This window comes from Amycolatopsis sp. NPDC059657, assembly GCF_042734395.1.
GTDB lineage: Bacteria > Actinomycetota > Actinomycetes > Mycobacteriales > Pseudonocardiaceae > Amycolatopsis.
The window spans coordinates 1-44886 of sequence record NZ_JBHWEB010000081.1 but is presented as its reverse complement, the minus strand read 5'-3'; the positions used below and the strand labels follow the sequence as shown (position 1 = coordinate 44886).

Below are 44886 nucleotides of genomic sequence, written 5' to 3'. Positions count from 1 at the left end.
CGGTTAGAACCGCCCGCAACGCTCACGAGCTTTTCAGCCTTCGCACCGTCTCTTCGTACCCCGCCACCAGTTCGGCCATGACCTCGGCGACCGGCCGCACACGATCCATCCGCCCGACGATCTGCCCCACCGGCATCGACACCACCGTCGGGTCGTTGGCCGCGTGAATCCGGTTGTGCGCCGGGGAAACCAGCAGATTCTGCAACGGCATCGGCAACGGCGCCGGAGCGTCCGCAGCGGACCACGCCTCGGTCCACCGGGTCTTGAGCAGCCGCGCGGGCTTCCCGGTGTAGATCCGGGTCCGGACCGTATCGGAAGACCCGGCCTTGACGAGTGCCTCCTGCATCGCCTCGGAGCCCGCCATCGTCTGCGCGTATTCCTCGGTCGCGAGCCAGAACGAGCCCATCCAGACACCGACGGCGCCGAGCGCGAGCGCGGCCGCGACCTGACGGCCGGAGCCGATCCCACCCGCCGCGAGCACCGGAACCCGGTCGCCCACGGCGTCGGCGATCTCCGGCACCAGCACCATCGACGCGATCTCGCCGGTGTGCCCGCCCGCCTCATATCCTTGCGCCACAACGATGTCCACGCCGTTTTCGACGTGACGCACCGCGTGCTCGGCCTTACCGGCGAGCGCGGCGACCGGCACCCCGTGCGCGTGGCACTGCTCGATGACGTCCACCGGCGGCGAGCCCAAAGCGTTGGCAATCAAGCGGATCGGGTGTTTCAGCGCGACCTCGACATGCGCACGCGCGACCGAATGCAGCCAGCCGAGCACACCGGCGCGCCCGTCGACCTCCTCGGGCAGCGGCGGCACGCCGAGTGCGGTCAGCGTCCGGTCGACGAACTGCCGGTGCTCGTCGGGAATCATCTTCGCGAGGTCGACCGACGTGCCCTCGGCGGGAATCTTCGCGGGCATCACGATGTCGACGCCGTACGGCTTGCCGCCGGTGTTCTCGTCCATCCAGTCGAGCACCCGGTCGAGTTCGGCCGCGTCGTTGAAGCGGACGCAGCCGAGCACGCCGAGCCCGCCCGCTCTGCTGATCGCGGCCGCCACGTGCTCGGACGGGGTGAAGCCGACGATCGGCACATCGATACCGAGCCGGTCGCACAATGAGGTCCGCATGGGGTCAGCTCCTGGCGGGTTCATGCGTGCGCGCGAACTCCTGCGCCCACGGGTAATCCGGTTTACCGCTCGGCGTCCGGCCGACCTCGTCGGCGAGCCAGAGCGTGCGCGGCACCTTGTATCCGGCGACCTCGGTGCGCACATGCGACTCGATCGCGTCGAAGTCCACGGTGACGCCGGACCGCAGTTGCAGCACGGCCGCGACGCGCTGGCCGAGCCGGTCGTCGGGGATGCCGATGACGAGCGCGTCGAACACGTCGGGGTGCGACTTCAGCGCGCCTTCGACCTCCTCGGGGAAGACCTTCTCGCCGCCGGTGTTGACGCACTGGGAGCCACGGCCGAGCAAGGTGACCGTGCCGTCCTCCTCGTACCGCGCGTAGTCGCCGGGGATGACGTAGCGGACGCCGTCGACCTCCGCGAAGATCTTGGCGGTCTTCACCGGGTCCTTGTAGTAGCCGAGTGGCACGTGCCCGCTGCGCGCGATCCTGCCCACCGCACCGGGTTTCGGCTCGACGATGGCGCCGTCGTCGTCCAGCAGCGCGGCCTCGTCGCCGAAGTTCACCCTCGGCCCGGCGGAATGGTCGGCCTCCTTGTTGACCAAACCCATTCCGGTGAACCCGCTTTCGGACGAGCCGATCGCGTCGGTGATGACCACATTCGGGAGCATGGCGAGGAAATCCTGCTTGACGCTCTGCGAGAACAGCGCCGCGTGGCTTGAGAGCGCGATGAGCGAGGACGCGTCATAGTCGCCGGCGCGGTAGGCGTCGACCAGCGGTCGCGCCATGGCGTCGCCGACGATCGTGAGGACCTGGACCTTGTGCTTCTGCACGGCCTTCCAGACCTCGTCGGGGTCGAACTGCGGCACGAAGACCACCGGGCCGCCGCCGAAGAGCGCGCCGAAGGTCGCCCACTGCGCGGCGCCGTGGATGAGCGGCGCGGCGGGCAGCCGGACGAGCGCGCCCGCCTTCCCCTGCTCGGCCTGCGTCCACTCGTCGGCGAGGTGCTCGCCGGTGACGAAGTTGATCCCGCCGCCGAGCGTGCGCCAGATGTCCTCGTGGCGCCAGAGCACGCCTTTGGGGTAACCGGTGGTGCCGCCGGTGTACAGGATGTACAGATCGTCGGCGCTGCGCTCACCGAAGTCGCGTTCCGGCGAACCCTCGGCCAGCGCGGTCTCGTAGGAGATGCCGTCCGTGCCCTCCGTGCCGTCTTCGATGACGACAACGTGTTTCACTTTTGGCGTCTCGGGCAGCACGGCCGCGACCTTGTCGGAGTACCGCCGTTCGTGTACGAGCGCGACGAGATCCGCGTTGTCGAACAGGTACTTGAGTTCGGCGTGCACGTAGCGATAGTTGACGTTCACCGCGATCGCGCGCAGTTTGTAAGCGGCGAACATGGTTTCCAGCGCTTCGATGGAGTTACGGGAATAGACCCCGATGTGGTCACCTTGCCCGACTCCGTGCGCGGCGAGGTGGTGGGCGAGCCGGTTGGCACGCGCGTCCAGCTGGGCGAAGGTGACCTGGCGGTCACCGCAGCTGACAGCGATGCGATCCGGCACGGCGTCGACGGCGTGCTCGAGGAGATCCGCGATGTTGAGTGCCACCCAGCCAAAGTAGAACATGTTATCGTTTTGGGCAATACACAAGGAGGTGGCCGAGTGGCCGACGCACTCGTCGAACAGCAGGGGCACACCCTCGTCGTCACGATGAACCGGCCCGAGGCCAGGAACGCGCTGACCGGGGAGATGCTCGGCATCATGGTCGAGGCGTGGGACCGGGTCGACCAGGACGACGAGATCCGCGCGTGCGTGCTGACCGGCGCGGGCGGGGCGTTCTGCGCCGGCGCGGACTTGAAGTCGATGTCGCGCAACTCCCCCGCGGAATCCCACAAACGGGGGACGTTCGACCCGTCGCGCATCGAGGGCCTGTTGAAAGGCCGCCGTCTCACCAAGCCGTTGATCGCCGCCGTCGAGGGCGCGGCGATCGCGGGCGGCACGGAGATCCTGCAGGGCACCGACATCCGCGTCGCGGGCGAAAGCGCGAAGTTCGGCGTGTCCGAGCCGCGCTGGGGCCTGTTCCCGATGGGCGGCTCGGCGGTACGGCTGCCGAGGCAGATCCCGTACACCGTCGCGGCGGACCTGCTGCTCACCGGCCGCCACATCACCGCGGCCGAGGCCAAGGAGATCGGCCTCGTCGGCCACGTCGTCCCGGACGGCACGGCGCTGGACAAGGCGCTCGAACTCGCGGGCATGATCGCCGCGAACGGCCCGCTCGCCGTCCGGGCCATCCTGCGCACGATCCGTGACACCGAGGGCATGCACGAGGAGGAGGCGTTCAAGCTCGAGTCGCAGTACGGCATCGCCGTCTTCGCGAGCGAGGACGCGAAGGAAGGGCCGCGCGCGTTCGCCGAGAAACGCAAGCCGGAGTTCCGGGGTCGGTAACGAACTGTGGCGAAAAGGTGCGCGGTGAGCCGCTCACCGGCAATCATGGGCGCATGGCGATCCGGCGGGGGTGGGTGGCGGGGCTACTGGTGCTGACCACGCTTGCTTCGTGCGCGCAGCCCCAGGGCAACCCGGCCCAGGTCGCGGTCAGCCCGGTCCTGAACGAACTCGCCCCGTTACACCCGGTGATCGAATGCACCAGCGGCGAGGCGGCCGACGACACGCCATGGCATCAGGTCTACCTGACCATGGCGTCGCACCCGGACCCCGAGCCCGCGCTCCGGCGCGCCGCGGCCCGCTTCCGCTACCAGCTCGAGACCGACACCGAGACCATCGCGAACCTGAAGAACCTCCCGGACGCGACCCATTTCTGGCACTACCCCACCGGCGACGACGAGTTCCACGCGACGTGGAGCTACCTGCGCGGCGCCACGCACGGCCGCACGCTCGGCATGGTCATCGCCCGCGACGGCAACTTCAACGCCGCCTGCCAGGACGGCACCCGCTCCGAACCCGTCCCGCTGGGGAAGGCACTGGTCATGCTCTCCATGGCCTTCCCCAAACGCTCGTGAGATCAGATGGCCGTGGTCGGCCAGTAGGGGTCGCGGAGGCGGCGCTTGTAGAGCTTTCCGTTGGGGTCGCGGGGAAGTTCGGCGAGGTAGTCGATCGAGCGCGGGAGCTTGAACTTGGCCAGGCGGGTGCGGGCGTAGGCGAGTAGCTCCTCGGTGAGGGCGTCGCCGGGTTCGACGCCCTCGGCGGGCTGGATGACCGCCTTGATCTCCTCGCCCCAGTCGGGGTGGGGGACGCCGAAGACCGCCACGTCGCCGACCTTGGGGTGGACGGCGAGTTCACCTTCGATCTCGGCCGGGTAGATGTTGACGCCACCCGAGATGATCAAGTCGGCCTTGCGGTCGTGGAGGTAGAGATAGCCGTCCTCGTCGAGGTGGCCGACGTCGCCGAGGGTGAAGAGGTTGCCGACGCGGGCCTTTTCGGTCTTTTCGCGGTCCTTGTGGTACTCGAAGGTCGCGTCGCCCATGCGCATGTAGACGGTGCCGATCTCACCGGCGGGCAGCTCGTTGCCGTCGTCGTCGAGGACCTTGATGACCGACCCCGGCCACGGCAGGCCGACCGAGCCCGGTTTGCGCAGCCAGTCGGTGCCGTTGATGACCGTGCCGCCGCCCTCGGTCGCGGCGTAGTACTCGGTGACGACCGGTCCCCACCAGTCGAGCATCCGGCGCTTGACTTCTAGGGGGCACGGCGCGGCGCCGTGGATCATCACGCGCAGCGAGGACAGGTCGTATTTCTCGCGTACGTCGTCGGGCAACGCCAGCAGCCTGCGGAACTGCGTGGGCACCATGTGGCTGTGGGTGACCCGATGCTTTTCGATCAGGCTCAGCATGTCTTCCGGGTCCCAGCGGTCCATCAGCACCACCGCATGGCCCAGCTGCAGGGAAATCCCGACGAAGTTGAGCACCGCCGTGTGATAGAGCGGCGAGCCGCACAGGTGCACGTGGTCGTCGAACGGGCCGAGGCCGAAGATGCCGAAGAACCAGGTCGACGCGTACGGCACCGCGTCGGGGTCGGCGCCGCTCAGCGGCCGTCGGACGCCTTTCGGGCGGCCCGTGGTGCCCGAGGTGTACAGCATCGGCGACCCCGCCGTCCGGCGTGCCGGGCGACCGTCGCCCTCGCCCGCGCCGAGCTCTTCGATGCGCTGAAAGCCCTCGATGTGACCGACCGCGAACCGCCCGCCTGCCGGGATGCCGGCCTCGTCCGCGGCCGCGGTGGCGACGTCGGCGAAGCGTTCGTGCGCGAGGAAGGCCTTCGCGCCGCTGTCGGAGAGGATGTACGCGACCTCGGGGCCGATCAGGTGCCAGTTCACCACCACGACGTACAGCCCTGACTGGATGGCCGCGAAGTACGCGGCGAGCATCTCCGGGCAGTTGGGCTGCAGCACGACGACGACGTCACCCGTCTCCAGGCCGATCGCCTGCAGGCCGCGCGCGTAGGCGTTGGCCGTGGCGACGAGTTCCCCGTAGCTCACCTCCGCGCCGCCGGGGCCGACGACGGCGACCCGCTCCGGCTGCCCCGCCGCGATGTTCCACAGTCCGAACGTCTCCGTGGTGGTCGTCATACCCCGAATCTAGAACGCGTTCCAGTTCAGATCAAGGCTCCGGGCGTGGATCGCTTGCCGCCCGAACGAGAACGTGTTTCACTGCGAAGGTGACCGCACCGCTCTCCGCGCCGCTGGACATCGGCTTCGACTACACGCGCTCGGTCGGCCCCGTGCTCGGCCGCTTCGTCAACGGGTTACGCGAACGCCGCATCGAAGGCGTCCGCGGCAGCGACGGGCGGGTGCACGTGCCACCGGTCGAGTACGACCCGGTGACCGCCGCCCCGCTCGACGAGTTCGTCACCGTCGCGGCGGAGGGCACCGTCGTCTCCTGGACCTGGATGGCGAAACCCCTTGAGGGGCAACCACTTCAGCGCCCGTTCGCGTGGGCGTTGATCCGGCTCGACGGCGCCGACACCACGTTGCTGCACGCCGTCGACGTCAGCCAGGACGCCATCCACACCGGACTGCGCGTCCGCGTCCGCTGGGCCGACGAGCTCGTCGGCCACATCCGTGACATCGCGTACTTCGTCCCCGCCGGCTCCCCCGACACTGAACTCACCGAGCCGCCGCCCCCGGTGGCGAAACGCGAAGAGGGCGCGCCGGTCAGCATCGTGATCACCCCGGTGCACCTGCACTACCAGCACTCGGTCTCCCCCGAGGAAAGCCGCTACCTGCGCGCGCTCGGCGAAGGCAGGCTCATCGGCCAGCGCTGTCCCGCGTGCGAGAAGGTCTACATCCCGCCGCGCGGCGCGTGCCCGACCGACGGGGTGCCGACCACAGACGAGGTCGAACTGCCGGACACCGGCACCGTCACCACGTTCTGCATCGTCAACGTGCCGTTCCTCGGCCAGCGCCTGAAACCGCCGTACGTCGCCGCGTACATCCTGCTCGACGGCGCGGACATCGCGTTCCTGCACCTCGTGCTCGGCTGCGACGCGTCCGAGGTCCGGATGGGCATGCGGGTCCGCGCGGCGTGGAAGCCACGCGAGGAATGGTGGACGTCGCTGGAGAACATCAGACATTTCGAGCCGAGCGGCGAGCCCGACATGCCGTACGAGTCGTTCGCACACCACCTGTGAGGTCACGATGAACGTCGCTGTGGTGGGCTTCGCGCAGGCCCCGCACGTCCGCGCCACGCCGGGCACGACCAATGGCGTGGAGATGCTCGTGCCCATCTTCGCCGAGGTGTTCAAGAAGACCGGATTGTCCAAAGAGGACATCGGATTCTGGTGCTCCGGCTCATCGGACTACCTGGCAGGGCGGGCGTTCTCGTTCATCGCCGCGGTCGACGCGATCGGCGCGTTCCCGCCGATCCACGAGTCACACGTCGAGATGGACGCCGCGTGGGCACTGTACGAGGCCTGGCTGAAGATCCGGATGGGTGAGGCCGACACGGCGCTCGTCTACGGCTTCGGCAAGTCGTCGGCCGGGCAGCTGCGGCGCGTGCTGTCGTTGCAGCTCGACCCGTACACGGTCGCTCCATTGTGGCCTGACTCGGTGAGCATCGCGGCTTTGCAGGCCCGCCTCGGCTTGGACGCCGGGTTGTGGACCGAAAAGGACATGGCCGAGGTCGCCGCCCGCATCGGAAAGTCCGATCCGGACGGTCCTTTCGTCGCGGATCCCTTACGGGCACACGACATCGCGCCGATCACCGACGGCGCTTCGGTGGTCGTGCTGGCGTCGGAGGAACGTGCACGAGACCTGGTGGACCACCCGGCGATCATCTCCGGCATCGAGCATCGCGTCGACTCGGCCGTGCTCGGCGCCCGCGACCTGACGCGCTCGCCGTCGACCGAGATAGCCGCGAACGCGTTGGATCTGGACGGCGTCGAGCTCGCCGAGCTGCACTCACCGTTCACGCATCAGGAACTCATCCTGCGGTCCGCGCTCGGTCTGGGCGACGACGTGCGGATCACGCCATCCGGCGGCGCGCTGGCAGGCAACCCGATGTTCGCGGCGGGACTGTCACGCATCGGCGAGGCGGCGTCGGCGATTCTCGAGGGCACAGCGACGAAAACACTCGCGCACGCGACCAGCGGACCCGCCCTGCAGCAGAACCTGGTCGCCGTTTTGGAGGCTCGATGAGCAAGCAGCTCGCCGCGGTGCTCGGCACCGGGCAAACGCACCATCGCGCCAAGCGGACCGACGTGTCGATGCCCGGCCTGCTTCGCGAAGCGATCGACCGCGCCATGCTCGACGCGCAGGTCGGCTGGGACGACATCGACGCGGTAGTGATCGGCAAGGCCCCCGACCTCTTCGAGGGCGTCATGATGCCCGAGTTGTTCCTGGCGGATTCCCTTGGCGCGGTGGGGAAACCGCTCCTGCGGGTGCACACGGCCGGGTCCGTCGGCGGTTCGACCGCACTGGTCGCGACCTCGCTGATCCAGTCGGGGGTGCACCGCCGGGTACTGACGGTGGCCTTCGAAAAGCAGTCTGAGTCCAACGCGATGTGGGGCCTGTCCATCGCGGTCCCCTTCCACATGCCGGTCGGCGCGGGCGCGGGCGGCTACTTCGCCCCGCACGTGCGCTCGTACATCCGCCGCTCCGGCGCACCCGAGCACATTGGCGCGATCGTAGCGGCGAAGGACCGCCGCAACGGCGCGCTCAACCCGTACGCACACTTGCGACAGCCGGATGTCACCGTCGAATCCGTGCAGGCGTCCCAAATGCTGTGGGACCCGATCCGCTACGACGAGACCTGCCCATCCTCGGACGGCGCCTGCGCGATGGTGCTCGGCGACGAGGCGGCAGGCGACGCCGTCGAGGGCGGCGCGGCGTGGATCCACGCGACGGCCATGCGCACCGAGCCGACCACCTTCGCCGGCCGCGACCAGGTCAACCCCCAGGCGGGCCGCGACGCGGCCAAGGCATTATGGGCCGAAGCAGGCATCACCGACCCGATGTCCGAAGTGGACGCCGCCGAGATCTACGTACCCTTCTCGTGGTTCGAGCCGATGTGGCTGGAAAACCTGGGTTTCACGGCCGAAGGCGAAGGCTGGAAGGCGACCGAGGCCGGTGACACGGCTTTGGGTGGACGGCTTCCGGTGAACCCTTCCGGTGGCGTGCTGTCGTCGAATCCCATCGGGGCTTCGGGGATGTTGCGCTTCTCGGAAGCCGCGAAGCAGGTCATGGGCCGCGCGGGCGACTACCAGGTCGACGGCGCGCGGATCGCGCTCGGGCATGCTTATGGCGGTGGCTCGCAGTACTTCTCGATGTGGGTGGTCGGGGCGGCCAAGCCAGGGTCGTGAGTGGTACGGCCGGTTCTAACCGGCGAAAACACTCACGAGCCTAGAAAAGCAGCGGGCCCGCGGCTTTGAGGGTGCGCAGGACCGGGGCGGTCTCGAGGGTGCGGATGGCGTCGAGTGCGCCGAGACGATAGGTGAGGTAGTGGTGCAGCGCGCCGGGATCGGCGCACAGGGCGTGCGCCATGAGGTTGGTCGGGCCGGTGGTCGCGGCGACGAAAGCGAGTTCGTCGTGCTGGGCCAGCGTGGTGCCGACCGCGTCGAGCCGCGCCGGGGTGACGGCCATCCAGAGCAGCGCCTCCGTGGTCGCGCCGAGCAATGCCGGGTTGATCTCGACGTCGAAGAAGAGTTCGCCGGTCGATTGCAACGCGGCGAGTCTGCGAGCGACGGTGGCCGAGGACCAGCCTGTGGCCCCAGCAAGGTCCGCGAGGCTGGTGCGCCCGTCTCGGCCGAGTGCCGTGAGCAGGTCGCGGTCTGTTTCCGCGAGCGCTCGATCGCCGGGGTGCACCTCGAGCGCCAGTTGCTGTTGCTGCTCTTCGGTGAGGCCTTTGAGGTGACCCGGCCACGGGGTCGGGCCGCCGCGGTAGGCGTGCAGGATGTAGTGCGCCGACACCGACGTGATGCTGGTGGCGCGCGGAATGTCGTGGAGCAGCAAGGGGTTTCCGCTCGCGGCGCCGGTGTCGACGACGGTGACGATCTCGGTGCCACCCGAGGCGAGTTTCACCCAGGACGTGTCGTCACGCCTGGCCAGTGCGAGCGCGAGGTCTTGCGCGGTGTGCGGGCTGGCGGTGAGCCTGGCGAGCCAGCGCGTCTGGCCGGCGCGATGTGGCTCGCCCAGGCCGACGACTCGCATGCCGTGGTCGGCGCGCAGGCGCTGGTACCTGCGGGCGATGGTCTGGGTGGACACGCCGAGTACCTCGGCGATCCGGCTGAACGAGGCACGGCCGTCGAGCTGGAGCGCGTGGATCAGGCCACGGTCGAGGTCGTCGAGCATGCACATATTCTGCATTCAGACCGTCCCGTATGGAACAAATCGACAAATCTGCTTCTGCGAGTGGAACGAAGTGCAAGCTCTCGGCAGGCTCGCCGCATGATGAATTCCAGGCGCGGGGCGGCGCTGGCCGTCCTGCTGACCGCCGAGGCGATGAACCTGCTCGACGCGACGATCGTGCAGGTCGCCGCGCCGGCGATCGACGCGGATCTGCGCGGCGGGGGCTCCGCCATCCAGTGGTACAGCGCCGCGTACACGCTGCCGTTCGCGATCCTGCTGATCACCGGCGGACGGCTCGGCGACTTGATCGGGCGCAAGCGGATCTTCCAGATCGGCGTCGCCGGGTTCGTGGTCACGTCGCTGTGCTGTGCGCTCGCCGGGTCCGCGGGGCTGCTGATCACCGCGCGGGCGTTGCAGGGCGCGGCGGCCGCGTTGATCATTCCGCAGACGATCGGGTTGATCCGCTCGATGTTCGCCGATCATGAGCTGTCCAGGGCGTTCGGCTGGATCGGGCCGGTCATGGGGTTGTCCGCCGTCTGCGGACCGCTGCTCGGTGGGATGCTGACGCACGCCGACCTCTTCGGTTCGTCGTGGCGTGCGGTGTTCCTGGTCAACCTGCCGCTCGGGCTCCTGGTGCTGGCCGCGAGCCCGCTGCTGAGCGAGGACAAGGCCGTGCATCGGCCGCGATTCGACTTCGCGGGCACGGTACTGGCGAGTCTGGGCACCGGACTGATCGTGTATCCGCTGATCGAAGGTGATCCACTGTGGACCGTCGCGGGTGTCGGGGTGCTCGTCCTCTTCGGACTGCACCAGCGGCAGCGGTCACGGCAAGGCCGGAGCCCGCTCGTCGAGATGAGCCTGTTCCGCGATCACGGGTTCCCGGCCGGGCTGGCGACCGCGTTGCTGTTCTTCGCCATGGTGACCGGGTTTACGCTGGTCGTGGCCTTGCAGGTGCAGCTGGCCGAGCACCGCGACGTGCTCGCCGCCGGGCTGACGCTGGTGCCGTGGTCGGTGGGCGCCGGCGTGGCCTCGGTGGTCTCCGGCAGGCTGCTGGTTCCCCGGTTCGGGAGCAAGGTGCCGTTCGCGGGGCTCGCGATCGTGCTCGCCGGGCTGCTCGGCTACGCGCTGGGCGCGCCCGCGCTGCTGGTGTGCGGGCTCGGGCAAGGGTTGTTCACGTCGGGGTTCTTCACCGCGACGCTGCGCCGGGTCGGCCCGGCCGAAACCGGGTCGGCCGCCGGCCTGCTCAACGCCGTCCAGCAACTCGGTGGCGCGGTCGGGATCGCCTTGCTGGGCAACGTTTTCCTGACCTACGGTGTGACGGCGGCATGCTGGGTCGCCGGCGCGTTGCTGGTCGGGACAGTGGTCACGGCCGTGGTGCTGACCCGGCCAACGGGATCAGCGCCGAGCCGTCGTCTTCCGGAAGTTCAGGCTCGGCGGTGACGAACAGGCCGGTCCCGCGGAAGTCGATCTCGCTGCCCCCGAGTGTCGCGACGAACGCGGTGTCCGCGGCGTCGCGGCCGGTGGCGACGCGGACCAGGCTTTGCCTCGGCGCCAGGCGGGTCGCGTCGAAGACGTACCAATAGCCGTCGATCGCGGCTTCGAACACGGCGTGGAAGTCCATGGGGGACAGTCCAGGCGCGTAGACCGAGACGTAGCGCGCGGGGATGTCGATCACCCGGCACAACGCCACGCAGATGTGCGCGAAGTCCCGGCAGACGCCCTCCCCCGCGAGCAATCGGTCGACGGCGTCGTCGAGCGGGCTGCCCGCACCGACCACATAGGACATCCGGTCGTGCACGTACCGGACGATGGCGTCGACCTTGGAGCGGTCGTCGGCGAGCGTGCCGAACTCCGCCATCGCGAAGCCCATGCGGTCGGTCGGGCAGTACCGGCTGGGCCTGGTGTAGATGGCGAGGTCGGCGGTGGTGAGAGACTGGGGTTCAGCGGGCTTTATCTCGCACTCGGCCTGGTAGCGCAGCGAGAAATCCCTGGCAGGCAAGTCGAAAACGTGCGTGCGGGTGCCGTGGGCGAAGTCGACGACCTCGGGCGCGAAGCCGTCGGAGAGCGTCAGTTCCTCTCGGTCCGCGCCCGCCGCGGCCGCGAGGGTGAACGCGACGCGGCCGGGCACGGTGACCGTCAACGCGACTTCGGCATCGATCAGGCAGCGCATCCACCCATGCTAGGGCATACTTCTCGCGCCCTAGGCGTACCGGACCTGGTAGTGCTTGATGCCGTTGAGCCAGCTCGACCGGAGCCGGTCCGGCGGCGCGAGTTCGGTGATGTTCGGCATGGCGTCGGCGATGGCGTTGAAGATCAGGTCGATCTCCAGGCGGGCGAGGTTCGCGCCGATGCAGTAGTGCGAGCCGGTGCCACCGAAGCCGACATGCGGGTTGTCTTCGCGGAGGATGTCGAACTTCTCCGGCTGGTCGAAGAAGTCCGGGTCGAAGTTCGCGGAGCTGTAGAACATGCCGACGCGGTCGCCCTTGCGGATCTTCTGGCCGCCGAGCACGGTGTCGCGGGTGGCGGTGCGCTGGAACGCGACGACCGGGGTGGCCCAGCGGACGATCTCGTCCGGCGCGGTCTTCGGGCGCCGCTCCTTGTAGAGCTCCCATTGGTCGGGGTGATCGAGAAACGCTTTCATGCCATGGGTGATCGCGTTGCGCGTGGTCTCGTTGCCCGCGACCGCGAGCAGGATGACGAAGAAGCCGAACTCGTCGGAGCCGAGCGACTCACCGTCCACATCGGCGTGGATGAGCTTGGTGACGATGTCGTCCATCGGGCATTTCCGGCGCTCCTCGGCCATGTTCCACGCGTAGCCGACGAGCTGGGCCGACGCGGCGAGCGGCTCGAGTTCGTACTCGGGGTCGTCGTAGGCGACCATCTGATTGGACCAGTCGAACAGCTTCATGCGGTCTTCCTGCGGCACGCCGATGAGTTCGGCGATCGCCTGCAGCGGCAGTTCGCACGCGACGTCGGTGACGAAGTCGCCGGAACCCTTGGCCTTGGCCTCGGCGACGATCCGGTGGGCACGGTCGCGCAGCGCGTCTTCCAGCTTGGAGATCGAGCGCGGGGTGAAGCCCTTGGACACGATCCGGCGCAGCTTCGTGTGCTGCGGGGCGTCCATGTTGAGCAGCACCAGGCGGTTCGCGTTCATCCGGTCTTCGGTCATGGTCTCGGCGAAGCGGATGATCGCGGTCTTCTCGGCCGACGAGTACAGCTCGCTGTCGCGCGAGACCTCTTTGACGTCTTCCAGCCGCGTCACCACCCAGTAGCCGTCGTCACCGAAACCCGCGGTGTTGTGGGGCTGCGGGTTCCACCAGACCGGGGCCGTCTGCCGCAGTTCGGCGAACTCCTCGAGCGGGAGCCGATGCGCGTAGAGGTCGGGATCGGTGAAGTCGAAACCGGCGGGGATGAGCGGTGCGGCCACGGGACCTCCTGGTCGACGACGCTGTCCGGACTCAGTTGGAACACGTTCTAAAGCCGATTGAAGCATACGGCGTTAACCAAGGGAAGCCCATCAAGTGAACGGGGTTTACTTCCTCGATTCGGAGCGGAAACTCCAGGTAGACGCCGATCTGCCCGCTTGGCGGTTGACCAGGTGATTCCTTGCACTAAATTAGAACGTGTTCTACTCTCGACTAACTGAGAGTAAGCGGACGAGGAGGTACCCGTGGGCGATCCGGTCATCGTCGATGCCGTGCGCACCCCCATCGGCAAACGCGGCGGCTGGCTGTCCGGCCTGCACGCTGCGGAACTGCTGGGCGCCGCTCAGCGTGGCGTGCTCGACCGGTCCGGGCTCGACCCGGCACTCGTCGAGCAGATCATCGGCGGCACCGTCACCCAGGCAGGCGAGCAGGCGGGCAACATCACGCGCACCGCGTGGCTCCACGCCGGGCTGCCGGCGACCACCGGCGCGACCACGATCGACGCGCAGTGCGGCTCGGCCCAGCAGGCGACCCACCTGATCGCCGGACTGATCGCGGTGGGCGCCATCGACATCGGCATCGCGTGCGGCGTCGAGGCGATGAGCCGGGTGCCGTTGGGCGCGAACCGTGGCACCGAAGCTGGCGCGCCTCGGCCGGACTCCTGGTCGATCGACATGCCGAACCAGTACGGCGCGGCCGAGCGCATCGCCGCCCGCCGCGGCATCACGCGCGCCGACGTCGACGCGTTCGGCGTCGCGTCACAGGCGAAGGCGGCCGCAGCGTGGTCCGCCGGGCATTTCGACCGCGAGATCGTGCCGGTGAAAGCCCAGGAACAACTGGTTTCCCGCGACCAAGGCTTGCGCGACACGACCATGGAGGGACTCGCGCGCCTGAAGCCGGTCATGGAAGACGGCGTACACACGGCGGGAACGTCTTCGCAGATCTCCGACGGCGCTTCGGCCGTGCTGCTGATGTCGTCGGCCAAGGCACGTTCGCTCGGCTTGCGCCCACGGGCGCGGATCCGGGCTCAGGCGCTGGTCGGCGCGGAGCCGTACTACCACTTGGACGGGCCCGTTCAGGCGACCGAGCGAGTGCTCGCGCGCGCCGGGATGACGATCGGCGACCCGGATCTGTTCGAGGTCAACGAGGCTTTCGCGTCCGTTGTCCTTTCGTGGCAACGGGTTCACGCGCCCGACGAGAGCCGGGTGAACGTGAACGGCGGTGCGATCGCGCTCGGGCATCCGGTCGGCAGCACCGGGGCCCGGCTGATCACGACGGCGTTGCACGAACTGGAACGCCGTGATGGGAACACCGCGCTGATCGCGATGTGCGCGGGCGGGGCCATGGCCACCGGCACGGTCCTGGAACGGCTGTCATAAAACCCCGAATGTGGCTTTCGTCAGATGAGACCTGACGAAAGCCACATTCGGGGTAACGCGAGCCTTGGGTGTAGGGGAGGGCCCGGCACTCGGGGGAGAGGGTGAGTGCCGGGCCCAGTTCAGGGGATGCCTTATGGCGTGGGCGGTTTGGTCGGGGTCAGGGTGATCACGACGCGGCGGTAGACCTGGATGTTGCCGGTGGCGCTGTCCCAGGTGATGTGGCCCTTCTGGAAGTCGCTGCGGCGGCCGCCGGGGATGTCGTACTCGTTGCTGGTCGGGTAGCCCAGCTCGGACTTCTCCCAGCCCATGCTGGCCCACTTGTCGCGGATGGCGCCCATCACGAAGTAGGCGCCGGTGCTGGGCGACCAGTAGATGGACATCATGCGCTCGGGGTTGTAGTGCACGAACTGGCCGACGCCGTCGGGGCAGACGGTCTGGTCGACGGCCAGTGTCGCCGGGCTGCCGTTGATGTCGAAGCGGCCGAGTGAGTCGAAGACCGGGATGATCGCGCCGGAGAGCATGCGGGCCTCGCCGCGGTCGGCCTTCCAGTAGAGCCTGCCGTTGGCGTAGTCGCGGTGGCGGACGCCGTTCTCGACGACCTCGGCCGACTTCGGGTTGCCGATCTTGGCACGCAGCGCGTCGTCGTTGTACCAGCGCAGGATCAGCGGGGTGGAGATGATCGGATCGGGGTCGACCACGTTCCAGGTCGCGTCGGCCTTGTAGACGTCGAGGTTGCCGTCCCACCAGTTCGCGCCGCTGTCGTTCGCGGCCCAGAGCGAGCCGTTGATGTGACGCAGGAACCGGCCCGGCAGCGCCTTCGACTCCAGCGAGACACCGGAACCGGTCAGCCCGGCGCGGGGGCACCAGGTGGCGTCGTTCTTGAACTGGTCGGAGCCGTCGCTGGCGTGCAGCTTGACACGCATGTCCTGCTGGCGCAGGTAACTGCCGACGTGCTCGGCCGACTCGAACGAGTAGCAGGCGGGGTCGGCCAGACCGGAGACGGTCTTCCAGGTCGCCTCGCCGAGCTTCGCCTCACCGGCGGTGCCGGGGGTGCCCGGCGTGATCCAGGCGTCGCCGCCACCGCTGCGGACGTACCAGCCCTTCACGCCCGGTGTGGTCGTCATCAGCGACTGCGCGAGGACCGCGTACTGGCCTTCGCTCAGGAACTTCGTGACGTCGGCAGGCGTGCCGGCGAGCGCCGCGGCCGCGGCGGCGACCAGGCGCGGGCGGATCCGGCTCTGCTCGGCCTTGGCCTTGATCTCGCGGACGAGCTGGCGGTCCGCCTCTTCGCGGGCGGCCTTTTCCCTTGCGGCGTCACGCTTGTCGGCGTCGTAAATGCCGGTGTCGATGAAGGCCTTCCACGCGGCGGGGTCACTGCTGCGCAGCGCCGCGTTGGCGGCGTTGGTGACCTCGATGTGGCGCGGCTGCGACAGCTCGGCGGTGGTCAGCAGCTGACGGATGAAGTTGTCGTCGGTCAGGTTCGTCCACGATTCCGGCGCGGTGATCGCGAGGAGCGCGGCGGCGTTCTTCTTCGCGAGCTGCGCGGCCAGGATGCGGGCCTTCTCGGCGTCTTCCAGCTTCGCCTTCTCGATGGCGTCGCGCTGGTCCTGGGTGTGCAGGGTGTAGATCGTGGTGGTGATGAACGTCTTCCACGCGGTGGCGTCGCCGCCCCACGCGTCGCCGGCACCGGCCTTGACCTTGGGGCCGGTCGAGCGGCGCCAGACCTGGTAGACGAAGTTCTGGTCGTTGCCGTCGAGCATCGCGGCGTCGGCGGTGATCTCCGCCCAGGCCGCGGCCTTCTGGCGGGCTTCACGCGCGAGCCTGGCCTCGTCCTGGCGGCGCGCGTACTCGATGCGGTCGCGGTCGGCGAAGTCGAAGACGCCGGTACGGATGAACGCGGTCGCGTCCGGCGCGTCCGCGTGATCGACCATGACGCGGTAGACGCGGTACGCCTCGGCCTTGGTCTGCGGGAACTTGTCGGCACTGATCCTGTCGTAGACCTTGAAGACGAAGTTCTTGTCGGTCAGCATCAGCCATTCGTCGGTCGCCTCGCCGACCTCGATGGCGCGCACGGCCTTGACCTTCTCGACGTCCGACGCCTCGGCGAGCGCGGTGGCTCCCGCGTCCGGGCTCTCCTGCGGAATGGACGGCGGAGGCGGCGGTGCGGCGACGGCCGCATGGCCCGCCGTCGGCGCGACGAGTCCGGCCAGCGCGGCGGCGGTGACCACGGCCGCGCCTACGCGCACGGACCAGCCACTGGTGTTCACAGTTCTTCGCATACCCCAGATACCTTTTTCAGTAGGTGTGCAACCCACCGGGAGAACCAAGGGCATGGCAAAGCGACGACGCGCTCGAATACACAAAAGCCCCCAGTAGCCCCAGTGCCGGTATCTACCCCAGTGAGATCCCGGCTTGGGAAAGCTAACCCGCCGCACCACGCAACCGCAAGTGCGTCACGGAAAAGTTGACCTTTGAGGCACTAAAGGAATGGGTATTCCCCGCGAAGGGTTTACGAACGTGCCGACATTTTCAGGAAAGTTCCGTGCGGATCACCGGCCCGTTCCCCGGCCTCGCGAACCGCACGCGCGGGCGCCCCGGTGCCCACCGCTCGACCCACAACGTGTCCGTGTCGACCCAGGTCAGCACGGCCTCGGTGAGATCGAGCCGGAACAGGTGACTCGGCTCGGCGTCGGCGCCGACCACCGACTTGAGCTCCTCCCAGTCGGTGATCTCCACCGCGACCCCGGCGATCTTCGCGTCTCCCCCGTCCTCGACGCCGGGATAGGCGTGGATCGCGAACCGCCCGTCCCGCTGGAGATCCCGCGCCTTCACCGCGTTCAGCATCGACCCGATGAAGATGTCCTGACCGTGGAAATCCACCTCCGATCCGCTCACCCTCGGCGAGCCGTCGGCCCGCAGGGTCGCGAGCACATGTGACTTGTCCGCCAGGAACCGGGCGAGAACCTTCTCCGCCAGTTCCGGCGCTTCCTCCGTGAACCGCTGCCAAGTAGCCATGGGACGAGCATGGCATCCGGCACCGACAGTTTCCGGTCAGCGGGAGTTGGTCCAGGTCGAGGTGCGGTCCGGGCCTGGGCGCTTCACGCGCCGTAAACGGGCTCGGGGGCGGGGGCGCCCGCGATGAGACGTTCGACTACCGGACCGAGCTCGGACGGCTCCCAGCGGGCACCCTTGTCCTCCACCACGCCATGCCGCCACGGGTCGGCCAGCGACACCCGGCCACCGTCCACTTCGAACACCCGGCCGGTGACGGCCGCCGACTCGGCACTGCCCAGCCAGACCACCAGCGGTGACACGTTTTCCGGTGCCATGGCGTCGAAACCGCTCTCGGGCTTGGCCATGTTCTCCGCGAAGGCGACCTCGGTCATCCGGGTGCGCGCGGCGGGCGCGATCGCGTTGACCGTGATGCCGTACCGGCCGAATTCGGCGGCCGCGTTCACGGTCAGCCCCGCGATCCCGGCCTTGGCCGCGGTGTAGTTTCCCTGCCCGACGCTGCCGAACAGTCCCGCGCCGGAGCTGGTGTTGATGATCCGAGCGTCGGGCCGCCGTCCGGCTTTCGACTCGGAGCGCCAGTACGCCGCCGCGTGCCGCATCGGGGCGAAGTGGCCTTTGAGGTGGACGCGGACGACGGCGTCCCACTCGTCCTCGGAGAGATTGACGAGCATGCGGTCACGCAGGAAACCGGCGTTGTTGACCAGGACGTCGAGCCTGCCGAACGAGTCCAGCGCGGTGGTGATCAGGTTTTCCGAGCCTGCCCAGTCGGCCACGTCGTCGGTGTTGGCGACCGCTTTTCCGCCCGCCACCTCGATTTCCTTGACCACCGTGGACGCCGGATCGAGGTCGACGTCGTTGACGACCACCGACGCGCCCTCGCTCGCGAACGCCAGCGCGTGCGCGCGTCCGATGCCCCGGCCCGCGCCGGTCACGATGACGACCCTGCCTTCGACGATCACTCGGCCTCCTTGTTCGCCGCCGCGAGAAACGCGGGCACCTCGCCGCCGCCATGCACCTTGAGCGTCGCCCCGCTGACATAAGAAGCCAAGGGGGAAGCCAAAAATACCGCGCACGCGCCGATCTCGTCCGGTTCGGCCAACCGTCCCAACGGGACGGTCTTGGCGACCTCGACGCCGTCGCCGTAGTGCAGCTGGGACAGCTCGGTCTTGACCATGCCGACGTCGAGCGCGTTCACCCGCACCTTGGGTGCCCACTCGACGGCCAGGCTCGCCGTGAGGTTGTCCAGCCCGGCCTTCGCCGCACCGTACGACGCCGTGCCGGGCGACGGCCGCGTCGCGCTGACGCTGCTGACGTTGACGATCGCGCCGCCGGATTCCTGCTGCTGCATAACGACATTCGCCGCACGGGCGACGGTCAGCGGCGCGAGCAGGTTCAACGCGACGATCTTGCTGTGGAAGCGCGGTGACGCCGTCGCCGCGTCCGCGTACGGCGCGCCGCCCGCGTTGTTGACCACGACGTCCAGCCGTCCGTACCGGTCGACGATGGCCGCGATCAGCTCGTCCACCTGCTCCGGTTCACGGACATCGCAGGTGAAGAAGTCTTCGGCGTCGTCCGGCGGGGTGCGTCCGCAGATCGGGACGTGGGCGCCCGCACGCAGGAAGGCCCGCCTGATCCCGGCGCCGACCCCGCGCGCACCACCGGTGACCAGCACGACGGCGTCGTCGAGCCGGAGCTGGAGAGCTGTACCCGAGTCGTGCACCCTGCTAACGTACCAAGCAAGTGCTAGGTTTGGTAACCCGTGAGGACACCGATGCCGGTCATCACCCAGCAACCCGAATCAGGGATCACCGTGGTCACGGTCGACGCTCCCCCGGTCAACGCCCTCACCGTGCGTGGCTGGTTCGACCTGGCCGAAGCCGTCCGCAAGGCGGGCGAGGACCCGGCGACGCACGTCGTCGTGCTGCGCGCGGAAGGCCGGGGGTTCAACGCGGGCGTCGACATCAAGGAAATACAGGCCGACCCCGGCTATGGCGCGCTGATCGGCGCGAACCAGGGCTGCGCCGCCGCGTTCGCCGCGGTCTACGACTGCGCGGTGCCGGTGATCGCGGCCGTGCACGGCTTCTGCCTCGGCGGCGGGATCGGGCTGGTCGGCAACGCCGATGTCGTGGTGGCCAGCGAAGACGCCACGTTCGCGCTGCCCGAAGTGGACAGAGGCGCGCTCGGCGCGGCCACCCATCTCGCGCGGCTGGTGCCGCAGCATCTGATGCGCGCGCTGTACTACACGGCGGGCACGATCGACGCCCACCAGCTGCATCACCACGGCTCGGTCTACGCGGTCGTGCCGCGCGCCGACCTCGACGAGACGGCGCTGGGCGTCGCCAGGCAGATCGCGGCGAAGGACACGCGGGTGATCAGAGCGGCGAAACAGGCGATCAACGGCATCGACGTGCAGCCGGTGCACCGCAGCTACCGCTTCGAACAGGGCTTCACCTTCGAGCTCAACCTCGCGGGCGTCTCGGACGCCGCGCGGCAGGACTTCCTGGACGGTAAGTGATGGACAAGCGGATGACCGTCGACGAGATGGTCGGCGAACTCTCGGACGGCATGACGATCGGGATCGGCGGCTGGGGCTCGCGGCGCAAGCCGATGTCCTTGGTACGGGCCATTTTGCGGTCCCCGCTGAAAGACCTGACCGTCGTTTCCTATGGCGGGCCGGACGTCGGGCTGCTGGTGTCGGCCGGGAAGATCCGGCGGCTGGTCTTCGGGTTCGTCACGCTCGACTCGATCCCGTACGACCCGTGGTTCAGCCGAGTCCGCGAGGCCGGTCAGATCGAGGTCACCGAGTACGACGAAGGCGTGCTCGGGACCGGTCTTTCGGCTGCGGCGCAACGGCTTCCGTTCCTGCCGACCCGCGCGGGCCTCGGGTCGGACGTGCTGACGTTCAACCCCACGCTGCGCACGGTCCGCTCCCCCTACGACGACGGCGAGGAACTGCTGGCCGTGCCCGCACTGCGGCTCGACGCGGCGCTGATCCACCTGAACCGGGCCGACGCGCGGGGCAACGCGCAGTATCTCGGGCCGGATCCGTACTTCGACGAGCTGTACGCGCTCGCCGCCGATCGCGTGTACGTGTCGGTCGAGAAGGTCGTCGAAACCGCGGAACTGACCCGAACCGCGCCGGTGCAAAGCCTGCTGCTGAACCGGGGTTTCGTCCATGGCGTGGCGGAATCACCGCGCGGCGCGCACTTCACCACCGCCGTTCCCGACTACGGGCGCGACGAGCGGTTCCAGCGGCATTACGTCGACTGCGCCAAGGATCTCGACGCGTGGCCGGGGTTCGTGGACCGGTTCCTGTCCGGCGATGAGGCCGGTTACCAGGCCGAGGTCGCCAAGTTCGAGGAGGCAGCGTGATCCGCGCCGATGTGGCCGTCGCCGCGTGCGCCGACCTGTTCAGGGGCGACGGGGAGATCGTCGCCAGCCCGATGGGGTACATCCCCGCTTTGGGTGCCCGGTTGGCGCGGCTCACCTTCGAACCGGACCTGCTGCTGTCCGACGGCGAGGCGTACCTGCTCGACGCCGACGGGACGCTCGAAGGCTGGCAGCCGTTCCGGAAGGTGCTCGACACCGTGGTGCCACGCGGAAAACGGCATGTGGTGATGGGCGCGAACCAGATCGACCGGCACGGCAACCAGAACATCTCCGCCATCGGCGAGCACGCCCAGCCGAAGCGGCAACTGCTCGGCGTGCGCGGCGGGCCGGGCAACACGGTCAACCACCGGACGAGCTACTGGGTGCCGCGGCACAGCACGCGCATCTTCGTCGACCAGGTCGACGTCGTGTCGGGTGTCGGGTACGAACGCGGTGCGGGGCAACGGTTTCACGACGTATACCGGGTGGTGAGCAACCTCGGGGTGATCGACTTCGGCGGGGCCGATCACGCGCCGCGCCTGCTCTCGGTGCACCCTGGGGTGACGGTCGACGAGGTGGTCTCGGCGACCTCCTTCGAGCTGGATGTTTCGGGCACTGCCGAGACTCGGACGCCCACCGACGAGGAACTGCGGCTGATCGACTCACTCGACCCGAAGTCGTTGCGGGACAAGGAAGTCCCGTCGTGAAGACGGCGTTGACCTCGCTGGTCGGCGTCGAGCACCCGGTCGTGCAGACCGGCATGGGCTGGGTCGCCGGGCCACGCCTGGTCACCGCGACGGCCGAAGCGGGCGGCCTCGGCATCCTGGCTTCGGCGACGATGTCGTTCGACGAGCTCGCGGCCGCGGTCAAGGAGGTCCGCGGCCGCACGGACCGGCCGTTCGGCGTCAACCTGCGCGCGGACGCCCACGACGCCGAGCGCCGCATCGACCTCCTGATCTCGGAAAACGTCCGCGTCGCGTCGTTCGCGCTCGCCCCTCGCCCGGAGATGATCGCGCGGCTGAAGGAACACGGGATCGTGGTGATCCCGTCGATCGGCGCGGCCAAGCACGCCGCGAAGGTCGCGTCCTGGGGCGCCGACGCGGTGATCGTGCAAGGCGGTGAAGGCGGCGGCCACACCGGCGGCGTAGCGACGACGTTGCTGCTGCCGTCCGTGCTGGACGCGGTCGACATCCCGGTGATCGCCGCGGGCGGCTTCTTCGACGGCCGGGGGCTCGCGGCGGCGCTGGCCTACGGCGCGGCCGGGGTCGCCATGGGCACCCGGTTCCTGCTGACCCAGGAGAGCACGGTCCCGGACGCGGTCAAGCAGGAGTACTTGCGCCGCGACCTGGGCGGCACGGTCGTCACCCGCAAGGTCGACGGCATGCCGCACCGGGTGCTGCGGACCGAGCTGGTCGACGCGCTGGAGTCCTCGCGGACCGGCACCGTGCGCGCGGTGCGCAACGCCATCCGTTTCCGCAAGCTGACCGGCGTGTCGTGGCCCGCGCTCGTGCGCGAAGGCATCGCACTGCGCCGGGAGCGCACGTGGTCGCAGGTGATCATGGCGGCCAACACCCCGATGCTCCTGCGCGCGGGCCTCGTCGACGGCGACACCCGGGCAGGTGTGCTGGCGTCCGGCCAGGTCGCGGGCCTGCTCGACGACCTGCCGACGGTGGCCTCGCTGGTCGGCGGGATCGTCGCCGACGCCGAGCGGATCCTCGCTCGTTTGGCCGGAAATCCTTGTGGTTGACTTGATTCATGATCCCGGTGACCGGCGGTGAGCTGCATGTGAGTGTCACCGGCGACGGCCCCCCGCTGCTGCTGATAGCGGGTGGGCTCGGCGCCGCCGACGCGTACCGGGCGATGGCGAAACACCTCGACGGCCACACCATCGTCAGCTACGACCGCCGAGGCCATTTCCACAGTTCAGACCACACTTCGGGGCCCATCCCGGTCACCCGCCACGCCGATGACGCGTTCGCCGTCCTCGACCACCTCGCACTCGGCCCGGTGAGCGTCTTCGGCAGCAGCGCGGGCGCGCTGATCGGCCTCGACCTCGTCTCCCGGTACCCGGCGGCGGTGTCGACGCTGGTCGCCCACGAACCGCCCGCCGTCCAGCTCATGCCGGACGCCCAGGCGTGGCTCGAGGACGTCGCCCAGCAGGTCCGGCTGGCCCGTTCGGGTGACCTGATGGCCGCCTTCACCCGCTTCGTCGGCGGCATCGCGGGCGCGGCACTGCCCGACCTGCGCGCGGTCCGGCTGCCGAACGAGAAGGAATGGCAGTTCCTCTTCGACCGCGAGATCACGGAGTTCTTCGACTACCTGCCGGATCTGCGCGCCCTGCGCAAGTCGCACGTGGACATCGTGCCGACCGCCGGGGTGGGAAGCCGGGGCCGGTACCACTACCAGCCCGCGAAGGTACTCGCACTCGAACTCGGCCTGCCGTTCGTGGAGTCACCTGGGGCACATCTGGCGCCACAGCGGAACCCCGCGGAATTCGCGGTCGCCCTGCGGGAGTTGCTGTCGTGAGTGTTCCCGACGGTTAGAACCGTCGGGAAACACTCACGGACTTCATCGGCACGCTCACCACCCTTTTCGAGGCGGTCTTCTGATATCTTCGAACACATGTTCGAAGGCCCGATCCTGCACGCCGACCTCGACTCGTTCTACGCGTCGGTCGAGCAGCGGGACGACGCCGCGCTGCGCGGGCGGCCGGTGATCGTCGGCGGCGGGGTGGTGCTCGCGGCGAGCTACGAGGCGAAGGCGTTCGGCGTGCGCACGGCGATGGGCGGGCGGCAGGCGCGGCACCTGTGCCCGCACGCGATCGTCGTGCCGCCTCGGATGAAGGCCTACTCCGAAGCGAGCAAGGCCGTGTTCAAGGTCTTCGGCAACACCACCCCGCTCGTCGAAGGCCTGTCGATCGACGAGGCGTTCCTCGACGTCGGCGGCCTGCTGCGGATTTCGGGCACGCCGAGCCAGATCGCCGCGCGGCTCCGGCGGGACGTCGCGGAGCAGGTCGGGCTGCCGATCACGGTCGGCGTGGCGCGGACCAAATTTCTCGCCAAAGTGGCCAGCGGCGTGGCCAAGCCCGACGGGCTGCTCGTGGTGCCGCACGACGGCGAGCTCGCGTTCCTGCATCCGCTGCCGGTCGAACGGCTCTGGGGCGTCGGCAAGGTCACCTCCGGCAAGCTGCGCGAGCGCGGGATCAAGACGGTCGGCCAGGTCGCCGCGCTCAGCGAGCCGGTGCTCGTCTCGATGCTCGGCGCTGGCACGGGACGTCACCTGTTCGCGTTGGCGCACAACCAGGACCCGCGGTCCGTCCAGGTCGGCCGCCGCCGTCGCTCGATGGGTTCGCAGCGCGCGCTCGGCCGGAGCAGGAGATCCGCCGAAGAGCTCGACACCATCCTCAGCGCGATCGCCGACCGCCTCGCCAGGCGCCTGCGCGCGGCGCACCGCGTCTGCCGCACGGTGACACTGCGCCTGCGCTTCGCCGACTTCTCCCGCGCGACCCGCTCGCACACCCTGCCGGAGCCGACCGAGCACACCGAGGTCATCCTCGCGGCGGCACGCGAACTGCTCGCCGAAGCCAGGACGCTGATCGAAGACCAAGGCCTGACCTTGATCGGCGTCGCGCTGTCCAACCTGACCCGCGACAACGCGATCCAGCTCGAACTGCCCTTCGACGGCTACGAGACGACCGCGCTCGACACCGCGCTGGACCAGGTCCGCGACCGCTACGGCTCGTCGGCGATCACGCGCGCGACGTTGCTCGGCCGCCCCGACGACCTGGAGATGCCGATGCTGCCCGACTGAGGATCTCCACGCCCTCGGCGATGTCCGTCGGCGTGTTCGCGGCGTACCCGAGCACCAGGCCGGGCGGACCGGAAACCTGGCTGTGCCATGACAACGGCTGCACTTTGACGCCCATGTCGAGTGCACGGGCAGCGATGTCCACATCGGACTCACCGGCGAACGTGATCATCAGGTGCAGCCCGGCGGCGGCACCGTGCACGGTCGCGTCCGGCAGATGCGTCCGCAACGCCTCGATCATCACGTCGCGCCGCTGCCGATGCCGTCGCCGCACAAAGCGAAGCTGGCGCTCGAGCTCGCCGGACTCCATCAGGTGCGCGAGAACCAGCTGCGGCAGCACGGCATTGCCGAGGTCCGCGCACCGCTTGGCGGCCACGACCTCCTCGCGATACTCGGACGGCACGAGCAGCCAGCCGACGCGCAGCGCGGGCGCGAGCAGTTTCGACACACTTCCCGTGTAGCAAACGTTTTCGGCAAGCATCGAGCGCAACGCGGGCACCGGCGGGCGGTCATAGCGGTGCTCGGCGTCGTAGTCGTCCTCGATGATCAAGCCGTCCCAGCGCATCAGCTCGCGGCGCCGCTCGCCGTCGAGCACAACACCGGTCGGGAACTGATGCGCGGGTGTCATCAGCACGACCGGAGCACCGCTCTCGCGCAACGCGTCCACCCGCATCCCCAGGCCGTCGACCGGAATCGGCGGAGTGCTCAGCCCGAGGTAGTGCAAGTGCTGGCGGGCGCCCAGCGAACTCGGATCCTCCACCGCCACGTCGGAGATCCCGCGCTGCCGCAACACCATCGCCAGCAGCGCGAGCGACTGGGCGACCCCGGCGACGATGATCACCTCGCCCGGGTCCACGCTGATCCCCCGGCTCCTGGCCACCCAGTTCGCGACAGCCGCACGCAAAGCGGGCGCACCACGCGGGTCGCCATAACCGAAGTCGGACGGCGAAAGCGTGCTCAACACCGCGCGTTCCGCACGCAGCCAGGCCGTCCGTGGGAAGGCGGCCAGATCCGGCACGCCCGGCGAGAGGTCGATCCGGGCGGGTGCGGCACGGATGGCGTCGAAGATGTCCCGATCAGGGTCGGCGCCGAACGGGCTCGGAAGGCGGTCGGCGGGCTCTTGCGGGCGGGGCGACGCGGGCGCGGCGACGACGACGGTTCCGGCCCGGCCGCGGCCGTCGGCGTGGCCGTCTTCGATCAGGCGCTGGTAGGCCTCGACCACCACACCACGCGAAACGCGCAGGTCCTCGGCGAGCGCGCGGGTCGCGGGCAGCCTGCCGCCGAGTGGCAGGCTGCCGTCCGAGATCGCCATCCGCAAGCGCTGCGCCAGCCAGTCCGCCAGGCCGCCCGCCGGCGCGTCGCCGAGGTTGAGCTGCAGGAAGTCGGATCCGGTTTTGGTCCGATCCGGCTGGACATCTTTGGACCTACCCATTGGACCATTATGGCCGCACGCTGGTCCGTATGAGTATCGAGTTCCTGCTGACGGCGCTGCTCGTGGTCGTCACCCCCGGCACCGGCGCGCTCTACACGATCGCGGCCGGGCTCTCGCGTGGCGTCCGCGCGAGCCTGCTGGCCGCGTTCGCGTGCACGCTCGGCATCGTGCCGCACCTGATCGCCGCGATCACCGGGCTCGCGGCGCTGCTGCACACCAGCGCGGTCGCGTTCCAGGTGCTCAAGTACCTGGGCGTCGCATACCTGCTGTTCATGGCCTGGAGCACGCTGCGCGACAAGGAGGCGCTGACGGTCGACGCCGATCCCGAGCCCCGGTCGGCGCTGAAGACCCTGGTGTCGGGCGTGCTGGTCAACATCCTCAACCCGAAGCTGACCATCTTCTTCGTCGCGTTCCTCCCGCAGTTCGTGCCCGGCGGCGAGCCGGGCGCGCTCGCGCACATGATCGAGCTGAGCGCGGTCTTCATGGCGCTGACGTTCGTCGTGTTCGCGGCCTATGGCTGGTTCGCCGCGGCGATCCGCTCGCATGTCATCTCGCGGCCGAAGGTGCTCACCTGGCTGCGCCGGGTTTTCGCGGGCGGGTTCGCCGCCCTGGGCGCGAGGCTCGCATTCGGGGACGTCTAGCGTTTTGAGATGATGTCCGCCGAGGCAGTTTTCCCAGAAAGGACAGCGGTGGACACGCAGATCGAGACGCTCGAATTCCAGGCCGAGGCGCGCCAGCTCCTGCAGCTGATGGTCCATTCGATCTACTCGAACAAGGACATCTTCCTGCGCGAGCTCATCTCCAACGCGTCGGACGCGCTGGACAAGCTCCGGCTGGCGGCATTCCAGGACAAGGAGCTGCAGGCCGACACCACCGACCTCCACATCACGCTCGACGTCGACAAGGAAGCGCGCACGCTGACCGTGCGCGACAACGGCATCGGCATGTCGCGCGAGGAGGTGATCACCCTCATCGGCACCATCGCCAAGTCGGGCACCGCCGACCTGCTGCGCAAGATGAAGGAGGCGAAGGACACCGCCGCCTCCGCCGAGCTCATCGGCCAGTTCGGCGTCGGTTTCTACTCGGCGTTCATGGTCGGCGACAAGGTCACCCTGCTGACGCGCCACGCGGGCGAGACCGAGGCGACCCGCTGGGAATCCGGCGGCGAGGGCACGTACACCATCGAGACGGTCGCGGACGCGCCGCAGGGCACCTCGGTCACCGTGCACCTCAAGCCGGAAGACGCCGAGGACCACCTCTTCGACTACACCGCCGACTGGAAGATCAAGGAGATCGTCCAGCGGTACTCCGATTTCATCACCTGGCCGGTCCGGATGACCGTCGAGCGCGACGGCGAGTCCTCGGTCGAGACGATCAACTCGATGAAGGCGCTCTGGGCGCGGTCGAAGGACGACGCCACCGAGGCCGAGTACAACGAGTTCTACAAGCACATCAGCCACGACTGGACCGATCCGCTGGAAACCATCCAGATGAAGGCGGAAGGCACGTTCGAATACCAGGCGCTGCTGTTCATCCCGTCGCACGCGCCGCTGGATCTCTATATGCGCGAACGCAAGCGCGGCGTCCAGCTCTACGTCAAGCGCGTGTTCATCATGGACGACTGCGAAGCGCTGATGCCCGAGTATCTGCGGTTCGTCAAGGGTGTCGTCGACGCGCAGGACCTTTCGCTGAACGTTTCGCGCGAGATCCTGCAGCAGGACCGCCAGATCCAGCTGATGCGCCGCCGTCTGGTCAAAAAGGTGCTCTCGACGGTCAAGTCCATGATGGACACCGAGAAGTACCAGACGTTCTGGAAGGAATTCGGCCCCGCGGTCAAGGAAGGTCTCGTCAACGACTTCGACAACCGCGAGACGATTCTCGAGATCTCGTCGTTCGAAACCACGCACGAGGCCGAGAAGGTTTTCACTCTGCGCCAGTACATCGAGCGTATGAAGGAGGGCCAGGAGCACATCTACTACCTCACCGGCGCCTCCCGGTCGACGATCGAGAACTCGCCGCACATGGAAGCGTTCCGCGCCAAGGGTTTCGAGGTGCTGATCCTCACCGACGCGGTCGACGAGATGTGGGTCGACTCGATCGGCGAGTTCGACGGCAAGCGGTTCCAGTCCATCGCCAAGGGCCAGGTCGACCTCGACACCGAGGACGAGAAGAAGGACGCCGAGTCCGAGCGTGACCAGCAGCAGAAGGACTTCGCGTCACTGCTCACCTGGATGACGAAGTCGCTGGAGGAGAACGTCAAGGAGGTCCGGCTCTCGTCACGCCTGACCACTTCGCCCGCCTGCATCGTCGGCGACGCGAACGACGTCACCCCCACGCTGGAGAAGATGTACCGCGCGATGGGCCAGGACGTCCCGCACATCAAGCGCATCCTCGAGCTCAACCCGGCCCACCCGCTGGTCACCGGCCTGCGCAAGGCCCACGACGAGGGCAAGGACGACGCCGGCCTGGCCGAGCTCCTCTACGGCCTCGCGCTGCTCGCAGAGGGCGGGGACCTGAACGACGCCCCGCGCTTCACCCGGCTCCTGGCCGACCGCCTCGCCCAGACGCTGTAAAGACTCGTGCGCGTTGCGGGCGGCTCTAACCGCCCGCGACGCGCACGAGCTTTAAACCCATCACCCGCTCGCCCGCGACCAGCGTCTCCTCCACGAACCCACGCCGCCGGTACAGCGCGGTCGCCCGCTCGTTGGCTTCGTAGACCAGCAGCCCGACCCTTGCCGCGCCACTCCCACGCGCCCACTCGACAACGGCTTCCACCAACGCATCGGCGACGCCCTGACCGCGCGCGAACGGCGCGACCCACATCGAGAGCAGCTCGATCGAGCCGTTCTCGTCGGGAGCCGTCCCGCTCGCCATCCCGGCGGGCTTTCCCTCGTACTCGGCCAAAACGTTGAACGGCACGTTGACGAGACGGCCGCGCCACCGTGACTCCGGCGCGTTCAACCACTCCGCGAGCGTGCTGCCGAACGCCTCTGGCGCCTCGCGCAGCGCTTCCAGCCGAAGCTCGCGCCAGCCGGCCCAGTCATCCGGCGAGAGCTCGCGCAGCACGATCATCACACCCTCACCACGATCGCGGTCGCGTTGTCACGCCCGCCCGCCGCTTCGGCGTCCGCGAGCAGCTGCCGGACCAGTTCCTCGGGCGGCTTCGGCAGGCTCAGGATCTCCAGCATCCGGTGGTACGGAACCTGTTCGGCGATCCCGTCGGTGCACAGCAGGAAGACATCGCCTGGCCGGGGAAACACGGTGAGCACATCGGGTTCCGGCCGCGCGGGGTGCCCGATGTACCGCGTCAGCTGGTACCGCGCCGCGGACGCCTGCGGCGAGTCGAACGGATACCAGCCGTGGACCGCGCCCAGCCAGGCCATCGTGTGATCCGTGGTCAGCAACTCCAGTAGCCCTTCGCGCAGGCGGTAGACGCGGGAGTCACCGACCTGCGCGATCAGGAAACCGTCCGCGGCGGGCACCAGCGCGGTCAGCGTGCAGCCGGTCAGCTCGCCGAGCTGGGCGCCGATCTCGCCGACCCGCCGCTGGGCCGCGGCCACCGCCTCACGGACCGATTCGGCCGTGGCGGGTGCTTTCAGCAGCTCGACCATGGTGCCGACGGTGGTCCGGCCCGCCATGGCGCTGCCGCGGCCGTCGCCCATGCCGTCCGCCACGATGGCGAGCAGCGGCTCGACGCCCAGGTGGGCGACGTCGTAGTTCTCGCGGTAGCGATTGCCGATCTCGTTCCCGGCGGCTGCGCTGATGCTCATGTCCCCGAGTCTGCCGGAAACAGGGGTCGTGAGTGGTACGGCCGGTTCTAACCGGCGAAAACACTCACGACCCAATGCTCAGGTCAGGCCTCGGTTCGTCGCCCATCGCGTGAGTTCGCGCCGGTTGGACAGCCTGAGCTTGCGCAGCACGGCCGCCGCGTGCGTCTCGACCGTCCTGGCCGAAATGGATAGTCGCGTGCCCACTTCCTTGTACGTGTACCCGGCCGCGACCAGGCGCAGCACGTCACGCTCACGCGGGGTGAGCTGGTCGAGCTCCGGGTCGCCGTGGAACGCGGCGAGCACGAAACCGGCCAGGCGTGGGGAAAAGTAGGCGTCGCCATCGTGGACCCGGCTGATCGCCTCGTACAGGTCGGGCCCCGAGATCGCCTTGGTGACGTAGCCGTGCGCGCCGCCGCGGATGACCGCGATGACGTCCTCGGCCGCGTCGGACACCGACAGCGCCAGCCAGCGGACGCCGGGGCAGGAAGCCGCGTTCAGTATCGCCAGGCCGCCGCCGTCGGGCAGATGCACGTCGAGCAGGACCACGTCCGGCCGGAGTGCGTGGATTCCGTCGATGGCCTCGGAAACCGTCGCCGCCTCGCCGACGATGTCGACGCAGGAACCGACCTCCGCGCGTACTCCCGAGCGGACCAGCGCGTGGTCGTCGACGAGGAAGACCCGGATCACAGCGGCATCCTGATCTCGACCTCGGTGCCTTCACCGGGGACGGAACGGACCTCCGCGGTGCCGCCGTGCTGCCGGACCCTGCCCTCGATCGAGTCCACGATGCCGCGCCGATCGGGTCCATTGTGGACGGAGGGGTCGAAGCCGCGGCCCCGATCCTTGGCCAGCGCGAACACCTCCGTCTCCGTCACTTCCACCAGCACCGACATCTCCCGTACCCCCGCGTGTTTCGCCGCGTTCGTCAACGCCTCCCGTACCGCGCCCGCGACCGCGCGGGCCGGGGCGTCGAGCGCGCGGCTGCCGACCGAGACCAGCTCGACGGCGACCGCGTACCGGTCCTCGACCTCGGCGACCAGGTCCGCGATCGCGGCGGCGAAGTCGTCCTCCGACGGCCTGCCGAACAGCCACGCCCGCAACTCGCGCTCGGTGCCGCGCGCGAGCCGCCGCACTTCGGGCTCGTCGGTGCGCTTGTGGATCAAGGTCAGCGCCTGCAGCACCGAATCGTGCAGATGCGCCGCGACCTCGGCGCGTTCCTCCGCGCGGACCCGTGCCGCGCGCTCGCGTGTGATCGTCCTGGTCAGCAGGTAGATCCACGGCAACAGCACCGCCCCGACCAGCGCGAGCACCCCGGCGGCGAAGATGGACGCCATCGCCACCCCCGCGCCGGCGGGCGTGTCGCCGATCAGGAACACCGAGACGGCCGCGCCACCCGCCGCCGCCGACGCCGAGACGGCGACCACACGGCGGAACAGCCTGTCCGCCTCGTGGTCGCCGCGCAGCCGGGCGGCGGCGAGCCGTGTCCACGGCAGCACCGCCAGCCCGACCACGGTCAGCATGATCGCCACGACCACCGGCAGGCTCGGGCGCGGCGTGTGCTCGACCGCCCAGGCCAGCACACCGAGCGAGCAGAAACCGAGACACCCCAAAAGAATCAGCCATCGTGGTCGCACACTCCCGATGTTAGGGAATCCGGAACACGTTCGCCGCCAGCTGTCCGCGCGCGACGTCGGTGTTGCGGGCGATCACGTCGCCGAGGTTCTGCCGGAAGTCGATCCCGAACAGCACCTTGATGGCCGCCAGCGACGGATCGTTCCCGTAGAAGAACCGGTCACCGTCCCGCATCGCCTCGAACTGCTTCTTCCAGATCGCGAGCTGCAGTTCGCCGAACTCGCTGCCGGGCACCGGCTTCTCGGACACCAGTCCGGGAAACGCCTCCAGCGTGTTCACATCGCCGTAGAGCGCCTTGAGCCGCGCCGCCAGCGTGGTCCGCCGCTCCCCCTTGACGGCCGTGTCGCCACCGGGCGGCACGGGATTGCCCGCCGCGTCGAAGAGCCGGACGAAATCGAGCGCGTCCGGATCCTCGATCTCCGCGCCGGGTGTCAGCTCGGGATCGGCGGGGAACGTCTCGGTCGCCTCGCCGGTGACCGCGCTGAACGAAGCCTTCGGCGCCAGCCCGTACGCCTGCCGGAGCTGCTGATACGTCGGCATGCCGTGGTCACGTCCGCGCTCTATGTCGATGGCCCCGATGTCGAACACGGCCATCTGGTCACCTCGCCGCAGGACGATATTGCGCACCAGGTCCCCGATCTGCTCGTCGCTGGCCGACTGCGGGTACGCACCCAGTCCCTGCAGCACCGGCCCGAGCTGAAGCTGCGTGACGAGGTCGGGATTGAACGTCGCCACCTCGGACGGCACCTTGATCTCCGCCAAGCCACCGGTGACGGTTACTGTCAAACCCTTGGCGCGCAACGCGTCCAGCTGTGCCTGGGAGTAGTGACTCGCCTCGGTCTTGAACCGCAGATCGCCGTTCAGCATGCTGTGCGCCCGGTACCCCACCGTGGCGAACTCGTTGCCGACCGTCGGGTTCACCTGCGGGTTGTAGCCGCGGTAAGGCGCCAGCCGCACTCCCAGGGACGGCAGGAACTCCTCGTAGGTGATGTACTGCTGCGTCGCGATGACCACCCGGCGCGCGATCTGGAACTTCGTCTCCTCCGGCAGCGTGCGGGGCAGCCGGTCGACGATCCGGTTGTGCTCCCTGGCGAACAGGTTCTGCACGCTCAGCAGCCCGATGTTCTCGTTGGCCCGGTGATCCCCGGCGACGGCCGCGCGCCCGTCCAGCCCGATCGGGTCGTCCATGCCCGGCGCCGAGTTCTTGTCGCCGCGTTCGTCACGCCTGGGCAGCATCCCGCCCGGCAGCAGCAGCCGCGCGCCGTTGTTGCCGAGGTCCCCGTCGACCGGTCCTTCGCGGAGCCATTCGAGCCGCTCGGCCGTGCCGCCGTAGACCGCGAACGCGTCCAGGTACGAATCGAGCAGGTTGACCTGCTGCCGCGGCCCGCTTCCGGGCACGGTCGCGCTGCGCCGCACCGGCAATCCGGTGGCCCGCGGAAACCGTTCCAGCGGGTCGGCAGGATCGAAGGGGATCGGCTGGATCTCGGTGCCGTCCTTGCGCAGCCCGAAGGTGTGGTCGAGGAACTGCCCCCAGGTCGCGGTCCACTGGGTCATCCCGCGCGGCGACACGAGCCGCTGGCCGGTGTCGTTGAAGATCCGGTTGCTGATCCGCCTGGCGTTCGGCCCGCTGACCGGCACACCGAGCCCGTCCGCGTACCGGGCGCCCGCCACCCGCAGATACGCCGACCCTGCCACGCCCCACTCCGGGTGCGCGCGGTTGTTCCCGCTGCCGTCGAGGCTCTGGTACTCCGGCGGCGTCGCGCTCGCGGTGCCGCTCGCCAGCACGACGAGCGCCACGGCCGGGACGACCGCCTTGGTCACACGATGTCGTTTTCTCATGCGTCCAGGCTTGCGCCGATCAGGTGCGCGGCACATCCGTAGCGATCCCTGGAAAAACCCGGAGGTCCGCGCTCTCGCGGTGTCCGTACCGCTGGTCAGAGGCGTTCGATGATGGTCACGTTGGCGGTGCCGCCGCCTTCGCACATCGTCTGGAGGCCATAGCGGCCGCCCCGCGCCTCGAGTTCGTGCAGCAGGGTGGTGAGCAGTTTCGTGCCGGTCGCGCCGATCGGGTGACCGAGCGCGATGCCGCCGCCGTTGACGTTCACCCGCTCCGGATCGGCGCCGGTCTCCTCGATCCACGCGAGCACGACGCTCGCGAACGCCTCGTTCACCTCGAACAGGTCGATGTCCTCAATGGACATTCCGGCACGGCGCAGCGCGTACGAGGTCGCGGGGATCGGCCCGGTCAGCATCCACACCGGATCCGCCGCACGCACCGAAAGGTGGTGCACGCGGGCGCGGGGCGTCAGGCCGTGCTCACGCACGAAGGCCTCGGAGGCCAGCAGGGTGGCGCTCGCCCCGTCCGAGATCTGCGAGGCCACCGCCGCGGTGATCCGCGAGCCTTCGCTGAGCGGTTTCAGGCCGGCCATGCGCTCGAGACTGGTGTCCCGGCGCGGCCCCTCGTCGAGCCGGAATCGCTCGAACGGCACGATTTCCCGCTCGAACCGGCCGGAGTCGATGGCAGCCAGCGCACGCTGATGACTCGAGAACGCGTACTCCTCCATCGCTTCCCGCGTGATGTCCCAGTGTCCCGCGATCATGTCCGCGCTCCGGAACTGTGACACTTCCGCGCCGCCGAACCGCTCTTGCCAGCCCTTCGAGCCGGAGAACGGATCATCGAAACCGTATTCGCGACCGGCGATCATCGCGGCGCTGATAGGGACCTGGCTCATGTTCTGCACGCCGCCGGCGACGACGAGATCCTGCGTGCCGGACATGATCGCCTGCGCGGCGAAATGCACGGCCTGCTGGCTCGACCCGCACTGCCGGTCGACGGTCACGCCCGGCACGTGGTTCGGATAGCCCGCCGCGAGCCACGCCGTGCGGGCGATGTTGCCTGCCTGCGAGCCGATCGTGTCCGTGCAGCCGAGAATGACGTCGTCGACGAGCGCCGGATCGACGCCGGAACGCTCGACGAGCGCGGTGATCACATGGGCGGCCAGGTCCGCGGAGTGGACACCGCTGAGTGCTCCGCCGCGCTTCCCGACCGCGGTGCGCACCGCGTCCACAATGTACGCTTCAGCCACTTTTCGTCCCGATCCCGTCGAGGAGAATGCCGAGATACTGCTTCGCGACGGCGTCGGAAGTCAGTGCGCCGTCAGGGTTGTACCAGCGGACGGCCACCCAGACGGTGTCGCGGATGAACCGGTAGACCAGCTCGACGTCGAGGTCCTGCCGGAACACTCCCTCGCTGACACCGTCGGCGAGAATCCCGTTCCACAGCTTGCGGAACTCGGCGTTGCGGTCGACCAGGTAGGCGAACCTCGGCAGCTGCATGAGGTGTTTCGCTTCGTTCTGATAGATCGCGACCTCGGCGGGCCGCCGGTGGATCGAGTCGAACGAGGCGGTGACGACCGCTTCGAGCGTCTCGCGCGGGCCGTGCTCGGCCGCCACGATCTCCGCGTAGGTACCGAAAAGCTCGTCGAGGAAGCCGGTGAGGATCTCGTCGGCCATCGACTCCTTCGAGTCGAAATGATGATAGAGGCTCCCGGACAGGATGCCTGCCGCGTCGGCGATGTCGCGCACGGTCGTCGAGACGAAGCCGCGCTCGGCGAACAGGCGCGCGGCCAAGGACAGCAGTTCGGCTCGGCGGGAGCCACCTGGCTTAGGCATGCTGACTGCTCACTGACACAACCTCACCGGTCAAATAGGACGCGTAGTCGCTGGCTAGGAACACCATGACATTGGCGACTTCCCAGGGTTCCGCCGCCCTCCCGGAAACCTCGCGCTCGGTGAGTTCGGCGAGCAGCTCCTCGCTGGTCACCTTGGCGAGGAACGGGTGCATCGCAAGGCTCGGCGCGACGGCGTTGACCCGGATCCCGTGCCGGGCCACGTCGACGGCCGCGCAGCGTGTCAACGCCATGACACCGGCTTTCGCGGCCGCGTAGTGCGCTTGCTCGGCCTGCGCGCGCCAGCCGATCACGGACGCGTTGTTGACGATCGCGCCGCCGCCACCCTGCTCGATGAACTTCTTGACCGCCGCCCTGGTGGCGCGGAAGGTCCCGTTGAGCGTGACGTCGATGACCCGTGACCATTCGTCGTCGGTCATGTCCACAATAGACTTCGAACCGCCGAGCCCGGCGTTGTTGATCAGCACGTCGATCCGTCCGAAGTGGCCGGACGCGCCGTCGATGAGCGCCTGCACCTGATCTTCCTGTGTGACATCGCACGGGATGGCGTGTACCCCGAGTTCCTCGGCTTTGACGGCGAGCCGCCGCTCGTGCCAGTCGCTGATGACGACACGGGCGCCTTCCTCGACGCAGCGTTTGGCGACCGCCGACCCGATGCCGGTGCCGGCGGCGGCCGTCACCACGACCACCTTGTCCCGCACCAGGTTCGCACCCTCGGGATATTTCGGAACCGGGATCACGGCCGGGCCTCCCTCGGCAGGCCGAGCACGCGCTCGGCGATGACGTTGCGCTGGATCTCGTTGGAGCCGCCGTAGATGGTGTCCGCCCGGCTGAACAGGAACAGCCGCTGCCACTGATCGAGCCCGTCCTCGGCGAGCATGCCGCGCTCACCGCGGATCATCATCGCCAGCTCGCCGAGCGAGCGGTGCCAGTTCGACCAGACCAGTTTGGACACTTCCGCGACACCGGGCGACGTGTCGCCGAGCGTGCGTATCGCGTGCGCGCGCATGACTTCCAAACCCACCCACGCCCGCTGGAGCCGTTCCGCGATGATCGGGTCATCGGGGTCGGCCAGGTCGTTCAACGCCTGAAGCTCACGACGGAACCCGACCTGCTGGCCGAGGGTGGCGACCCCGCGTTCGAAGCCGAGCGTGCCCATGGCGACGCGCCAGCCGTCGCCAGGTTCGCCGACGACCAGGTCGGCGGCGGTGCGCGCGCCGTCGAAGAAGACCTCGTTGAACTCGGAGGTGCCGGTGAGCTGGCGGATCGGCCGCACGTCGACGCCGGGTTGCCGCATGGGAACGAGCAGATAGGACAGTCCTTTGTGGCGTTTCGAGCCCGGTTCGGTCCGCGCCAGCACGAAGCACCAGTCGGCGAGATGCGCGTGCGACGTCCAGACTTTCTGGCCGTGCAACACCCATTCGCCGTCTTCGAGCCTGGCCGTCGTCGAGACCGCCGCGAGGTCGGACCCGGCGCCGGGTTCGGAGTAGCCCTGACACCACAGCTCTTCGACCGAGCGGATCTTGGGGAGAAAGCGCTGCTGCTGCGCGGGGGTGCCGAACGCGATCAGCGTCGGGCCGAGCAGATTCTGCCCGATGTGCCCGACCGTCGCCGGCGCGTCCGCCCGCGCGTACTCCTCGTGGAAGATCACCTGCTCGTCGAGCGTCGCGCCGCGGCCGCCGTGCTCGACCGGCCAGCCGAGACAGCTCCAGCCCGCGGCGGCGAGATGCCGCTCCCAGACCACGCGTTCCTCGTAGGCCTCGTGGTCGCGGCCGGGTCCGCCAAGTCCTTTGAGCGCGGCGAATTCGCCGCTGAGGTTAGCTTCGAGCCAGGCTCTGACCTCGTCACGGAACACCGGATTCACCACCTGTCGACATCTGGCGAGCTCCTGCGTAGGCTACCCTACCAAGCACTTGCTAGGGAGACCTTCTGATGGAAGAGACGATCCCGGCGGCACTGTCAGCCGCGGCCGAACGGTTCGGCGCCCGCGAGGCGCTGGCCGACGGCGACGTGCGCCTCACCTACCGCGAGCTGCGCGCCCATGCCCGTGATGTGGCGGGCTTCCTGGTCAATGCGGGGGTCCACCGCGGCGACCGCGTCGCGATCTGCGCGCCCAACACCTGGCATTGGGTCGTCGCCGCACTCGGCACGCTGACCGCGGGCGCGACGCTCGTCCCGATCAACACCCGCTTCACCGCGCGCGAGACGAGTGACATCCTGCGCCGCAGCGACGCGGCGGCGTTGATCATCACCGGCACCTTCCTCGGTGTCGACCGGCTCGCCGACCTCGGCGGCGAACACCCTCCGACCGTGCTCCGCATCCCGGTCGAAGGCGAGGAAACGCCACGCGACGGCGTCACCGAATGGGCCGACATCCCGCACTACGTCGGCGCGTTGCCGCAGGTCGGCCCGGACGACGTGAGCGACATCCTGTTCACCTCCGGCACCACCGGCCAGAGCAAGGGCGCGATGACCAGCCACCGCCGGACACTCGCGGTGGCCGACGCCTGGGGCGAGTGCGGTGAGCTGAGCGAGCGCGACCGGTACCTCGTGGTCAACCCGTTCTTCCACAGCTTCGGTTACAAGGCGGGCATTGTCGCGGCGCTCCTGCGCGGGGTGGCGATCGTGCCGCAGCGGACCTTCGACGTCCACGAGACGTTGCGGCTCATCGAATCGGAGCGGATCAGCGTGCTGCCGGGAGCGCCCACGATCTATCAGGTGCTGCTCGACGCGCCCGAACGCCTGACGCACGACCTCTCCAGCCTGCGCCTGGCCGTGACCGGCGCGGCGACCGTGCCCGAAGCGCTGGTCGAGCGCATGCAGACCGAGATCGGCTTCGAGACCGTGCTCACCGGCTACGGCCTCACCGAAGCGGTCGTCGCGACGATGTCCCGTCCCGGTGACGACAAGGCGACCGTGGCGCGGTTCTCCGGCCGCGCGACCGCCGGGTTCGAGGTGAAACTGGGCGAGTTCGGCGAGGTCCTGTTGCGTGGCCCCAACATGATGCTCGGCTACCTCGACGATCCCGAGGCCACCGCGAAGGCGATCGACGCCGACGGCTGGCTGCACACCGGCGACGTCGGCGTGCTCGACGACCGCGGCTACCTGCGGATCACCGACCGCATCAAGGACATGTACGTGGTCGGCGGGTTCAACGTCTACCCCGCCGAAGTCGAGCAGGCGCTGGCCTGGCTGGACGGGGTCGCGGAGTCCGCCGTGATCGGGGTGCCCGACAAGCTGCTCGGCGAAGTCGGCAAGGCGTTCATCCTGCGTCGGGGCGAACTGTCCGAAGAGGACGTTTTCGCCTACTGCAAGAAGAACCTCGCCAACTACAAGCAACCGCGGTTCGTCGAATTCCGCGACGAACTGCCGCGCAACGCCTCCGGAAAAGTACTGAAACGCGTGCTGCGAGAGGAAAATCCATGAGCGAGGTTCGGTACGAGCGGCGCGGGCCGGTCGCGATCGTGACCATGAACCGGCCCGAGTACCGCAACGCGCAGAACTCGGCCATGACGTACGCCCTCGACGCGGCGTTCCAGCGCGCGGTCGAAGACGACGAGGTCAAGGTCATCGTGCTCGCCGGTGAGGGCAAGCATTTCTCGGCGGGGCACGACATCGGCTCGCCGGGTCGTGACGCCGACGTCTCATTCGAGCGTAAGGCGGTGCTGTGGTGGGACCACGTCGGCGCCGAGGGCGGTGACCAGCGGTTCGCCCGCGAGTCGGAGGTCTATCTCGGGATGTGCCGCCGCTGGCGGGAAATCCCGAAGCCGACCATCGCGAGCGTGCAGGGCGCGTGCATCGCGGGCGCGCTGATGCTCGCGTGGGTGTGCGACCTGATCGTCGCCTCGGACGACGCGTTCTTCGCCGATCCCGTGGTGCGTATGGGTATCCCGGGCGTCGAGTACTTCGCGCACCCGTGGGTGCTCGGCCCGCGCGCGGCCAAGGAAGTGCTGTTCACCGGCGAACGGTTCAGCGCCCAGCAGGCCAAGGAATGGGGCATGCTCAACCGCGTCGTGCCGCGTGACGACCTCGAGAGCGAGACGCTCGCGCTCGCGGAGAAGATCGCCGAGATGCCACGTTTCGGTCTCGCGCTGGCGAAGAAGGCGGTCAACCAGGCCGAAGACCTGATGGGGCTGCGGTCCGGAATGGACTCGGTGTTCGGGTTGCATCACTTCGCGCACGCCCACAACGCCGAGCTGTCCGGTGGTGACTCGCTCGGCGGCCAGGACGCCCGCTCCATGCGTGACGCGAACCGGAAATCCTGATGGACCTCGACCTCGACGCTGCCGCGATCGCCTTTCGCGACGAAGCCCGCGACTGGCTTCGCTCGAATGTGCCGGACCGCCGCCTGGCTTCCTTCGATACCGCCGAAGGCTTCGCCGAGCATCGCGAGTGGGAAGCGCGGCTGGCCGACGCACGCTGGTCGGTCGTGTCGTGGCCTGCGGAATTCGGCGGACGGGACGCGAGCCTGCTGGAATGGGTGCTGTTCGAGGAGGAGTACTACGCCGCGGGCGCACCCTTGCGGGTCAACCAAAACGGCATCTTCATGCTAGCGCCGACGCTGTTCTCCCACGGCACCGAAGAACAACAACGCCGGATACTCCCGAAAATGGCGCGCTCCGAAGAAGTCTGGGCGCAGGCTTGGTCAGAACCCGAAGCGGGCAGCGACATCGCCGCGTTGCGCAGCACCGCGACCCGCGTCGAAGGTGGCTGGCTTCTCAACGGTCAGAAGACGTGGAGTTCGCGTGCCACCTTCGCCGATCACGCGTTCGGACTCTTCCGCAGCGACCCGGCGAGCACTCGCCACAAAGGACTGACGTACTTCATGGCCGACCTGCGGTCAGAAGGCGTGACCGTGCGCCCGATCCCCCAGCTCGACGGTGAACCCGGGTTCGCGGAGATCTTCTTCGACGACGTCTTCGTGTCCGATGTGGACGTCATCGGGCCGGTCGGCGCAGGCTGGAAGGTCGCCATGACCACGGCCAACAACGAGCGCGGACTGTCGTTGCGCAGCCCGGGCCGCTTCCTCGCCGCCGCGGATCGGCTCGTCGGCGAATGGTCTCGGCGCGGCCGCCCGGTCGAGGTCGCGGACCGGGTCGCGGACGCCTGGATCGGCGCGCGGGCGTATCAGCTGTACACGTTCGGCACGGTGACCAGGCTCGCCGAAGGCGGGCAGCTCGGGCCCGAGTCCAGTGTCAACAAGCTTTTCTGGTCACACTTGGACGTCGCACTGCACGAGACGGCGCTGGATCTGCTCGGCCCGGAGGCCGAAGTGGACGGCTGGTCGGACGGCTGGCTGTTCTCACTCGCCGGGCCGATCTACGGCGGCACCGACCAGATCCAGCGCACCACCGTCGCCGAACGCCTGCTCGGCCTGCCGCGAGGTGACCGATGAGGTTCGCGCTCTCCCAGGAACAACTCGACTTCGCGGCCAGCATCGACGCGTGCCTGACCGACACCGGGCCCAAGGGCCTCGCCGAACTGGGCGTCCCGGCTTTGCTCGTCCCCGAACGATTCGACGGGCTCGACGCGAGCGCGATCGACCTCGTGGTCGCCTTCGATCAGCTCGGCTACCACGCCACGCCGGGCCCGTGGGTCGACACGGTCGCCGTGCTCCCGGCTCTGCTCGACGACGAAATCCTCGCCAGTGTGGCGGCAGGCGAAACCTTGGCGTCCATTGTGTACCGGCCGCACGTGCCCTACGCGTTGGACGCGGACACCGCCGAAGCGAAGCTCTTCGTGGACGGTGCCGCGCTGAGAACCTTCACCGCGGGACGCATGCTGTCCTCTGTGGACAAATCACGCAGGCTGTTCGAGGTCGAGCCCGGCGAGGTCATCGGCGCCGCGGCCGACACGGCACGCGCGTTCGAACTCGGTGCGCTCGCGACCACCGCCCAGTTGCTAGGCCTAGGCCGCTGGCTACTGGACACTTCTGTTGCTTATGCCAAACAACGAAAGCAATACGGCCGGGAAATCGGCCAGTACCAAGCGATCAAACATCTGCTCGCCGACGTCGTCACCCGGCTCGAACTCGCCAAGCCACTGCTGTACGCGGCCGCGTTGAGCCTGCTTCCCCGCGATGTCTCGGCAGCGAAAGTCGCCGTCGCCGACGCCGCCCATCTCGCCGCGCGGACCGGTCTCCAGGTCCACGGCGCGATTGGCTATACGGCCGAACATCCCTTGGGTGCCCGGCTCACCAAGGTGCGGGCGCTGGTCGCCGCCTGGGGCACACAGGGATTTCACCGGGCGCGTGTATTGGAGTCGTTGTGAGCTTCACCGAGGAACAGGAAGCACTGCGCGCCTCGGTGCGAACCGCACTGGAGCGCAACCCGGAGCCATGGCAGGCGCTGTGTCAAATCGGCGTAACGGCATTGGCGATTCCCGAAGAATACGGCGGGCTCGGCGCCGGACTGACCGAGCTCCAGATCGTCGCCGAGGAACTGGGCCGAGTTCTGGCCGATGTCCCTTTCCTGAGCACGGTTCTGGCCACCCAGGCCCTGCTGTCCACTGAGGACGAAACGGCCCGCAAGCGCTTGCTGCCCCGGCTGGCCGAGGGCATCACCGGCGCGTTGGCACTTACCGGCGAGTACGTCGTCGACGGCGACACCGCCGAGATCCTGCTGGCCGTCAAGGGAAATACACTGTACGAAGTGGACAGCGCACACACGCGCCACACGCCGACAATGGACGAGACACGACGCCTGGCGAGCGTCGAAATCGTCGATGCACACCCCGTCGGGGAAGTCAACCTCAACCAGGTAAGAGATGTCGCCTTGGCGGTGCTGGCCGCCGAACAGGCGGGCGCGGCCGCGCGAGCGTTGCACATCACAGTGGAATTCTGCAAGCGACGAAAGCAGTTCGGCCGGGCGATCGGCGGGTTTCAAGCACTCAAACACCGCATGGCCGACCTGTACGTGTTGATCGAGACCGCACGCTCCGCGGCCTATGCCGCGACCTCCGAGCGGATGGCCGCGATCGCGAAAGTGTACTGCTCAGAGGCATTTTGCGCGGTCGCCGCCGAGATGATCCAGCTCCACGGCGGCATCGCGATCACCTGGGAACACGAGGCGCACCGGTACTTCAAGCGGGCACATCTGAGCGCCCAGCTATTCGGCTCGCCCCGCGAACATCTGGCGAGGGTAGGGCAAACCCCAGCATGAACTTTGTGGTCCACAGTATTCCCGCGCGCCGGGCCACCTGTCAGTGTGTGGGGTGTGACCACTAATGAAGTTCTCTCGCCGCCCGGTAGTGATTTCGCGCGGCTCACCCGGCGCGTCTCCGAGGCGGACCTCCTCCGTCGGCGCCCTGGCTACTACATCGCGCGATTCTCACTGGTGATCGGCCTCTTCGCCGCGGGCTGGGTCGGCTTCGCCTTCCTCGGTGACAGCTGGTGGTCGCTCGGGCTCGCGGTCTTCTTCGCCGTGATGTTCGCCCAGGTCGCCCTGCTGTCGCACGACCTGGCGCACCGCCAGGTGTTCCGGACGCGGCGGCCGACCGAGATCGTGGGCTGGGCGGTGGGCAACTTCGGCATCGGCATGAGCTACGGCTGGTGGATGGACAAGCACACCCGCCACCACGCCAACCCGAACCACGACGAGCTCGACCCGGATGTCGAGCCGGATGTGCTGGTCTGGTCCAAGAAGCAGGCACGCGTGGCGCGTGGCGTTCCCGCGTTCATCGGCCGCTACCAGGCGTTCCTGTTCTTCCCGCTGCTCACGCTCGAAGGCTTCAACCTGCATGTTTCCGGTTTCCGCGCGCTGTTCAGCAAGTCGCTGAAGCACAAGTGGATCGAAGGCAGCCTGCTCACCGCGCACGTCGTGCTGTACCTCGCCGCCGTGTTCACCGTGCTGTCGCCCGGCAAGGCCGTGGTGTTCATCGTGCTCCACCAGGCGCTGTGGGGCATCTACATGGGATCGATCTTCGCGCCCAACCACAAGGGCATGCCGATCCTCACCGGCAAGACCGAGCTCGACTTCCTCCGCAAGCAGGTGCTGACCTCGCGCAATGTCCAAGGTGGACGGATCACCGACCTTGCGCTCGGCGGGCTCAACTACCAGATCGAGCATCACCTGTTCCCGAGCATGCCGTCGCCGCATCTCGGCCAGGCACAGGTCATCGTCGAGCAGTACTGCGCCGAGCTGGACATCCCGTATTGCCAGACGAGCCTCGTCGACTCGTACGCACAGGTGCTGCGCAGCCTCCACGAGTCTGGGGAACCTCTCAGGAACCGCTCGTAGACTCGAAGTATGAAGAAGAGGATCGCGGCGGCGCTGGGAGTGGCAGGCGCCGCCTGGGCACTGAAGGACCTGCCCGCGGCGTTCGGCGCGAAAGCGACCGGGGCCAGGGCGGACCGCATGCGGCGCTCGCCGCAGTACGCGGACGGGACGTTCCGCAACACCGCGCCCCGCCGCGAGATGCCCGCCTCGACCTATCGCGAGATCTTCCGGGAGATGTTCTTCGGCGAGACCCGCAAGCAGCGCAAACCGGCCGGTGAGATCCCGATCGTCCGCGACGCGCTGCCGCCGCGCGCCGAGGGGCTGCACCTCACCTGGTTCGGGCACGCGTCCACACTGGCCGAGATCGACGGCGCCAGGGTGCTGCTCGACCCGGTGTGGGGCGCGCGCGTCTCCCCCGCCGCCTTCGCCGGTCCGAAGCGGCTCCACGAGCCGCCGCAGCCGATCGAGTCACTGGGCCGGATCGACGCGATCGTCATCTCCCATGATCACTACGACCACCTGGACATGCCGACGGTGCGGACCCTGCTCAAGACGCAGACCGCCCCGTTCCTCGTGCCGCTGGGCATCGGCGCGCACCTGGAGCGCTGGCAGGTCCCGGCGTCGCGGATCATCGAGCTCGACTGGAACGAAGAGGCCACGGTCGCCGGCGTCCGTTTCGTGGCGACGCCGGCTCAGCACTTCTCGGGCCGCGGCCTGTCCAACGACGGCACCCTGTGGACGTCGTGGGTCCTCGCCGGACCGTCGCATCGCGTCTTCTACACGGGCGACTCGGGCTACTTCGACGGCTACGCCAAGATCGGCGAGGAGCACGGCCCGTTCGACGCCGCGCTGATCCAGATCGGCGCGTACGCCCCGGAGTGGCCGGACATCCACATGACCCCGGAGGAAGGCGTCGCCACCCATCTCGACGTGCGCGCCCGCCTGCTGGTCCCGGTGCACTGGGCCACCTTCACGCTGGCCATGCATCCGTGGACCGAGCCGGCCGACCGCGTCTGGCGCGAGGCGAAGGCCCACGACGTCGAGCTGGCGATCCCGAGGCCCGGCGAGCGCGTCGACGTCTCGGCCCCGCCCGCCGTCGACCCCTGGTGGCAAGCCCTCTCGGTGGGGTCGTGAGTGGTATGGCCGGTTAGAACCCAATGCCGGGTAGTTAGGGCTGGGGTTGTGGTGTCAAGGCTGTGATAGACGCGGCTCCTGGTAGAAGAGAAGTCGACTAAGATCCACTCTT

42 protein-coding genes are annotated in these 44886 nt (G+C 68.7%); 22 read left to right on the top strand and 20 right to left on the bottom strand.

Annotated elements, in window-relative coordinates:
- Nucleotides 1-22: 22 nt before the first annotated feature.
- Both ACFV15_RS33410 and ACFV15_RS33405 read right to left on the bottom strand, forming a co-directional pair.
- On the bottom strand, nucleotides 23-1126 hold the full coding sequence (locus tag ACFV15_RS33410; RefSeq protein ID WP_378355431.1) for an NAD(P)H-dependent flavin oxidoreductase: 1104 nt from the start codon (nucleotides 1124-1126) through the stop codon (nucleotides 23-25).
- A 4-nt stretch (nucleotides 1127-1130) separates the two neighbouring features.
- On the bottom strand, nucleotides 1131-2726 hold the full coding sequence (locus ACFV15_RS33405) for an acyl-CoA synthetase (protein WP_378355429.1): 1596 nt from the start codon (nucleotides 2724-2726) through the stop codon (nucleotides 1131-1133).
- Between the two features lie 54 nt (nucleotides 2727-2780).
- On the opposite strand from ACFV15_RS33405, the gene ACFV15_RS33400 reads away from it, so the two are divergent.
- Nucleotides 2781-3563 (top strand): crotonase/enoyl-CoA hydratase family protein, encoded by a 783-nt coding sequence (locus ACFV15_RS33400; protein ID WP_378355427.1) that lies wholly within the window; start codon nucleotides 2781-2783, stop codon nucleotides 3561-3563.
- Between the two features lie 53 nt (nucleotides 3564-3616).
- Nucleotides 3617-4135: a hypothetical protein gene (locus ACFV15_RS33395; RefSeq protein WP_378355425.1), complete on the top strand. Its 519-nt coding sequence runs from the start codon at nucleotides 3617-3619 to the stop codon at nucleotides 4133-4135.
- A 2-nt stretch (nucleotides 4136-4137) separates the two neighbouring features.
- Here ACFV15_RS33395 and ACFV15_RS33390 read toward each other — a convergent pair whose 3' ends face one another.
- Nucleotides 4138-5694 (bottom strand): acyl-CoA synthetase, encoded by a 1557-nt coding sequence (locus ACFV15_RS33390; protein WP_378355423.1) that lies wholly within the window; start codon nucleotides 5692-5694, stop codon nucleotides 4138-4140.
- Nucleotides 5695-5783: 89 nt separating this feature from the next.
- Between ACFV15_RS33390 and ACFV15_RS33385 the strand changes: the two genes are divergently transcribed.
- From ACFV15_RS33385 to ACFV15_RS33375, 3 genes are read left to right on the top strand one after another with little or no spacing between them, the layout of a single operon-like run.
- Nucleotides 5784-6755 (top strand): Zn-ribbon domain-containing OB-fold protein, encoded by a 972-nt coding sequence (locus ACFV15_RS33385; RefSeq protein ID WP_378355421.1) that lies wholly within the window; start codon nucleotides 5784-5786, stop codon nucleotides 6753-6755.
- Between the two features lie 7 nt (nucleotides 6756-6762).
- The gene (locus tag ACFV15_RS33380; protein WP_378355419.1) at nucleotides 6763-7761 is read left to right on the top strand and encodes a thiolase domain-containing protein; all 999 of its coding nucleotides are present in this window, start codon (nucleotides 6763-6765) and stop codon (nucleotides 7759-7761) included.
- Nucleotides 7758-8924, top strand: coding sequence for a thiolase domain-containing protein (locus ACFV15_RS33375; RefSeq protein WP_378355418.1), 1167 nt, complete (start codon nucleotides 7758-7760; stop codon nucleotides 8922-8924). The genes ACFV15_RS33380 and ACFV15_RS33375 overlap by 4 nt, the downstream gene beginning before the upstream one ends.
- Nucleotides 8925-8964: 40 nt before the next feature.
- Here ACFV15_RS33375 and ACFV15_RS33370 read toward each other — a convergent pair whose 3' ends face one another.
- The gene (locus tag ACFV15_RS33370; protein ID WP_378355416.1) at nucleotides 8965-9918 is read right to left on the bottom strand and encodes an Lrp/AsnC family transcriptional regulator; all 954 of its coding nucleotides are present in this window, start codon (nucleotides 9916-9918) and stop codon (nucleotides 8965-8967) included.
- Nucleotides 9919-10008: 90 nt separating this feature from the next.
- On the opposite strand from ACFV15_RS33370, the gene ACFV15_RS33365 reads away from it, so the two are divergent.
- Entirely contained in the window at nucleotides 10009-11349 is a 1341-nt protein-coding gene (locus ACFV15_RS33365; RefSeq protein ID WP_378355414.1) for an MFS transporter, read from the top strand.
- Here ACFV15_RS33365 and ACFV15_RS33360 read toward each other — a convergent pair.
- Nucleotides 11273-12079, bottom strand: coding sequence for a transglutaminase family protein (locus tag ACFV15_RS33360; RefSeq protein ID WP_378355412.1), 807 nt, complete (start codon nucleotides 12077-12079; stop codon nucleotides 11273-11275). The two genes, ACFV15_RS33365 and ACFV15_RS33360, sit on opposite strands and share 77 nt — an antisense overlap.
- A 30-nt stretch (nucleotides 12080-12109) precedes the next feature.
- Nucleotides 12110-13336 (bottom strand): cytochrome P450, encoded by a 1227-nt coding sequence (locus ACFV15_RS33355; protein ID WP_378355410.1) that lies wholly within the window; start codon nucleotides 13334-13336, stop codon nucleotides 12110-12112.
- Between the two features lie 243 nt (nucleotides 13337-13579).
- Between ACFV15_RS33355 and ACFV15_RS33350 the strand changes: the two genes are divergently transcribed.
- The gene (locus ACFV15_RS33350; RefSeq protein ID WP_378355408.1) at nucleotides 13580-14713 is read left to right on the top strand and encodes a steroid 3-ketoacyl-CoA thiolase; all 1134 of its coding nucleotides are present in this window, start codon (nucleotides 13580-13582) and stop codon (nucleotides 14711-14713) included.
- A 131-nt stretch (nucleotides 14714-14844) separates the two neighbouring features.
- Here ACFV15_RS33350 and ACFV15_RS33345 read toward each other — a convergent pair whose 3' ends face one another.
- The 4 genes from ACFV15_RS33345 to ACFV15_RS33330 all read right to left on the bottom strand — a co-directional run bounded on the left by ACFV15_RS33345 (nucleotide 14845) and on the right by ACFV15_RS33330 (nucleotide 19445).
- Nucleotides 14845-16992 carry an AbfB domain-containing protein gene (locus ACFV15_RS33345; RefSeq protein ID WP_378355406.1) on the bottom strand — a complete coding sequence of 716 codons (2148 nt, stop codon included), beginning with the start codon at nucleotides 16990-16992 and terminating at the stop codon, nucleotides 14845-14847.
- Between the two features lie 250 nt (nucleotides 16993-17242).
- Nucleotides 17243-17728, bottom strand: coding sequence for a pyridoxamine 5'-phosphate oxidase family protein (locus ACFV15_RS33340; protein ID WP_378355404.1), 486 nt, complete (start codon nucleotides 17726-17728; stop codon nucleotides 17243-17245).
- A gap of 83 nt (nucleotides 17729-17811) precedes the next feature.
- Complete coding sequence (locus ACFV15_RS33335; RefSeq protein ID WP_378355442.1) at nucleotides 17812-18681, bottom strand: SDR family oxidoreductase; 870 nt, start codon at nucleotides 18679-18681, stop codon at nucleotides 17812-17814.
- Nucleotides 18681-19445, bottom strand: coding sequence for an SDR family oxidoreductase (locus ACFV15_RS33330; RefSeq protein ID WP_378355402.1), 765 nt, complete (start codon nucleotides 19443-19445; stop codon nucleotides 18681-18683). The genes ACFV15_RS33335 and ACFV15_RS33330 overlap by 1 nt, the downstream gene beginning before the upstream one ends.
- Before the next feature lie 51 nt (nucleotides 19446-19496).
- Here ACFV15_RS33330 and ACFV15_RS33325 point away from each other — a divergent pair, with 51 nt between their 5' ends.
- From ACFV15_RS33325 to dinB, 6 genes are all read left to right on the top strand, one after another.
- Entirely contained in the window at nucleotides 19497-20240 is a 744-nt protein-coding gene (locus tag ACFV15_RS33325) for an enoyl-CoA hydratase family protein (protein ID WP_378355440.1), read from the top strand.
- On the top strand, nucleotides 20237-21097 hold the full coding sequence (locus tag ACFV15_RS33320; RefSeq protein ID WP_378355400.1) for a CoA transferase subunit A: 861 nt from the start codon (nucleotides 20237-20239) through the stop codon (nucleotides 21095-21097). Before ACFV15_RS33325 ends, ACFV15_RS33320 begins: the two co-directional genes overlap by 4 nt.
- Complete coding sequence (locus ACFV15_RS33315) at nucleotides 21094-21801, top strand: CoA-transferase subunit beta (protein ID WP_378355398.1); 708 nt, start codon at nucleotides 21094-21096, stop codon at nucleotides 21799-21801. The genes ACFV15_RS33320 and ACFV15_RS33315 overlap by 4 nt, the downstream gene beginning before the upstream one ends.
- Nucleotides 21798-22841 (top strand): NAD(P)H-dependent flavin oxidoreductase, encoded by a 1044-nt coding sequence (locus tag ACFV15_RS33310; protein ID WP_378355397.1) that lies wholly within the window; start codon nucleotides 21798-21800, stop codon nucleotides 22839-22841. The genes ACFV15_RS33315 and ACFV15_RS33310 overlap by 4 nt, the downstream gene beginning before the upstream one ends.
- A gap of 8 nt (nucleotides 22842-22849) precedes the next feature.
- On the top strand, nucleotides 22850-23620 hold the full coding sequence (locus ACFV15_RS33305) for an alpha/beta fold hydrolase (protein ID WP_378355395.1): 771 nt from the start codon (nucleotides 22850-22852) through the stop codon (nucleotides 23618-23620).
- Nucleotides 23621-23716: 96 nt separating this feature from the next.
- Nucleotides 23717-24904, top strand: a complete 1188-nt coding sequence (gene dinB / locus ACFV15_RS33300; RefSeq protein ID WP_378355393.1) for a DNA polymerase IV — start codon at nucleotides 23717-23719, stop codon at nucleotides 24902-24904.
- On the opposite strand, the gene ACFV15_RS33295 is transcribed toward dinB, so the two are convergent.
- The gene (locus tag ACFV15_RS33295) at nucleotides 24843-26333 is read right to left on the bottom strand and encodes a PLP-dependent aminotransferase family protein (protein WP_378355391.1); all 1491 of its coding nucleotides are present in this window, start codon (nucleotides 26331-26333) and stop codon (nucleotides 24843-24845) included. The genes dinB and ACFV15_RS33295 overlap by 62 nt on opposite strands.
- Before the next feature lie 29 nt (nucleotides 26334-26362).
- Here ACFV15_RS33295 and ACFV15_RS33290 point away from each other — a divergent pair, with 29 nt between their 5' ends.
- Together ACFV15_RS33290 and htpG are read left to right on the top strand one after the other, a co-directional pair.
- On the top strand, nucleotides 26363-26974 hold the full coding sequence (locus ACFV15_RS33290) for a LysE family translocator (protein WP_378355389.1): 612 nt from the start codon (nucleotides 26363-26365) through the stop codon (nucleotides 26972-26974).
- Between the two features lie 48 nt (nucleotides 26975-27022).
- Nucleotides 27023-28906 carry a molecular chaperone HtpG gene (gene htpG, locus ACFV15_RS33285; RefSeq protein ID WP_378355388.1) on the top strand — a complete coding sequence of 628 codons (1884 nt, stop codon included), beginning with the start codon at nucleotides 27023-27025 and terminating at the stop codon, nucleotides 28904-28906.
- A gap of 25 nt (nucleotides 28907-28931) precedes the next feature.
- Here the strand turns inward: htpG and ACFV15_RS33280 are convergent, their stop codons facing one another.
- From ACFV15_RS33280 to ACFV15_RS33240, 9 genes are all read right to left on the bottom strand, one after another.
- Nucleotides 28932-29405: a GNAT family N-acetyltransferase gene (locus tag ACFV15_RS33280; protein WP_378355438.1), complete on the bottom strand. Its 474-nt coding sequence runs from the start codon at nucleotides 29403-29405 to the stop codon at nucleotides 28932-28934.
- The gene (locus ACFV15_RS33275) at nucleotides 29405-30103 is read right to left on the bottom strand and encodes a PP2C family protein-serine/threonine phosphatase (RefSeq protein ID WP_378355386.1); all 699 of its coding nucleotides are present in this window, start codon (nucleotides 30101-30103) and stop codon (nucleotides 29405-29407) included. The genes ACFV15_RS33280 and ACFV15_RS33275 overlap by 1 nt, the downstream gene beginning before the upstream one ends.
- A gap of 78 nt (nucleotides 30104-30181) precedes the next feature.
- Nucleotides 30182-30787 carry a LuxR C-terminal-related transcriptional regulator gene (locus tag ACFV15_RS33270; RefSeq protein WP_378355436.1) on the bottom strand — a complete coding sequence of 202 codons (606 nt, stop codon included), beginning with the start codon at nucleotides 30785-30787 and terminating at the stop codon, nucleotides 30182-30184.
- Nucleotides 30787-31737: a sensor histidine kinase gene (locus ACFV15_RS33265; protein WP_378355384.1), complete on the bottom strand. Its 951-nt coding sequence runs from the start codon at nucleotides 31735-31737 to the stop codon at nucleotides 30787-30789. The genes ACFV15_RS33270 and ACFV15_RS33265 overlap by 1 nt, the downstream gene beginning before the upstream one ends.
- Nucleotides 31738-31747: 10 nt before the next feature.
- A complete protein-coding gene (locus ACFV15_RS33260) occupies nucleotides 31748-33574 on the bottom strand; it encodes a peroxidase family protein (protein WP_378355382.1) in 1827 nt (608 codons plus the stop codon).
- A 95-nt stretch (nucleotides 33575-33669) separates the two neighbouring features.
- Nucleotides 33670-34821 carry an acetyl-CoA C-acetyltransferase gene (locus ACFV15_RS33255; protein WP_378355380.1) on the bottom strand — a complete coding sequence of 384 codons (1152 nt, stop codon included), beginning with the start codon at nucleotides 34819-34821 and terminating at the stop codon, nucleotides 33670-33672.
- Nucleotides 34814-35407, bottom strand: coding sequence for a TetR/AcrR family transcriptional regulator (locus tag ACFV15_RS33250; protein WP_378355379.1), 594 nt, complete (start codon nucleotides 35405-35407; stop codon nucleotides 34814-34816). Before ACFV15_RS33250 ends, ACFV15_RS33255 begins: the two co-directional genes overlap by 8 nt.
- Nucleotides 35400-36164 (bottom strand): SDR family oxidoreductase, encoded by a 765-nt coding sequence (locus ACFV15_RS33245; protein WP_378355377.1) that lies wholly within the window; start codon nucleotides 36162-36164, stop codon nucleotides 35400-35402. Before ACFV15_RS33245 ends, ACFV15_RS33250 begins: the two co-directional genes overlap by 8 nt.
- Complete coding sequence (locus ACFV15_RS33240) at nucleotides 36161-37288, bottom strand: acyl-CoA dehydrogenase family protein (RefSeq protein WP_378355434.1); 1128 nt, start codon at nucleotides 37286-37288, stop codon at nucleotides 36161-36163. Before ACFV15_RS33240 ends, ACFV15_RS33245 begins: the two co-directional genes overlap by 4 nt.
- Before the next feature lie 65 nt (nucleotides 37289-37353).
- On the opposite strand from ACFV15_RS33240, the gene ACFV15_RS33235 reads away from it, so the two are divergent.
- The 7 genes from ACFV15_RS33235 to ACFV15_RS33205 are packed head-to-tail and all read left to right on the top strand — an operon-like array spanning nucleotide 37354 to nucleotide 44774.
- Entirely contained in the window at nucleotides 37354-38850 is a 1497-nt protein-coding gene (locus tag ACFV15_RS33235; RefSeq protein WP_378355432.1) for a FadD3 family acyl-CoA ligase, read from the top strand.
- On the top strand, nucleotides 38847-39689 hold the full coding sequence (locus tag ACFV15_RS33230) for an enoyl-CoA hydratase (protein WP_378355375.1): 843 nt from the start codon (nucleotides 38847-38849) through the stop codon (nucleotides 39687-39689). Before ACFV15_RS33235 ends, ACFV15_RS33230 begins: the two co-directional genes overlap by 4 nt.
- Nucleotides 39689-40819, top strand: a complete 1131-nt coding sequence (locus ACFV15_RS33225) for an acyl-CoA dehydrogenase family protein (RefSeq protein ID WP_378355373.1) — start codon at nucleotides 39689-39691, stop codon at nucleotides 40817-40819. The genes ACFV15_RS33230 and ACFV15_RS33225 overlap by 1 nt, the downstream gene beginning before the upstream one ends.
- Nucleotides 40816-41694: an acyl-CoA dehydrogenase family protein gene (locus tag ACFV15_RS33220; RefSeq protein WP_378355371.1), complete on the top strand. Its 879-nt coding sequence runs from the start codon at nucleotides 40816-40818 to the stop codon at nucleotides 41692-41694. Before ACFV15_RS33225 ends, ACFV15_RS33220 begins: the two co-directional genes overlap by 4 nt.
- Nucleotides 41691-42584, top strand: coding sequence for an acyl-CoA dehydrogenase family protein (locus tag ACFV15_RS33215; RefSeq protein WP_378355369.1), 894 nt, complete (start codon nucleotides 41691-41693; stop codon nucleotides 42582-42584). The genes ACFV15_RS33220 and ACFV15_RS33215 overlap by 4 nt, the downstream gene beginning before the upstream one ends.
- Before the next feature lie 54 nt (nucleotides 42585-42638).
- On the top strand, nucleotides 42639-43661 hold the full coding sequence (locus ACFV15_RS33210; RefSeq protein WP_378355367.1) for a fatty acid desaturase family protein: 1023 nt from the start codon (nucleotides 42639-42641) through the stop codon (nucleotides 43659-43661).
- A gap of 9 nt (nucleotides 43662-43670) precedes the next feature.
- A complete protein-coding gene (locus ACFV15_RS33205; RefSeq protein WP_378355365.1) occupies nucleotides 43671-44774 on the top strand; it encodes an MBL fold metallo-hydrolase in 1104 nt (367 codons plus the stop codon).
- The last annotated feature ends 112 nt before the right edge of the window (nucleotides 44775-44886 follow it).

Excerpts from the sequence above, each read along its gene's own strand:
- ACFV15_RS33360 (WP_378355412.1), bottom strand. The coding sequence starts at position 12,079 with ATGCGCTGCCTGATCGATGCCGAAGTCGCGTTGACGGTCACCGTGCCC.
- ACFV15_RS33365 (WP_378355414.1), top strand. The coding sequence starts at position 10,009 with ATGATGAATTCCAGGCGCGGGGCGGCGCTGGCCGTCCTGCTGACCGCC.
- ACFV15_RS33225 (WP_378355373.1), top strand. The coding sequence starts at position 39,689 with ATGGACCTCGACCTCGACGCTGCCGCGATCGCCTTTCGCGACGAAGCC.
- ACFV15_RS33345 (WP_378355406.1), bottom strand. The coding sequence starts at position 16,992 with ATGCGAAGAACTGTGAACACCAGTGGCTGGTCCGTGCGCGTAGGCGCG.
- ACFV15_RS33275 (WP_378355386.1), bottom strand. The coding sequence starts at position 30,103 with ATGAGCATCAGCGCAGCCGCCGGGAACGAGATCGGCAATCGCTACCGC.
- ACFV15_RS33230 (WP_378355375.1), top strand. The coding sequence starts at position 38,847 with ATGAGCGAGGTTCGGTACGAGCGGCGCGGGCCGGTCGCGATCGTGACC.
- dinB (WP_378355393.1), top strand. The coding sequence starts at position 23,717 with ATGTTCGAAGGCCCGATCCTGCACGCCGACCTCGACTCGTTCTACGCG.
- ACFV15_RS33250 (WP_378355379.1), bottom strand. The coding sequence starts at position 35,407 with ATGCCTAAGCCAGGTGGCTCCCGCCGAGCCGAACTGCTGTCCTTGGCC.
- ACFV15_RS33375 (WP_378355418.1), top strand. The coding sequence starts at position 7,758 with ATGAGCAAGCAGCTCGCCGCGGTGCTCGGCACCGGGCAAACGCACCAT.
- ACFV15_RS33205 (WP_378355365.1), top strand. The coding sequence starts at position 43,671 with ATGAAGAAGAGGATCGCGGCGGCGCTGGGAGTGGCAGGCGCCGCCTGG.
- ACFV15_RS33395 (WP_378355425.1), top strand. The coding sequence starts at position 3,617 with ATGGCGATCCGGCGGGGGTGGGTGGCGGGGCTACTGGTGCTGACCACG.
- ACFV15_RS33325 (WP_378355440.1), top strand. The coding sequence starts at position 19,497 with ATGCCGGTCATCACCCAGCAACCCGAATCAGGGATCACCGTGGTCACG.
- ACFV15_RS33370 (WP_378355416.1), bottom strand. The coding sequence starts at position 9,918 with ATGTGCATGCTCGACGACCTCGACCGTGGCCTGATCCACGCGCTCCAG.
- ACFV15_RS33280 (WP_378355438.1), bottom strand. The coding sequence starts at position 29,405 with ATGATCGTGCTGCGCGAGCTCTCGCCGGATGACTGGGCCGGCTGGCGC.
- ACFV15_RS33390 (WP_378355423.1), bottom strand. The coding sequence starts at position 5,694 with ATGACGACCACCACGGAGACGTTCGGACTGTGGAACATCGCGGCGGGG.
- ACFV15_RS33290 (WP_378355389.1), top strand. The coding sequence starts at position 26,363 with ATGAGTATCGAGTTCCTGCTGACGGCGCTGCTCGTGGTCGTCACCCCC.
- ACFV15_RS33380 (WP_378355419.1), top strand. The coding sequence starts at position 6,763 with ATGAACGTCGCTGTGGTGGGCTTCGCGCAGGCCCCGCACGTCCGCGCC.
- ACFV15_RS33260 (WP_378355382.1), bottom strand. The coding sequence starts at position 33,574 with ATGAGAAAACGACATCGTGTGACCAAGGCGGTCGTCCCGGCCGTGGCG.
- ACFV15_RS33220 (WP_378355371.1), top strand. The coding sequence starts at position 40,816 with ATGAGGTTCGCGCTCTCCCAGGAACAACTCGACTTCGCGGCCAGCATC.
- ACFV15_RS33295 (WP_378355391.1), bottom strand. The coding sequence starts at position 26,333 with ATGGGTAGGTCCAAAGATGTCCAGCCGGATCGGACCAAAACCGGATCC.
- ACFV15_RS33410 (WP_378355431.1), bottom strand. The coding sequence starts at position 1,126 with ATGCGGACCTCATTGTGCGACCGGCTCGGTATCGATGTGCCGATCGTC.
- ACFV15_RS33305 (WP_378355395.1), top strand. The coding sequence starts at position 22,850 with ATGATCCCGGTGACCGGCGGTGAGCTGCATGTGAGTGTCACCGGCGAC.
- ACFV15_RS33340 (WP_378355404.1), bottom strand. The coding sequence starts at position 17,728 with ATGGCTACTTGGCAGCGGTTCACGGAGGAAGCGCCGGAACTGGCGGAG.